This window comes from Peijinzhouia sedimentorum (genome assembly GCF_049340005.1).
Lineage (GTDB): Bacteria > Bacteroidota > Bacteroidia > Cytophagales > Cyclobacteriaceae > CAXBDP01.
Genome location: NZ_JBMPIY010000015.1, coordinates 1 through 57671, shown reverse-complemented (window position 1 = coordinate 57671; position 57671 = coordinate 1). Strand labels below are relative to the sequence as shown.

55 protein-coding genes and 1 riboswitch (1 of these 56 running past the window's edge) are annotated in these 57671 nt (G+C 36.7%); of the genes, 35 read left to right on the top strand and 20 right to left on the bottom strand.

Features of this window, described 5'->3' with window-relative positions; genetic code table 11:
• The 20 genes from ACOXY8_RS16025 to ACOXY8_RS15930 all read left to right on the top strand — a co-directional run.
• A protein-coding gene (locus ACOXY8_RS16025; protein WP_458332626.1) for a hypothetical protein crosses the window boundary here: on the top strand, window positions 1-279 show its end. Its footprint begins 492 nt before the window's first position; only the last 279 of its 771 coding nucleotides appear in the window; its start codon lies off the left edge, out of view; the stop codon is at window positions 277-279.
• Between the two features lie 173 nt (window positions 280-452).
• The gene (locus ACOXY8_RS16020; protein ID WP_458332625.1) at window positions 453-1355 is read left to right on the top strand and encodes a hypothetical protein; all 903 of its coding nucleotides are present in this window, start codon (window positions 453-455) and stop codon (window positions 1353-1355) included.
• Entirely contained in the window at window positions 1340-2239 is a 900-nt protein-coding gene (locus tag ACOXY8_RS16015; RefSeq protein ID WP_458332624.1) for a TraB/GumN family protein, read from the top strand. The genes ACOXY8_RS16020 and ACOXY8_RS16015 overlap by 16 nt, the downstream gene beginning before the upstream one ends.
• A 302-nt stretch (window positions 2240-2541) precedes the next feature.
• Window positions 2542-3099 (top strand): TetR/AcrR family transcriptional regulator, encoded by a 558-nt coding sequence (locus ACOXY8_RS16010; RefSeq protein WP_458332623.1) that lies wholly within the window; start codon window positions 2542-2544, stop codon window positions 3097-3099.
• Between the two features lie 78 nt (window positions 3100-3177).
• On the top strand, window positions 3178-3987 hold the full coding sequence (locus ACOXY8_RS16005; RefSeq protein ID WP_458332622.1) for an alpha/beta fold hydrolase: 810 nt from the start codon (window positions 3178-3180) through the stop codon (window positions 3985-3987).
• An 821-nt stretch (window positions 3988-4808) separates the two neighbouring features.
• Window positions 4809-6233: a S41 family peptidase gene (locus ACOXY8_RS16000; protein ID WP_458332621.1), complete on the top strand. Its 1425-nt coding sequence runs from the start codon at window positions 4809-4811 to the stop codon at window positions 6231-6233.
• Between the two features lie 726 nt (window positions 6234-6959).
• On the top strand, window positions 6960-7295 hold the full coding sequence (locus ACOXY8_RS15995) for a n-acetylglutamate synthase (RefSeq protein WP_458332620.1): 336 nt from the start codon (window positions 6960-6962) through the stop codon (window positions 7293-7295).
• 11 nt (window positions 7296-7306) lie between these two features.
• A complete protein-coding gene (locus ACOXY8_RS15990; protein WP_458332619.1) occupies window positions 7307-7777 on the top strand; it encodes an OsmC family protein in 471 nt (156 codons plus the stop codon).
• An 8-nt stretch (window positions 7778-7785) separates the two neighbouring features.
• A complete protein-coding gene (locus ACOXY8_RS15985; protein WP_458332618.1) occupies window positions 7786-8514 on the top strand; it encodes a carbon-nitrogen hydrolase family protein in 729 nt (242 codons plus the stop codon).
• Between the two features lie 310 nt (window positions 8515-8824).
• Complete coding sequence (locus ACOXY8_RS15980; protein ID WP_458332617.1) at window positions 8825-9841, top strand: hypothetical protein; 1017 nt, start codon at window positions 8825-8827, stop codon at window positions 9839-9841.
• 111 nt (window positions 9842-9952) lie between these two features.
• On the top strand, window positions 9953-10651 hold the full coding sequence (locus ACOXY8_RS15975) for a helix-turn-helix transcriptional regulator (RefSeq protein ID WP_458332616.1): 699 nt from the start codon (window positions 9953-9955) through the stop codon (window positions 10649-10651).
• Window positions 10652-10719: 68 nt separating this feature from the next.
• Entirely contained in the window at window positions 10720-11223 is a 504-nt protein-coding gene (locus ACOXY8_RS15970; RefSeq protein ID WP_458332615.1) for a DinB family protein, read from the top strand.
• Window positions 11223-11819: a YdeI/OmpD-associated family protein gene (locus ACOXY8_RS15965; protein WP_458332614.1), complete on the top strand. Its 597-nt coding sequence runs from the start codon at window positions 11223-11225 to the stop codon at window positions 11817-11819. Before ACOXY8_RS15970 ends, ACOXY8_RS15965 begins: the two co-directional genes overlap by 1 nt.
• 530 nt (window positions 11820-12349) lie before the next feature.
• A complete protein-coding gene (locus tag ACOXY8_RS15960; protein ID WP_458332613.1) occupies window positions 12350-12883 on the top strand; it encodes a dihydrofolate reductase family protein in 534 nt (177 codons plus the stop codon).
• A 1-nt stretch (window position 12884) separates the two neighbouring features.
• Window positions 12885-13181 carry an RNA polymerase alpha subunit C-terminal domain-containing protein gene (locus ACOXY8_RS15955; protein ID WP_458332612.1) on the top strand — a complete coding sequence of 99 codons (297 nt, stop codon included), beginning with the start codon at window positions 12885-12887 and terminating at the stop codon, window positions 13179-13181.
• A 242-nt stretch (window positions 13182-13423) separates the two neighbouring features.
• Window positions 13424-13918 carry an SRPBCC family protein gene (locus ACOXY8_RS15950; RefSeq protein ID WP_458332611.1) on the top strand — a complete coding sequence of 165 codons (495 nt, stop codon included), beginning with the start codon at window positions 13424-13426 and terminating at the stop codon, window positions 13916-13918.
• 284 nt (window positions 13919-14202) lie between these two features.
• Complete coding sequence (locus ACOXY8_RS15945; protein ID WP_458332610.1) at window positions 14203-15132, top strand: hypothetical protein; 930 nt, start codon at window positions 14203-14205, stop codon at window positions 15130-15132.
• A gap of 270 nt (window positions 15133-15402) precedes the next feature.
• Window positions 15403-16017, top strand: a complete 615-nt coding sequence (locus tag ACOXY8_RS15940; RefSeq protein WP_458332609.1) for an HD domain-containing protein — start codon at window positions 15403-15405, stop codon at window positions 16015-16017.
• A 387-nt stretch (window positions 16018-16404) separates the two neighbouring features.
• Window positions 16405-17556, top strand: coding sequence for a baeRF7 domain-containing protein (locus tag ACOXY8_RS15935; protein ID WP_458332608.1), 1152 nt, complete (start codon window positions 16405-16407; stop codon window positions 17554-17556).
• A 251-nt stretch (window positions 17557-17807) separates the two neighbouring features.
• Window positions 17808-18167 carry a bleomycin resistance protein gene (locus ACOXY8_RS15930; RefSeq protein WP_458332607.1) on the top strand — a complete coding sequence of 120 codons (360 nt, stop codon included), beginning with the start codon at window positions 17808-17810 and terminating at the stop codon, window positions 18165-18167.
• A 241-nt stretch (window positions 18168-18408) separates the two neighbouring features.
• Here ACOXY8_RS15930 and ACOXY8_RS15925 read toward each other — a convergent pair whose 3' ends face one another.
• Together ACOXY8_RS15925 and ACOXY8_RS15920 are read right to left on the bottom strand one after the other, a co-directional pair.
• Window positions 18409-19113: a LytR/AlgR family response regulator transcription factor gene (locus tag ACOXY8_RS15925; RefSeq protein WP_458332606.1), complete on the bottom strand. Its 705-nt coding sequence runs from the start codon at window positions 19111-19113 to the stop codon at window positions 18409-18411.
• Complete coding sequence (locus tag ACOXY8_RS15920; RefSeq protein ID WP_458332605.1) at window positions 19110-19904, bottom strand: sensor histidine kinase; 795 nt, start codon at window positions 19902-19904, stop codon at window positions 19110-19112. Before ACOXY8_RS15920 ends, ACOXY8_RS15925 begins: the two co-directional genes overlap by 4 nt.
• 200 nt (window positions 19905-20104) lie before the next feature.
• On the opposite strand from ACOXY8_RS15920, the gene ACOXY8_RS15915 reads away from it, so the two are divergent.
• Both ACOXY8_RS15915 and ACOXY8_RS15910 read left to right on the top strand, forming a co-directional pair.
• Window positions 20105-20977: an ABC transporter ATP-binding protein gene (locus tag ACOXY8_RS15915; RefSeq protein ID WP_458332604.1), complete on the top strand. Its 873-nt coding sequence runs from the start codon at window positions 20105-20107 to the stop codon at window positions 20975-20977.
• Window positions 20978-20989: 12 nt separating this feature from the next.
• A complete protein-coding gene (locus ACOXY8_RS15910; protein ID WP_458332603.1) occupies window positions 20990-24265 on the top strand; it encodes an ABC transporter permease/M1 family aminopeptidase in 3276 nt (1091 codons plus the stop codon).
• Window positions 24266-24385: 120 nt separating this feature from the next.
• On the opposite strand, the gene ACOXY8_RS15905 is transcribed toward ACOXY8_RS15910, so the two are convergent.
• Window positions 24386-26686 (bottom strand): ABC transporter permease, encoded by a 2301-nt coding sequence (locus ACOXY8_RS15905; protein WP_458332602.1) that lies wholly within the window; start codon window positions 26684-26686, stop codon window positions 24386-24388.
• Window positions 26687-27452: 766 nt separating this feature from the next.
• Between ACOXY8_RS15905 and ACOXY8_RS15900 the strand changes: the two genes are divergently transcribed.
• Window positions 27453-27890 carry a DUF3788 family protein gene (locus ACOXY8_RS15900; RefSeq protein ID WP_458332601.1) on the top strand — a complete coding sequence of 146 codons (438 nt, stop codon included), beginning with the start codon at window positions 27453-27455 and terminating at the stop codon, window positions 27888-27890.
• Window positions 27891-27981: 91 nt separating this feature from the next.
• On the opposite strand, the gene ACOXY8_RS15895 is transcribed toward ACOXY8_RS15900, so the two are convergent.
• Window positions 27982-28182: a YwbE family protein gene (locus tag ACOXY8_RS15895; RefSeq protein ID WP_458332600.1), complete on the bottom strand. Its 201-nt coding sequence runs from the start codon at window positions 28180-28182 to the stop codon at window positions 27982-27984.
• A gap of 248 nt (window positions 28183-28430) precedes the next feature.
• Here ACOXY8_RS15895 and ACOXY8_RS15890 point away from each other — a divergent pair, with 248 nt between their 5' ends.
• From ACOXY8_RS15890 to ACOXY8_RS15840, 11 genes are all read left to right on the top strand, one after another.
• Window positions 28431-29228, top strand: coding sequence for a HipA family kinase (locus ACOXY8_RS15890; RefSeq protein ID WP_458332599.1), 798 nt, complete (start codon window positions 28431-28433; stop codon window positions 29226-29228).
• Window positions 29206-29589, top strand: a complete 384-nt coding sequence (locus ACOXY8_RS15885; RefSeq protein ID WP_458332598.1) for a DUF3037 domain-containing protein — start codon at window positions 29206-29208, stop codon at window positions 29587-29589. The genes ACOXY8_RS15890 and ACOXY8_RS15885 overlap by 23 nt, the downstream gene beginning before the upstream one ends.
• Before the next feature lie 152 nt (window positions 29590-29741).
• Window positions 29742-30266, top strand: coding sequence for a GNAT family N-acetyltransferase (locus tag ACOXY8_RS15880; protein WP_458332597.1), 525 nt, complete (start codon window positions 29742-29744; stop codon window positions 30264-30266).
• 305 nt (window positions 30267-30571) lie between these two features.
• Entirely contained in the window at window positions 30572-31108 is a 537-nt protein-coding gene (locus ACOXY8_RS15875) for a DUF2975 domain-containing protein (protein WP_458332596.1), read from the top strand.
• A 241-nt stretch (window positions 31109-31349) separates the two neighbouring features.
• Entirely contained in the window at window positions 31350-31835 is a 486-nt protein-coding gene (locus tag ACOXY8_RS15870; protein ID WP_458332595.1) for a hypothetical protein, read from the top strand.
• A complete protein-coding gene (locus ACOXY8_RS15865; protein ID WP_458332594.1) occupies window positions 31801-32298 on the top strand; it encodes a ClbS/DfsB family four-helix bundle protein in 498 nt (165 codons plus the stop codon). The genes ACOXY8_RS15870 and ACOXY8_RS15865 overlap by 35 nt, the downstream gene beginning before the upstream one ends.
• A 171-nt stretch (window positions 32299-32469) precedes the next feature.
• Window positions 32470-33006 carry a YfiT family bacillithiol transferase gene (locus ACOXY8_RS15860; RefSeq protein WP_458332593.1) on the top strand — a complete coding sequence of 179 codons (537 nt, stop codon included), beginning with the start codon at window positions 32470-32472 and terminating at the stop codon, window positions 33004-33006.
• Between the two features lie 177 nt (window positions 33007-33183).
• Window positions 33184-33900, top strand: coding sequence for a DUF1028 domain-containing protein (locus ACOXY8_RS15855; protein WP_458332592.1), 717 nt, complete (start codon window positions 33184-33186; stop codon window positions 33898-33900).
• 547 nt (window positions 33901-34447) lie between these two features.
• A complete protein-coding gene (locus ACOXY8_RS15850; protein ID WP_458332591.1) occupies window positions 34448-35755 on the top strand; it encodes an AAA family ATPase in 1308 nt (435 codons plus the stop codon).
• Between the two features lies 1 nt (window position 35756).
• Complete coding sequence (locus ACOXY8_RS15845; RefSeq protein ID WP_458332590.1) at window positions 35757-37013, top strand: tetratricopeptide repeat protein; 1257 nt, start codon at window positions 35757-35759, stop codon at window positions 37011-37013.
• Window positions 37014-37201: 188 nt separating this feature from the next.
• Complete coding sequence (locus ACOXY8_RS15840) at window positions 37202-37630, top strand: hypothetical protein (RefSeq protein WP_458332589.1); 429 nt, start codon at window positions 37202-37204, stop codon at window positions 37628-37630.
• Between the two features lie 185 nt (window positions 37631-37815).
• Here the strand turns inward: ACOXY8_RS15840 and ACOXY8_RS15835 are convergent, their stop codons facing one another.
• The 4 genes from ACOXY8_RS15835 to ACOXY8_RS15820 are packed head-to-tail and all read right to left on the bottom strand — an operon-like array spanning window position 37816 to window position 41738.
• Window positions 37816-39495, bottom strand: a complete 1680-nt coding sequence (locus ACOXY8_RS15835) for a CocE/NonD family hydrolase (RefSeq protein ID WP_458332588.1) — start codon at window positions 39493-39495, stop codon at window positions 37816-37818.
• Window positions 39496-39512: 17 nt separating this feature from the next.
• Complete coding sequence (locus tag ACOXY8_RS15830) at window positions 39513-40106, bottom strand: transposase (RefSeq protein WP_458332587.1); 594 nt, start codon at window positions 40104-40106, stop codon at window positions 39513-39515.
• Window positions 40081-40350, bottom strand: a complete 270-nt coding sequence (locus ACOXY8_RS15825; RefSeq protein WP_458332586.1) for a hypothetical protein — start codon at window positions 40348-40350, stop codon at window positions 40081-40083. Before ACOXY8_RS15825 ends, ACOXY8_RS15830 begins: the two co-directional genes overlap by 26 nt.
• Before the next feature lie 2 nt (window positions 40351-40352).
• Window positions 40353-41738, bottom strand: a complete 1386-nt coding sequence (locus ACOXY8_RS15820; RefSeq protein WP_458332585.1) for a S41 family peptidase — start codon at window positions 41736-41738, stop codon at window positions 40353-40355.
• A gap of 491 nt (window positions 41739-42229) precedes the next feature.
• On the opposite strand from ACOXY8_RS15820, the gene ACOXY8_RS15815 reads away from it, so the two are divergent.
• The gene (locus ACOXY8_RS15815; protein ID WP_458332584.1) at window positions 42230-43123 is read left to right on the top strand and encodes a winged helix-turn-helix domain-containing protein; all 894 of its coding nucleotides are present in this window, start codon (window positions 42230-42232) and stop codon (window positions 43121-43123) included.
• Window positions 43124-43150: 27 nt separating this feature from the next.
• On the opposite strand, the gene ACOXY8_RS15810 is transcribed toward ACOXY8_RS15815, so the two are convergent.
• From ACOXY8_RS15810 to ACOXY8_RS15755, 12 genes are all read right to left on the bottom strand, one after another.
• Complete coding sequence (locus ACOXY8_RS15810) at window positions 43151-43543, bottom strand: hypothetical protein (protein ID WP_458332583.1); 393 nt, start codon at window positions 43541-43543, stop codon at window positions 43151-43153.
• A gap of 192 nt (window positions 43544-43735) precedes the next feature.
• Window positions 43736-45205 carry a S10 family peptidase gene (locus ACOXY8_RS15805; protein ID WP_458332582.1) on the bottom strand — a complete coding sequence of 490 codons (1470 nt, stop codon included), beginning with the start codon at window positions 45203-45205 and terminating at the stop codon, window positions 43736-43738.
• A gap of 96 nt (window positions 45206-45301) precedes the next feature.
• A complete protein-coding gene (locus tag ACOXY8_RS15800) occupies window positions 45302-45805 on the bottom strand; it encodes a DUF6265 family protein (protein ID WP_458332581.1) in 504 nt (167 codons plus the stop codon).
• A gap of 554 nt (window positions 45806-46359) precedes the next feature.
• Window positions 46360-46884 carry a DinB family protein gene (locus ACOXY8_RS15795; RefSeq protein WP_458332580.1) on the bottom strand — a complete coding sequence of 175 codons (525 nt, stop codon included), beginning with the start codon at window positions 46882-46884 and terminating at the stop codon, window positions 46360-46362.
• Between the two features lie 104 nt (window positions 46885-46988).
• Window positions 46989-47645: a thiaminase II gene (tenA, locus tag ACOXY8_RS15790; RefSeq protein ID WP_458332579.1), complete on the bottom strand. Its 657-nt coding sequence runs from the start codon at window positions 47643-47645 to the stop codon at window positions 46989-46991.
• The gene (gene thiD / locus ACOXY8_RS15785; protein ID WP_458332578.1) at window positions 47632-48465 is read right to left on the bottom strand and encodes a bifunctional hydroxymethylpyrimidine kinase/phosphomethylpyrimidine kinase; all 834 of its coding nucleotides are present in this window, start codon (window positions 48463-48465) and stop codon (window positions 47632-47634) included. Before thiD ends, tenA begins: the two co-directional genes overlap by 14 nt.
• On the bottom strand, window positions 48462-49097 hold the full coding sequence (gene thiE, locus ACOXY8_RS15780; protein ID WP_458332577.1) for a thiamine phosphate synthase: 636 nt from the start codon (window positions 49095-49097) through the stop codon (window positions 48462-48464). The genes thiD and thiE overlap by 4 nt, the downstream gene beginning before the upstream one ends.
• Window positions 49094-49894, bottom strand: coding sequence for a hydroxyethylthiazole kinase (thiM, locus tag ACOXY8_RS15775; protein WP_458332576.1), 801 nt, complete (start codon window positions 49892-49894; stop codon window positions 49094-49096). The genes thiE and thiM overlap by 4 nt, the downstream gene beginning before the upstream one ends.
• A gap of 77 nt (window positions 49895-49971) precedes the next feature.
• Window positions 49972-50064, bottom strand: a riboswitch (TPP riboswitch).
• 428 nt (window positions 50065-50492) lie between these two features.
• Window positions 50493-51713: a hypothetical protein gene (locus ACOXY8_RS15770; RefSeq protein ID WP_458332575.1), complete on the bottom strand. Its 1221-nt coding sequence runs from the start codon at window positions 51711-51713 to the stop codon at window positions 50493-50495.
• Between the two features lie 2 nt (window positions 51714-51715).
• Window positions 51716-52834 (bottom strand): hypothetical protein, encoded by a 1119-nt coding sequence (locus ACOXY8_RS15765; protein WP_458332574.1) that lies wholly within the window; start codon window positions 52832-52834, stop codon window positions 51716-51718.
• A gap of 1959 nt (window positions 52835-54793) precedes the next feature.
• Window positions 54794-54940 (bottom strand): GNAT family N-acetyltransferase, encoded by a 147-nt coding sequence (locus ACOXY8_RS15760; protein WP_458332662.1) that lies wholly within the window; start codon window positions 54938-54940, stop codon window positions 54794-54796.
• Between the two features lie 66 nt (window positions 54941-55006).
• The gene (locus ACOXY8_RS15755) at window positions 55007-56920 is read right to left on the bottom strand and encodes a M14 family metallopeptidase (protein ID WP_458332573.1); all 1914 of its coding nucleotides are present in this window, start codon (window positions 56918-56920) and stop codon (window positions 55007-55009) included.
• Window positions 56921-57671 lie beyond the last annotated feature (751 nt).

Sequence of the window (57671 nt, the reverse complement as noted above, 5' to 3'; positions counted from 1 at the left end):
TTTGGAGCTAGTGACCAACCATGGCCACCCCACCCAGACCTTTTATTGGAACAACTTAGAAAGGATATCGAGAATGGATGGCAACTGAAGTACCATCTTCATAATCACTATGAACCAAAATCAAATGATTACCTCGGTATTCTTGCTCCAAGTATGTCTGATGCCCAGTATTTCAAGATGCTATTGGAAGAATTTAAGTTAGAAAAGGCACTAATTACAAATGGATTCCACACAGTTGAAATTGAATCAGCTGATTTCAGCAAACTGGAATCTCATTAATTTACCGTAATGAAGAATAAGTAAACTGAGCACAACAAAGCATATAGCTTATGGCAGGTGAACGGCTACCAGCAAGGTTTTCGCGCCGTAGCCAGGTTTCGACTCGATGGACAACAAAGCGCTTCGAAACCGCCACAAACCATATGTAAACCGTTGGCGTTAATTTGAAAAAAATGAAACAATTGACTATCAAAACCACAATATTAGGCACATTACTGCTTTTCCTTACATCTTTTGCATTTGCACACCCAACAGGAAATATGATCACCATTGGTGAGAATGTGTTATGGACTTATATAAACCCAATAAATGACCCAAACCATTATGCCTGTATTATGATTTGGGAAAAAGGTTCCCCACCCAAAGTATTCATACAATCTGAGCATGCAGCAAGCGACTTTATGCTTTATAGTAAGCAAAATGAAATCTACATGATCGAAAGAAGGTTCTTGCAAGCATCCAATGAATTTCATATCAGGGTTTTAAAATCAACAATTGGCTCGCAACCAAAGGTCATTTGGGATTGGTTCAAAGATGATTATAGAATTGGAGAGGGTGGATTTTTTATGCTTTCTGACATTCAAATGGTCTTTGGAAAATATCCTGAAATATATAGCTTAAAAAAAGGAGAACAGCCCGCAAGGTATTTCGAATTTGACCAGCCCATAAATAGAATTCGAGCAGTTGAGCGAAACCAAATTCTTCTGTTGGGAGATAACAATTGCTATTTGGTACAACAAAATGGAAACATCCTTAAACAATGGAATGACCTAATTGACCAAAAGGTGGAGAATGCACCAATGAACCGAAATCAGGTGTTTGACGCAGATTATTCTAATGGAGAATTACTTCTTTCTTATTGGGGCAGAAGGTCTTTTGATTTAATTAATGCCAGTGGAAAACGTAAAATTATTCTTCAACAAAGCGAACCTTATACACCTCATTGGGTGGCATTTTGGATCAAAGAAAAACTATTGTTTTCATCGCAATTGATTTTTGACGGAAGCACCCCTAAACCCAACCTAATTCTACTGAACGAACAAAACAAACAGAGCGTAATATGGAACGCACAATAAAAAGACGCATTTATTCTGTGGCTTTTGTTTTGGTACTACTGTTGCAATTTGGGGTAGCTCAAGCAAAAAGCAAAATTTATTCTGACACAGTCAATACGGTATTATTTAAGGTAACTTCTTCCAATAACAATCACGTTTCATACTTATTTGGAACCCATCACGCCTTCGGAAAAGTATTTTTTGATTCATTAATGACAGCTAATCAAGCCCTTGCATCTAGTGAATTGTTGATAAAAGAAAACCTAAATATTCCTGGAGAAATGGCAGAGGATATTATCAACCGTAGAACCGAAATTACACAATGGAAGAAGTATTTAAACAAGGAAGAATTGTCATACATCAAAAACCTTTTTTCCACCAGCCCAACTGATTATAATAAAATGACACCTACTGAGCTGTATGTTTTTCTTAATAGATATTTCAAACAGCAAGTCTGTTTAAACAAAAATGCAAATGACACTTCTCTTTCTTTAGATGATTACATAGCCTCAAAAGCGGTTGAGCAAAACATAGAACTTTACGGACTTGAAACGACAGGAGAACAAATAAATTTAATCAACAAAGACGTAGCGGGAATGCCAAGAAAAACCCATAAAAGGAGACTTTCTAACATCATTGAAAAATTAAGAACCGAAAATGCAAATGACTGTGAAGAAACGAACTGGTATTCACAAATGGATATGGATTATCAAATGAATGTACCTTGCAGAAATGCACTTATTTTGACGGATAGAAACGAGAAGTGGATTAAAAAAATTAGCGATCTAATTGAAGAAAAGAACTGCTTTATTGCGGTGGGATTAAGTCATTTAATGTACGAATGCGGTTTGATTAATCGAATAACGGAACTTGGCTATACAATTACATCAATTGAAGTAAAATAAAAACCTAACGCGAACACTGGCTATACGTAATGCGGGTGAAAGTGCTGATATGAAAGTAATTACATTAAATAAACTTGTCGGTAAACAGACAGTAAAGTGCATTAAAATCCCGTACTACGCATAGACATGACCATTGGCGGGCAATAAAAAAGAATAACAAGCGGATCTGAAAAGTCCTTCAAGCAACTTTGACTTGCCCATTACTTCAATACTATTCTTAATACTACACCAATCTAGTAATCAGGGTGAATTTATATTTATTTAATGTCACATTTTTGTGACAAATTACATATATTTGCGACATGTCAAATACAAAAGCCAAAATTATAGCTGCTGCGGTAACGTGCTTTTTGAACAACGAATCCGATACTCTAGAGAAAGTTGCTGAGGAAGCTGGTGTTTCTCGTAGAACGTTGCATCGGTATTTTGAAAACCGTCAGGACTTACTAGAATCTTGCAAAAACGAGATGCTTAACAGTTGTAACAAGGCTATGATTGAGGCCTACGAAAGTGATAATGACCCAATAACAAAAGTGAGAAATATGCTTTTTGCAGCCATTGAGCAAGGAGCTAATTACGCTTTCATCAAAAAAATCTATAAGCGCAGCAACTTTTCAGATTTAGATAGCAAAAAGGAATTTGAATCCGATAATGTTAAAGCGAAATGGTTAAAAATCATGAAGGAACTTCAAGAGGAGAACCGTATTAACCATGAGTTGACGATCCCCTGGCTTTTCAATTTGTTCGGAGCCATCATTGAAACTTCCATTGAGGCCGTTGCTGCCGGGGATGTCGCCAGAAATGATAGTAAAAAGTTTGCCTGGATTTCCTTTAAAGGAGCCATCGGATTAAAAGAATAAACTTAAATCAATATGAATCAATACGCAACAGAAAGTCTCATCAAAAAAATGCCGGAGTTCTCCAGTCATATTTAACAAGTGAATGACATAAATCTTCACTATGTTATGGGAGGAAGCGGAGAGCCATTAGTGTTGTTGCCCGGCTGGCCTCAGACTTGGTGGTCTTTCCACCATATCATGCCGGCTCTGGTTGAAAAGTATACCGTCATAGTGGTTGACCTACGCGGGATGGGAGATAGTGATAAGCCAGTAGAAGGGTATTCCAAAAAGAATATGGCCAGTGATATCAAAGAATTGGTAACAGCATTAGGATACGACAGGATACATATAGCCGGACATGATATTGGAGCCAATGTAGCTTATGCTTTTGCGGCCAATTATCCGGAAAGCATCAACAAACTAATCCTTTTGGATACTCCCCCGCCCGATGAAAATATGTACCGGCTTCCTATGCTCCCCGTTGGCAGTCCAGTATATCCCTGGTGGGTAGCTTTTAATCAGGTAAGAGACCTGCCCGCCCAACTTCTGGAAGGACGTTTTGGATTATTGTTTGATCATCTTTTGGATAACCTACTTGTTAATAAAGAAGCAATCAGTGATTTTGACCGCTCCGTGTATGTTCAACACTACAATAACCAAGAAAATATAAAGGCATCAAATGCTTGGTATCAGGCTTTTGGTCATGATATTTCAGATCAGAAGACTTATTCAAAAATTGAGAATTCAACCATAGGAATTGCATCAACAGCCAATTTTGAAATCCTAGATAATTTTCTGTCTCATAATTTTTCTGATTATAAAATGATGGAAATAGCGGGAGCAGGCCACTTTCTTCCTGAGGAGAAACCCGAGCAAATTGCCAAGATAATCTCAGAATTTTTGAATTAAATCTAACTACCTCAATTCACCTAATAGTAAAAACAGTCCACTACAACTGGTATGGAAACATAGGGCGGCATGTGTTTTCTGCAAGCTTCAGTTTCAACGTAATCATTTTAGAGTATTCAGAGCCTTCTATAAATTAGTTGAGCTCTATGCAAGGCCGATTTTAGAATTGTTGAGTCATAGCACGGGCGCAATCCTGATTGGGATGCTTTCATTGCGATAATTAATTTACGCCAAGACTTTAAACTTGCTCTTGACAATATATTCAAAGCCTTCGTTTTAAACAGACAGAAATTATTGAGTAAATGATTAAGAATATTAGACCACCCAAAAAAGATGAAGGATGGAAGATAATAGACTGACAACGAGAAGAAAAATGGAGCATAACTGCACCTCCCAAGTGGGACGTGTCAGTGGTTAAATCAAGCTTCCCTTACTGGAGCTTTTTGTAAGACTTTCCTAATCTATCCTAGGGTTTGTACTCTTTCCCTGTTCTTGAATAATTCTACTCCATATCTAAGATTATAATTGAAGGCATTCGATGTATAAACCTGCGATCACCAAGGATTTTGATCAAATTAAAGGTTCTTTGGACAGATTGGATATCTAGTTTGAATAGCTTATGTTTATAAGCAATCAATGAAAAAAATTAACTGTACACGTTCTGGAAAATGGGAAATAGACGAAATTGTTTCGTGTATACCTCTGGATTGAAAGCTAAACGGTATCGTGTATAAATACGTTGGCAACAAGCTAAGGTACTTTTAATTTTATTTAAAAAAGGAGAAGTAAAAAATTAAAATTCAACTATATAGAATCTTTCAATGAAAACAATTTCAAAGCCGTTACTAGCACTCTCTTTCTTACTATTAAGCATCTTATCCGGGCAAGCTCAAGATTGTACTTGTGCGGAAGCATTTGATGAGGTAGTTCAGGTTTATGAAAATGATTATGCTTTATTTAATATTAAGGTTACCGAGGCTAATAGGGAACTTTATTCTGCTAATAAAGAAATTTTTAGGAAAAAAGCCGGTAATGTTTCAGTAATAGAAGAGTGCCTTCCAGTACTTGAACAATGGCTCCAGTTCTTCAGGGATGGCCATACTTATATAAGATTCACAGGCACCAAGGGACTTAAAGAAACCCGTGACAGCTTCGAGATTGATAAGGATGCCTTCCTCAAAGAAATAAACAGCATTAAGGAAAATGATCTTTTAGGCATATGGAAATATGGTGCTTACGAAGTGGGTATTATGCCTAAAAAAGATGCTCCTGAAAATGAATTCATTGGTGTCGTATTGAGCAGTAAGAATAATGTTTGGAAGGTGGGGGATGTAAAGTTTGAGCTTAGTCAGATTTATGGTAATGATTATGAGGTAGTTTATTATACGGACGACAATAGCGGGAGGAAACTGGAAGGCAAACTTAAAAACCCTGAAAATCTAGAATTTGTTGATTATAATAGTTGGGTTAAGATATGGCCGTCAAATCCTAATATGACAGCAAAAACGGAGGAAACGGATCTCTACAGCGATTTCCATATACGAATGATCGATGGAAAAATTCCCTACATTCGTTTCCCTAATTTCTATGAAAAAGAGCCCGCTTTTGTAGACAGCCTTATTAAAGCACATCATCAAGAATTGGTTAATGCAGATTTTTTCATCGTTGATATACGGGATAACAACGGAGGTAACGATGCCGTTTATAAGCCTCTTTTTCCTTATATATTGTCTGGCCCTATCCAAACACCTAATTACGGCCTCTGGCTCTCCAAAGGCAATATTGATATTTTTCTGGATGGCAGAAAGCCTGAAGAACTGGATGAAGAGAGCAAAGCAGAATATGATTACCTCTCCTCTTTAACAGGGACATTATTCTGGCCAAGTGGAGATGAATATGCCAGTACTTCAATACCAGATACACTTTTTGCTCCCCATCAAAAAGTAGCTGTTCTAATAAATGAAAAAACCATTAGCTCGGGAGAAACTTTTGTCTATAGGACAAGGCAAAGCGAAAAGGTAATTCTCTATGGGCAAAACACGGCCGGAATAATCGATGGGTTTAATGTGCTAACTAGAAGTATAGACTGTTTTGACCTTTATTATCCCTCCTCTGTACGGGCAAGGGATGTCGCTGAAAACCCCATAGACCCTTATGGTATGGCACCAGATGTTTATGTCGATGAAGAAGTTGATGTCTTAAAATACGCAATTGAACATATGTCGCATTTAATCGATAAAAAATGAGAAATTGAATAAGTGAGTTGCCAATAGTGCATAAAAACAATGCTTAATCCTGTCTTGAATTGAAACTTCATTTGGCTCAGGTCGGGTCTCTCACATCACAGTACATAGGGAGCTCGACCTGCCTTGTCGGCAGAACAGCTACGGTGGTTCGTAAAGCATAGGAGCGCTGCTCTTTACACCAATGCCTTCCGTATTTTTCTAAGATAAAAGGCTAACAAAGGCTCCTTATTGAACCTGCATTGCGTAATAAATGGATCTTCTTATGGGTATAAATAGACGTATTATTAATGGGTTTCCATGCTCAAAAGCGATTACGCTAAACAAGCGGGTTGGTTACAATAGACTTTTCGAGATTTTGCTAACTGCTGGAGCACTTTTGTAGAGCCTTCCTAATCTAACTTATGGTTGGTAATTCTTTTTCTTTGTGGTTACTTTTTATAGACGAATAGGATAGGAGCAGGTAGTTCCCATTTAGAATTTACATGAGGAAGGAATTCCATATATCAACCCAGAAGGATATCTTTTCCTAGATATGAAAAGAATTTAGGGAAGCTTATAATATCACGAATACCAATGCAAAATAAAAATAATGAGTAAAGCTCGGATTGGTAAAGCGAATAAAAAACGAATCGATAAATTCGATCTGAAAATGAAGACTTAGCCCTCGAAATTGGCCAGATTTGAGGATCTTATTTACGATAGTCAGAATTTTAAAAAATCGACACAATGAACTATAACGACAAAAAATTCAGACCGATTAGCACCACTGAAAACGGAGAAACTTCAAACGAAACACTTTTTTATTACAAGCAAGTTGGAAATATCCTTACTTCAGAATATTCAGGCGGGAAAATTAAATATGGGCATTTAATTGGTTTGGTTGACAATGCAGGGAATATAGAAATGCGTTATCACCAAGTAAATGAAAAAGACGAATTGATGACAGGAATTTGCTTTTCAAAACCAGAAATTCTTGAAAATGGAAAAATTCGTCTTCACGAAAATTGGGAATGGACTTCGGGAGATAAATCAAAAGGAACATCAATAATTGAAGAACAATAAATTAAAATATAATGGCACATGAACACAACTACAAACTAACTGCAGAATGGACGGGTAATAAAGGTGACGGAACTAAAAATGTGCGAACTTATGACCGTAGCCATACAGTTACCATTCAAGGAAAACCTGAATTATTCCTCACAACGGATAACCCCGCTGTTGGAGACAAATCAAAATTAAATCCGGAAGATTTATTGGTTACAGCCATTTCCTCCTGCCATATGCTTTCCTACTTGTATGTTTGTGCAATGGAAGGAATTGTAATTACGGCATACACCGACAATGCCACAGGAATTATGATTGAAAAGGCAAGTGGAGGTGGAAGTTTTAAAGAAGTAACTTTGAATCCAATTTTTTATGTTGCCGATGAAACTATGGCAGAAAAAGCCATCGAGCTACATCACAAGGCTCACGAAATTTGTTTTATAGCCAACTCAGTAAATTTTGAAGTGAAGTGTAATCCAATCTGCAAAGTAGGATAAATAATTAAATGAAAATTTGCGTAGCACAGACAGAACCAATTAAAGGAAATGTTTCAGCCAATATTGAAGCACACAAAAGATTTATAGAGCTTGCTTTAACATTAAATGCAGAAGCAATTTTTTTTCCTGAACTTTCACTTACAGGTTACGAGCCAGAATTTGCAAAAAGATTGGCGACAAATGAAAATGATAATCGTTTAGATATCTTTCAAGAGACAAGTGACAAAAACAATATTATTATCGGGCTTGGATTGCCGACTGCAACTGAATCGCAAATCCGAATTAGTATGATAATTTTTGAACCAAACAAACCAAGACAAACATATTCAAAACAGCAACTGCATTCAGACGAATTTCCATATTTTGAGAATGGTGTTGAACAAGTAATAATCAAAACGGAAGATAGGAATATCGCACCAGCAATTTGTTACGAAAGTTTACAACCAACCCATTCTGAAAACGCTTTTAAACTTGGTGCTGATATTTATTTAGCAAGCGTAGCAAAATCTGCAAATGGCGTTGAAAAAGCTTATGATCATTATCCGAGAGTAGCAAAGCAATACGCAATGCCTGTATTAATGTCTAACTGTGTAGGTTTTTGCGATAACTTTTTAAGTGTTGGTAAAAGTTCTGTTTGGACAAAAAACGGAAAGTTAGTTGGGCAGCTTGACGACAGAACAGAAGGAATTTTATTTTTTGATACTGAAACGGAAGAAGTAATGGAGAGAAAAATATAAATCAAGCACATACAAACTAAATATAGATGATAGAACTTGCGTTGCACATCAAGCCAATTCCGACAGAAAATTAGAAAAACAAATTAGAGTTGGTGAAACTTTATTGACCATTTAGAGCATCATTTAAAACAAGTAATTGACTATTGAAAATAAAAAAACAATCACTAATACAGGTTTAGCAAAAGGGGCGGTTCAGTGCTCCGCAGACACATTTGAGGCTAATCAAACATTGGTTTTCCGCATTAACATTTGAGGTGAAAATAGGCATCTCCGCCGAACCCGAATGTAAGCTTGAACAAAATTAATATTTATGAATAGAACCTTATATTTTCTTATTCTAGTCTTAGCCCTTTCTAACACAGCTTATGGGCAACACGAGAAAATTACTGAAAAATGGAAAACTGAAAGCATCTATGACGGTAGTCTTGGCGAAATTAAGTACCACGTTTACAAGAATAAAATTAATGCCCTTAAGCCTTTAATTGTCTATCTACAGGGCTCTACGAACTTCCCTTTGTATTATCTAAGCCCAAATGGGAGATATTCTAGTAGCATCACTTTGAATGTTGACTCAATGAGTAATGATTATCATATTGTTCTTATTAGCAAACCGAATACACCTCTTGTTGACAGTATCGAAATAGCACCATCAGGAAGAAAGCAATATCCAATGAAGGAAGGATATCAAGAGAAGTATAGTCTAGATTGGCGAGCAAATGCCGCTGACAAGGTTATCGATGACGCATTAAAAAAGCTGAATATAGATAACTCAAGAGTCATTGTTTGGGGGCATTCAGAAGGTTCACAAGTGGCACCAGCAGTAGCGATAAAGAACAAAAACGTTACCCATGTAATCTCAATGATGGGCAACTCACTTAATCATTTGTATGACTTTATCCTTAATGAAAGAGTTTCCGCCTTAAATGGTGAAAAATCAAATGAGAAAGCACAGGCGACCATCGATTCTCTATATATCGAATTTGAAAAAATATACAATGACCCTCAATCCACAGAAAAAGAATGGTTTGGAGAAACATATTACAAATGGAGTAGTTTTTCTTTAACCTCACCATTGGAAAACATGCTGAAGCTTGATGTTCCCATTCTTTATATTGCTGGAGGAGAGGATCGCCATAGTATTTTAAATATGGACTATGCAAAACTCGAGTTTTTGAGAAAAGGAAAAGACAATTTAACTTATAAAGTATTTCCAAACTACGACCATTTTTTTATGGAGACTAAGACCGATAAATCGGGTAAAAATGAATGGATTGACCATTTGGATGAAGTCAATGGCTTTGCTTTAAAATGGGTAATTGAAAATTGATAAAAAACCTACACACAACAACAAAGAATTCGTGTGGTCTGTACGATCCAACATGAACCCTAGGTTGAGCGAACTGGAGCGATTTTGAAAGCCTTCCTAATCTTTTGCTGAATGAATGACAACAATACAAAAAGACTTTCCAGACTTGTAGCAATCTTAACAACTTTGCAAACAAGACGATTGATAACCTCTACATCACTTGCAGAAAAATTTGGAGTAAGCACAAGAACTATTTATAGAGATTTAAAAGCATTAGAGCAAGCAGGAGTTCCCATTTTGACAGAAGATGGCAAAGGCTACAGTTTAATGGAAGGTTATAAAATTCCACCAGTAATGTTTACCGAAAATCAAGCAAATGCTTTAATACTTGCAGAACAATTGGTTTTGAAAAATAGAGACAGTTCCCTAATAAAAGATTATGCTGAAGCCATAGATAAAATAAAAGCTGTTTTAAGACAAGCTGAGAAAGACAAAGCTAACTTGCTTTCAGTAAGAACAAAATTTGCAAAGCTTGAGGAATTTGAAATTAAGAGCAATATTTTATCTTCCTTGCAATATGCACTCACCAATTTCTATCTCGTAAAATTTGATTACATCAATGCCGAAAACAAAGAGAGTAAAAGAACTGTTGAACCTTTTGCTTTAATAAACACTACGGAAAGTTGGTTGTTGGTTGCTTTTTGTCATTTAAGAAAAGAATTTCGCTATTTCAGGCTTGACAGAATTCAAAAGTTACGAATTCAACAAGACAATTTCACTCCTCATAAAATGACACTTCAAGAATTCTTTGAAAAATATCATGGGCATTAAATACCCATGACATACCGTTGTCATTCGCTCATTCTACTTTTGGATCATAAATATTTAAAAGCAATAAAATGAGTATCAAAAAATTAATTTCAAGTTATGCTACGTACAATTTAAGTGCTAATCAGCATTTCGTAAAATGGTTAAGTAATCAATCAGAAGAACAACTACAAAAAGAGGTTCCTTCAAGCTTTAACAGTATCCTTCGAACCCTAAATCATATTTGGGCAATTGAAGAAATGTGGTGCACCAACGTATTCAAAAATGAAGATGTGGTAAATCGTTATGGTGTGGAAAACCTACAATCCAAAGAAGTATTCGATGGGTTGTTAAACCGATCAGCAGTAATTTCGGAGAAAGTAAAGCAATTAACAGACGAAGAATTTTCTGAAAAGATGCATATCAAAACACCTTGGTTTGAAGCAAACCTTACACTTGCAGAATATCTTCAACATCTTTTTAATCACGGTACTTATCATCGTGGGCAAATTGTAACAATGGGACATAGTTTGGGTTTTACAGAAATGCCATCGACCGACTTTTTATTTTATAGCATTATTCAGTCAAATAGATAATGATCTTAAAGGAGGTTGATGAATATTACCCAAAAACCAAACAGCATTGGAGAAAGTGGTTAGAGAAAAATCACATTCAGAAAGATGCTGTTTGGCTTATTTTTTATAAGAAACACACAAGCAAACCATCGGTAAATTGGAGTGATGCTGTTGATGAAGCACTATGTTTTGGATGGATAGATAGTAAAGCAGAAACGATAGACAAGGATACATACAGACAATATTTTTGCAAACGAAAGCCTAACAGCACTTGGAGTAAAATAAACAAACAAAAAATTGAAACCTTAACAGCAAAAGGATTAATGACACAGGTAGGTTTTGATGTTATAGAGATTGCCAAACAAAATGGTTCTTGGACAATTTTGGATGAAGCAGAAGAACTAATTATTCCACAGGAATTGGAAGAAGCATTTGAAAAGTTTGAGAACTCAAAAGACTATTTTTCATCGTTAAGCAAGAGCAAGAAAAAGATTCTACTACATTGGATAGCACTTGCAAAAACAGAAGCAACAAGACAAAAGCGAGTTTTAGAAATAGTAGAAAATGCTTCTCAAAAACAACAACCCCAACAATTCAGACCGAAAAAAGGCATATAACAAAAGGGAAGCTGTTGCACGGCCAATTTTTAAAAAAGCTCTTATATTTTAGCCACTGGTAATTTCTTCGCTAAGACTTAAGCCAGATGGTATTCCTTTGGGACAAAGGAAACGCAAATGAGGTGAATATAATTTATTATCATTAAGAAAATGGAAAAATACCCATTGATCGAAGACAGCTAGGGTCTGTAATTTTCCTTTCTTGCATGAGGGACATTGCGAGACTTTTTTCATAGAATAAACTTTCGAAAAGGCCGCCTATCTGCCATCAGCGCAATAGCCCCAAAATTGGGGATCATCTGGAATACGGTAGTAAAAGGATTTTCTTATATCAATCCAGAAGGATATCTGAACTTGGATCACAAAAGAAAGTTGGGATTGGTCAATCAAATAAAAAACAAATTGATAAATTCGGTTTGAAAATGAAGACTTAGATCTCGAAATTGGCCAGATTGGAGGTTTTTTATTTACGTTAGTCAGAAGCTAAAAAAACGTTACGATAACACGAAACAGATAAGTAAAATTAAACAATGCGAAAATTATCACTTTTCATTGCCACAAGTTTAGACGGATACATTGCAAAACCAAATGATGATCTAAGTTTTCTAAAATTAGTTGAAAAGGAAGGGGAAGACTACGGTTATTCAGAATTTACGTCAAATATCGACACCATAATTCTTGGGAGAAAGACCTATGATTATGTGCTTAAAGAAATAGGCTCTTCTTATTACGACAACGGACAACGTGACGTTTATGTAATTACAAGAACTGAAAGACCAAAAATTGGCAGAACTACTTTTTATGCAGGAAACTTGACTGAATTAATTCATCAACTTAAATCTAAAGATGGATTGGACATTTACTGTGATGGTGGAGCAGAAATTATTAATGAGCTTTTACAGCAAGACTTGATAGACGAATTTATAATTTCAGTTATACCAGTTTTGGTTGGCAACGGGACAAGATTATTCAAAGACAATAGACCCGAACAGCAACTTGAGTTTGTGAGTGCAAAGTCATTTGATACAGGTTTAACACAATTGTATTACAAGCGAAAAAGATAGTATGGCAACAAAAAAGACAAAAAGAACTTGTAAGCATGGACACACATTCTATAAAAGTACAGATTGTCCGACTTGCCCTACATGTGAGAAATTAAAAAAACCTGTAACGGGATTTTTAGCTTTGCTAAGTAATCCTGCAAGAAATACATTACTTAATAACGGAATTGACACCGTTCAAAAATTATCGACCTATACTGAAAAGGAAATCTTGAATTTACACGGAATAGGAAAGGCTTCATTACCTACATTTAAAAAAGCTCTTGAGGATGAGAGTTTAACGTTCAAACAAAAGGAATGAAAAGGAAAGTCGACCGAACAACAACTAAAGATTGGTGCGTTTAGTGAGACTGAATGTGTCCAAGGTTGGCCAAACTAGAGCGTTTTCACCAAGTGTTCCCAATCTCTTTTAGGATTCAGAAATCCTTTTTTTGAGGAATAGGATAGGAGATTAGAAATAAATCAAAATTGAAGATTTTAATTTAGGTTTGCTAGAAGCAAGTGGAATGGTACCAACATGTAAATAAAATAATAGCACATAAAATGAAAAATTTTGACTGGACAACATTTACGAGAAAAATAGCGATTAAAGCACGGTTAACTGACATATATAAGGCTTGGACTAGTGCGTCAGAAATTGAAAAATGGTTTTTAAGTAAGGCTACTTTTATGGATACTAACAAAAAACCAATTGGTAAAGACTCTTCCATTGAAAAGGGATTTACCTATGAATGGAATTGGTATTTGTTTGATGTTACAGAGCAGGGTAAAATTATTGAAGCGAATGGAAAGGATTATATTCAGTTCACTTTCGCCGGAGAATGTTTAGTTGATATTAAACTCTCTGTACAAGATGATTATGTGTTAGTAGAATTAACACAAAAAAATATTCCGACAGATGAACTTTCAAAACAAGGAATCCGATTAGGGTGCGCTTCAGGTTGGTCATTCTTCCTTGTAAACTTAAAATCTGTTTATGAAGGTGGCCTTGACCTAAGAAACAAAGACACTAACTTTAGCGGAATGGTGAATAATTAAAATGAGAAAAGAATGTGAGTCGCTAACAACGAAGGATTCGTGTGGTCGGAACGACTGAATATGATCAAGGTTGAGCAAATTGGTGTTTGTTGCATGCAAAACGTTTGTAACTATTTCAATCCTCATTGGTGATGGGTTCCAACGGGAGCGCTTTTGTAAAGCATTCCTGACCTAACTTAGGATTTGAATCTGCTTTCTTGGTGGGTAGTTTTCTCAGAAGAATAACATGGGATATTTGCATTAATCCAAATTAGAGAATTTTATTTGTATTAGTCAGAATTAAAATGAACAAGCAGCAAATTGTAGAATGGTTGCTAGAAGGTGATGTCTACATACAATATCAAGTTTGGCGTGATTTGTTGGGAGTTGACAAAAAGAAACTTCAGGACAGAATAGCGAAGGAAGGATGGGGTCTAAACTTTCTGTCAAAACGCAATTCAGATGGCCATTGGGGCGATAGATTCTATCAACCCAAATGGACTTCTACCTTTTATACATTACTTGATCTTCGAAATCTAAATTGCTCCTCAAACAATAAAATTATCAAAGAAGCTATTGAGCTTGTTTTGCGAAATGGTAAAGCCGATGATGGTGGAATTCCATTGGGGCCATCTACAACTCAGCGTAGTGATGTCTGTGCGAACGGGATGTTTTTAAATTATGCTTCCTATTTCCATACGCCTGAAAAGAAATTGCATTCCATTATTGACAGTATTTTAGATCAGATTATGCCAGATGGTGGATTTAACTGCAGAACAACAAGAAGTGGAGCTAAACATAGTTCTTTGCATACTTCATTATCAGTACTTGAAGGTTTAACAGAATTTCAAAAAGCAGGATATACCTATAGAGAAGACGAAATCCTTCTGGCCAAAGAAAGTGCAATAGAGTTTATATTGTTACATCAGTTATTCCTGTCTGACAGAACAGGTCAAATTATAAGTAAGAACTTTTTGAAGCTAACTTATCCGTGCAGATGGAGGTATGATATACTTCGAGCCATGGACTTTTTTCAATATGCTGGGATTGCTTGGGATAACAGAATGGAAGCTGCAATAGGTATTCTGAAATCAAAACGAAATAAGGAAGGTACATGGAATATGGCAGCTGCTCATGTCGGACAGGTGCACTTCCACATGGAGAAAGCTGGTAAGCCAAGTAGATGGAATACACTCCGAGCTTTGCGTGTAATGAAACATTTTCAAATAGAATAAGCTAAATGAGTTTGGCGAATGTTTGGAATGAGTAAATTGAAATGCTCCTTAGATACATTCTCAGAGAAATATCTTCCAAGATCGGAAAGGAACTTAGGGAAGCGATATCACAAATACCATTGAAAAATAAAAATAATGAGTAAAACTCGGATTGGTAAAGCGAATAAAAAATGAATCGATAGATTCGATCTGAAAATGAAGACTTAGCTCCTCGAAATCAGCTAGATTAGAGGCTTATATTTTTGTTAGTCAGGATTTTAAAGAACGATCTTGCTAAAAGAAACATTCATAGGACTTTTGAGAAACTATACAGACAATGACCGTCTAGCAGAAGAACTATGGACTGAAATTGAGAAAAACTATTCGGGTAAAAAGAGATTTTATCATACTTTAAAGCACCTAGAAAATTTACTGGCTCAACTCACCGAAGTAAAGGGAGATATACAAAATTGGGACACTATTTTGTTTACACTTTACTATCACGACATAATTTACAACGCTACAAAATCGAACAACGAAGAAAAAAGTGCTGAACTTGCTGAAAAACGACTGCAACAAATTTCTGTTTCTAATGACAAAATAGAACTTTGTAAACAACAAATTTTAGCGACCAAATCACACCTAAAATCAATTGACAGCGATACAAACTATTTTATTGATGCCGACCTTTCAATATTGGGGCAAGATTGGGAAACCTATTCATCGTATTACAAAAACTTAAGAAAAGAATTTTCTATTTATCCTGACTTCGTTTACAATGCAGGACGCAAAAAAATATTACAGCATTTTTTGACAATTGACAGAATATTTAAGACAGACGTTTTTTTTAGTAAGTTTGAAACTCAAGCAAAAAGAAATTTAACGAATGAACTAAATCTTTTATAAATAAGGTTTTAAGTAAGTTATTTCGTAAAAAATCATCTCGAAACCCAGAAGGCGATTTTACTGTAACAATTAGAAACGACTTTGTGGAGTTGAACAACTTCGTTAGAAAAAATAGAATAGATATCTAAAAAATGTGCTTGGTGGATCAGAGCAGGTGTTTTTCCTAGGAAGAAATGGATAAAGATGGCAAAGGTAAAATTTGTGGGATCAGTCTTAACTGCAGAGAACCCAGATTATTTACTTCATCTAACGGAGAAAGTTTTGTGACAACAGCGACTGAAACTATCAGGGTAGAAGAAATTCAATACAGCTTAAAAGGCGTAAAGGTGAAATGTAAAATTTTGAGACAAAAAAAGTAGGTGAAATAATAATATAAACTACAAAAAAATGATAACGAAAAAAGAATTACTTCAGTTATCTCAAATACACAACACTCATTGTGTATCGATATTCATACCAACACATAGTGCTGGAGAGGAAACTTTAAAAGGAAAAGATGCTTTAAATCTTAAAATCCAACTTAAAGAAATTAAATCAAAATTGGAAGGTAATGGCATGAGCTCCAATGAAATTGAGACGTTTACTAAATCAATCAACGATTTAGTAAATAATAAAGAGTTTTGGCGGCATCAGTCAGGTGGATTGGCGATTTTTTTATCAGATAATGTATTCCAAACATACACTTTACCAATACATTTTGAGGAATTTAATTACTTATCAAATGAGTTTTATTTGAAGCCAATAATACCCTTATTCAACGGAGACGGGTTGTTTTATTTACTCACTTTAAAACAGGATAGAGTAAATTTATACGAAGGAACAAGGCATAGTATAACAGAAATTACTGATAATGATTTAATTCCATCCCGTTTAGAAGACATTGTAGGCTACGATTATGAGGAAAAAAGTTTACAATTCAGAACTCAACAAGGTAACAAAAGCGCAGGTTCGTTTCACGGCCATGAGGACAATGATTCCAAGGAAAAAAAGGAATTAATGCAATATTTCAGAGCAATTGACAAAGGGCTGATGCAAATATTACATGACGACCAAACCCCACCATTGATAATTTGTTCTTTGGACTATTATTTCCCAATTTATCAGGAAGTTAATACTTATCAAAATCTTTTCACTCAACACATTTCTGGCAATCCGACTGATAAGGATATTTTTGTATTACATGAAGAAGCCTGGGAATTAATAGAACCATATTTTAATAAAACCAAGAATGCGAAACTAGACAAGTTTTCGTCTCTTGCAGGAAGTGGGAAAACATCTTCTGATATCAATGAACTATTTATAGCCGCTTTTGAAGGAAAAATTGATACACTTTTTATAGAAAACAAGGCTGATGTATATGGTACTTACAATCCATTAACACAGGAGGTAAAAATAGAAGATGTACATAAATCCTCTAATGTTTCTTTAATGAATCTTCTTGCAATAAAGGTTTTAGAAAACCGAGGAACCGTATATTTAATAGAAAAAGATCATATGCCCGTGAAATCAACAAAAATAAACGGACTCTTTAGATATTAAAAAGACAGTCACTAACAACTAAGGATTCGTGTGGTCGGTGCGACTTAATATGAGTCCAGCTGGAGCGCTTTTGCAAAGTGTTTTTAACCTAACTTAGAATTTGCGATCCTATTCTCGGAGAAATAAGATAGGAGATTGGAAGTACCCCCAGTTTAAGGGTTTTTTATTTACGCTTGTTGCAACCGTATGAAATACTGATAACAAACAATGATCAACAAGAAATTTTATTTGCAAAATAAACACAATAAAATATGCTGACAGAAATAAATCCTAAGTTACCCATGCGAGACAAAGCGGTAACGAAAGACTATTACGTGAATAAATTAGGGTTTCAACTTTTCGGTGACATTGACTTTGATGGTTACTTAATGGTTTATAAAGACAAAATTCAAATTCATTTTTTTGAGTTCAAAGACCTTAACCCAAAAGAAAACTATGGACAAGTTTATATCAGGACAAACGACATTGATAAACTTCACCAAACATTTTTGGACAGCAAAATTTCAATTCACCCGAACGGGCACTTAGAAACAAAACCTTGGGGACAAAGGGAATTTGCTTTGCTTGACCCAGACAACAACTTATTGACTTTTGGAGAGAGCGTAAAATGAAAAATATATTTTGGCAAACAGAAAAAACAACGACAGCCACTAATGAATAGACGACATTAAACATAAGCCCATGATATGCTAATGCCATGTCGGCAGTCAAGTATCACATTTATCTGCCGTAGGTATGACCACCATGTCCTAACAAACACTTACGTTCTTCAAAATCTGCAACTACAACTTACAAATGGCGGCAATAGACCCGAACAATTTAGTCATCTAAAGGTGATAAATTCAGGCGCACTTATTTTAAAAGCCGTTCCAACTGAACCTTAAATAATTTCCCAATAGGCACTGTGTAATTATCAAGAAATATCTGGTTTCCTTCTATGCGTTTGATGTGTTTTTGTGCCACCATAAACGATCGATGTACCTGAATCAAACCGTCTGTTGGAATATGTTCAGTTAGTGAAGATAATGTTCCGCGTAAGGTGATGATCTCTTCTTTTAGCACAATTTTAATATAATTACCTGAAGCCTCTACAAACAAAATATCATCAAGTACCACTTGTATATATTTGTTTGTTGAACGTAGAAAAATTCTTTCCGGCTTTCCATCACTCACTTCATTTTGTATAGTAGATGTTACTTTGAGCGCATCTATGCTTGCCTTATTAACGGCCTTCAAAAAGCGTTCGAATGAGAAAGGCTTCAATAAGTAATCCACGATATTCAATTCATATCCTTCCAATGCATGCTCTTTGTAGGCAGTGGTAACAATTACTTTCGGTTGATTGGGCAGTGTCTTTAGAAACTCAAACCCGTGCAGCTTAGGCATGTTTAAATCAAGAAAAATCAGATCAACGGTATTGTTATTGAGATAGTCGATCGCTTCAATAGCATCGTAGCAGTCTTGCATCAGTTGCATGTTGGGCAACAATGCACAATACTTCTTGATGATGTCATGCGCAATCGATTCGTCATCCACTATCATGTATTTGATACTCATAAATGAAGCCTTAATCGAATCTTATAAATGTCGGCTTGGCGGGAGGATATTTCAAGCTCATGTTTGTTCAAATAAACTAATTCTAATCGTTGTCGAAGGTTATTCAGACCAATTCCTTCACTATCGCTCTTCTCGTCTACATCAAAGTTATTTTCAATTTCAAAATCAACAAGCTGCTTTGTGGCCCTTAAGCGAATGTGAACGAAAGCATCTTTTCTTAGTTTTTCTACTCCATGCTTAAAAGCATTTTCCACCATAATAATAAATAGTAAGGGCATGATTTTAATACTACGATCTTCTGCCTCTATATCAAAACGAATGGCAATCTCCTTATGGTAACGCATTCGATGTAAATCCATGTAGTTTTCAAGATAGGTTATTTCATCAGCTAAGGTTACCCAATCATTTTGTCCTTCATAGATACTGTAGCGCATCATGTCGGATAATTTGAGAATTAACTGCTGTGCTTTAGCCGTGTCTTGCTCTACTAATCCATACAGGTTATTCAATGTATTGAAAAAAAAGTGTGGGTTTACCTGACTTTTCAAATGCATTAATTCAGCTTGTGTTTTTTCCTTTTTGAGTAGGAGTATGAATTTGATCTGAATAATTACCCAACGTATCATCCAGACTGCCATCGAAGTGAAAAACAATAGACTGAAAATTACAAACCCTTCATCCTCTCCAAATAGATCATTGAAAACCACAATGACAATGGTCGTCAAGATAAAAAGGTAAGGCACCAGCCTTTGAAGAAGTTGTTTATTGAAAGGTTTTTTTAATAAAGTCATCTCACAAAACTATGCAAAATTCAAGTTGCATCTAATAGTTGTTGCAGATGTATCTGTGCGTGTGACGAACGCACAGTTTATATGGATCAATTGATTTTAATTGTACCATAAGCAATCCACACCTACAATATACCCATCCGTCCCAGTTGTTTTTTCAATTCTTTTCTCCACCCTAGTATTGGATCAAAATTTACTTAATCATGGACAAACTAATCATAACTGATCTTTCTAAAACATATAACAACGGAGTTAAAGCACTTCAAAATATTTCATTACAAATCCCCAAAGGTATGTTTGGACTGCTGGGATCTAATGGAGCAGGCAAATCAACACTCATGCGTACACTAGCGACCTTACAGGAAGCTGACTCCGGAAGTATTCAATTGGGAAGGCTCAATATTTTAGAGCACCCGAATGAACTGCGAAAAATATTGGGTTATCTGCCACAGCAATTTGGTGTATATCCGGCACTTTCTGCTGAGATGCTATTGAACCATTTGGCGGTATTAAAAGGAATAATGAATCGAAGAGAGCGTAAAGAAATTGTACACGCACTTCTTCATAAGGTAAATCTGTATGAGGTTCGAAAGCAAAAATTGGGAGAGTTCTCAGGAGGAATGAAGCAACGCTTTGGTATTGCTCAGGCCTTGTTGAATAATCCAAAGCTATTGATTGTCGATGAGCCAACAGCAGGCTTAGACCCAGTAGAGCGGAACCGGTTTTATAACCTGTTAAGTGAAGTGGGAGAGCAAACTATCGTGATACTCTCCACGCACATTGTTGACGATGTAAAAGAATTATGTACCATGATGGCCATTATTAACAAAGGCAAAGTGGTTGTTCAGGGAAATCCCCTGCAAATCATAGAAAGCCTTAATGGGCGATTGTATGAGAAAACCATACCCAAAAACGAATTGGAACACTACAAAAAGGAGTATCACGTGATCAGTGACCGCTTGTATTTAGGGAGGCAATTGGTTCATGTGCTCAGTGACACCCATCCTGGGGAATCGTTCAAACCTATTGAGGCCAACTTGGAAGATGTCTACATGTCTCAAATTTTTAACGCCTAATCTCAACACATCATGCTATACGAATTTTTCATATTCGAATTGAAATATAGATTGAAAAGACCTGAAACGTATTTCTTCTTTCTCCTTCTATTCTTGTTATCATTAGTAGGCGTTGAATTTGTATTTCAGGGAATAGATTTAGGATTGGTCAAGAAGAATTCTCCACTCGTGATTGCTAAAGCCATGGGTGCTATTACGGGATTGTCCATGATTATTGGATCTATGATTATGGGTGTTCCTGTACTACGTGACTTTCAGTACGATATTACTTCACTTATTTATGTCAACCCTATCTCCAAGAAGGATTACTTATTAGGTCGTTTCTTAGGATCCTTCGTCGTTTTATTCTGTATTTTCAGTGGTGTGTTATGGGGAATGATGCTCGGAGAATTTATGCCCTGGAACGATCCAAAAGAGTTTTTGCCCTTTCAATTTATAAATTATCTGCAACCCTTTCTTTGGGTGGTTCTGCCTACCTTGTTTTTTGGAGCTTCAGTGTTTTTTGCTACTGGTGCGCTCAGCAAAAATCTAATGGTAGTGTACACGCAGGGTGTAGTCATTTTTGTTTTGTTTATGATCACCAAAGGCATTACCAATGAAACTTTTCAAGCCTTACTGGATCCCTTTTCATTGACCACATTAACCAAAGCAAGTAAGGAGTGGACGGTAATGGATAGAAATGCTCTACTTATTCCTGTGTCGGGGATTATGCTGCTTAACAAACTCTTCTGGATAGGGTTGGGCATTTCCGTCCTGACGATTGGCTACATCAAGTTTAAGTTGATGGTAGTAAATGAAAAGGCTTTCAATAGAAAGCAGAAACAAAAAGTTAAAACCTTGCCGGATACGTTCACTAAGCGGCTACCCTCAGTTACATCTGTCTATCATCGTAAGGCACAGTTCGCACAGCTATTACTCAATGCTTGGTTTCATAGTGTTTCCATACTCAAGCTCAAATCCTTTTGGGCGATTATTCTGTGCTGTTTTATTATTATTCTTGTCAACTCGGTGAGTTTAGGCACCTCCTATGGAGTAGATAGTTATCCAACCACGTATCTCATTATCGAAGAATTGCGCGAGATGTCCATTTACTTCTTCATGATCATTTTGGTTTTTTATTCCGGTGAAATTATGTGGAAGGAAAAGGACGTAAAGCTTGACCTCATTTATGACGCCACGCCCTTCTCTAGTTTTGTTAATGTGAGCAGCAGATTTCTGGGATTACTACTCATCTATGCCATTGTCATGCTTTCTCTTATTGCCGCCGGCATTCTGTTTCAAACATTGAACGGCTACTATCGCTACGAATTGGATGTCTATTTCTTTGGATTCTTTTTAGAGCTATTTCCATTCCTAGCTTTGTACACATTTGCGGCGATATTTCTTCAGGCACTTACCGGAAATAAGTTTATGGGGATGCTTGCCACCATTGCATTCGCGATCATCAATGTCGCTATAGGTATATTTGGTTTGGAACATGCCTTACTCAACTTTGGTGGACATGCCCTGGCCACCTACTCGGATATGAATGGTTATGGGCACTTTCTGACTGCCTATCTCTGGGTGAAAATCTATTGGCTGTTGTTTGGGCTGCTGCTCTTGATCTTCGCTAGTATCTTAATGATAAAGGGGAACGAAACAGAATTGAGGAAACGATGGAGGAGTGGGATAAAGCAAATTGGAAAACCTTTAGTAACATTTAGCATAGTATGCTCAGGTCTCTTCATTGGCATAGGTGGGTACATTTTTTATAATACCAATGTGTTAAATGAATTCTGGACAACAGGTGAGCAAAATAATTTTAGAGCTGATTATGAAAAGACGCTAAAGCAGTTTGAATATATTCCACAGCCAAAAATTATAGATGTCAACCTGCAACTTGATCTGTTCCCATCACAAAGAGCCTATGAAATAACAGGCTATTATATTGTCACCAATACATCGCAAAAACCCATTCGTGAAATTCATGTACAAAAGCTAATTGAGTCAAATGTAGAATTAATGGATATAAGCTTTGACCGTAGAGCGACTGTTAACAACACATTTAACAAATATCATTACATAATTTACGAATTGAGCCAACCCTTAGCTTCTGGTGATACCCTAAAAATGAACTTCAGACAAACCTTACAGCCAAAGGGTTTTGAAGCGGATAATTCCGATACCGACGTGGTATACAATGGAACCTTCTTCGACAATGCCGACCTGCCGAGTTTTGGTTATCAGAAAAAATATGAACTGCAGGATGAAGACGATCGAAAAGATTTTAAACTGGCTCCACGATTGCAAAAAGCCCAACGTGATGATGTAAGAGAATTGATGAATGCACGCAGCGGAAGTGATTCGGATGGTATCACCTTAGACATAGTAATCAGTACAGAAGCTCCACAAACAGCACTCACTTCCGGCGATTTATTGGCAACATGGAATTCGGATGGTCGCAATTATTTTCACTACAAAACCAATCAGTCAATCATTCACTTTTATCCCATAGTATCAGGTCACTATGAGGTAATGAGAGACACTTCAATTCCATCAGGCAATACTTCAAAGGAGCTTGTTGATTTAGAGATTTATTACCATAAAGGACATGAATATAACCTCACTCGTATGATGGAATCCATGAAAATGTCGTTGGACTATTACAGCACTCATTTCAGTCCGTACCAATACAAGCAACTTCGTATCGTGGAGTTTCCAAGGTATCGATCATTTGCCCAATCTCTGCCAGGCATCATTCCTTTTTCGGAGGCTATCGGTTTTATTATGGATATTGATGATGAAAAAGATGTGGATATGGCATTTTATATTACTGCGCATGAAGTGGCTCACCAATGGTGGGGCCTACAACTGGAAGCTGCAAACGTACAGGGACAAAACATGATTTTGGAGACACTGGCGCAATATTCTGCGATGATGGTACTTAGAGAAAAATATAGTGATGAAAAAGTTCAACAATTCTTAAAACTTCAATTGGATGATTACACAGAAGCTAACTTAAAGTCAAAAAAGGAGGAACTGCCATTAGTCTTGGTTGAAAATGAAGAACACATCTATTACAATAAAGGAGCACTTGTTATGTACGAATTACAAAAACATATTGGGGAAGAAAATGTAAATAATGCATTACAGGATTTTTTGAATGATTGGCATTCCTTTAACAATCTCAAAAAACCAAATCGTTACGCTACTACCTTGGACTTAATGCAGTATTTTCGAGAAGTTACCCCGGATTCGTTGCAATATGTTTTAACAGATTTGTTTGAACAGGTGGATAGCATTAAGTAGGATGTTAGTTAACAAGTAAGACTTTATCAATCCATGGTTGTGGAACACTGTGAAAGTATCATGTAAGTTTAGGATATGAGAGATGGTAGTCTATAAGACAAGCTTTCATAGAGTGCCTTCTTATTCGTCTCGCAAGGAATTTACCGGATTGATTAGTGCTGCTTTAAGGGACTGAAAGGTGACGGTTAGTAAGGCTATTCCCATTAGCCCAATTGCTGTGTATACATAAACTGCTAAGCCAAGTGTAGTATGATAGGCAAAACCGGAAAGATAGGTTTTTGCCGTATACCAGGCTAAGGGGAATCCGATAAGCAATCCCAATAAGGTCAGGATCGTGAAATCCTTTGAAATCAGGAACCATAATTGGCCAGTTGATGCACCAAAGACTTTTCTAATACCCAACTCTTTGACCCGCTTGGCCGCAGCAAAGGAAGATAGTCCAAATAGCCCTAAACATACAATCAGCAACGCAACAACGGTAAAGCCCAATGATAATTTGCCCAGTACTTTTTCCATTTGATATTCTCGTTCAAACGCTTCATCTAAAAAACTATACTCAAATGGCTGATCCGGACTGAGCTTTTTTAGCGTTTTTTCAATGTGAGTCAGACTTTCATCCATCTCATACCCTTTATTAGTTTTGATATAATAATGGAAGCCCACGTTAGTAGAATACATAAAAACCATAGGTTCAATGTCTTCTCTAAGACTATTGTTGTGGAAATCTTCTGTAACACCAATAACCTGCCCTAAACCATTCCATACATCCAGTTCCATACCAATGGCCTCTTCAGCGTTGATCCCCATCACTTCAATGGCTTTTTTATTGAGCATATATAGTGGGGTTTGCGGCTGCTCTAAGGAAAAATTCCTCCCAGCCACCAAGGGGATACCCAAAGTTGGAAGGAAATCTTGGTCACAGCGTAGCAGTTTGAAGAAAATAGTACTGCCTTCTGGCTTTCCACTCCATGATACCTCATCGGTTACGATAGGGATGGTCAGGATATCACTCCCAACAAAACCTGCACTTTGTATCCCCGGAAAATTCAGTAACTCCTGTTTGAAAACCTCTGGGTTTCTCAATACCTCTTGCTCAGGATCGATTATAATGACGTTTTCTTTCTCATATCCAAGGTCTTTCTTGGTGATGTAGTCTAACTGGCTATAGACCGTCAAGCTGCCGACTACTAGTATGACTGATGCAGCCAACTGAATTACGACTAAAGACTTTCTCAACCTTGATCCTGTCAACATAGGCGTTTTGCCCCCTTTCAGTACTGAAATAGGTTTGAAAGAGGATAGAAAAAAGGCAGGGTAAGCTCCTGCCAGCAAGCCACAGATCAGGGTCAATAGGCCAGCCCCTAGCAGAAATGTATTGTCCAAATCCCTCCCTGTGATGTTTTTTCCTGTGATTTCACTAAAGTAAGGCAGAAGTGAATTGACCAGCACAAGGGACAATCCCAGCGCCATGAATGAAAGAATGGTTGATTCCAATAAAAATTGCAGCATCAGGCCAGATCTTCCGGAGCCAATTACTTTTCTCACTGCTACTTCCTTGCCTCTGGTAGAAGCTCTGGCAGTAGCAAGGTTGGTGAAATTGATGCAAGCCATGACTAAAATAATCAGCCCTATCAGACAGAATAGAACCACTTTTTCTATCTTTCCCCCAGCCTCCTGACCATTTTCGAACTTGGAGTATAATCTTGATCGGGAGTATTGAAATAAAAATGGGCTACTAGTACACTCAGGACAGTTTTTGGATACCAATGGGGAAAGCTTCAGGTTAGCTGTTTCTACATCTGTACCATGGTGCAAGACTACGTAAGTACGCGTACCCCCACTTGGCCAGTTACGTGACCAAGGATTTTCTTCAAGAAAAATTTCAAATGGAAGGACAAAATCAAACTGAATAGTGGAATGTGCAGGGATATCGGCAAAGACACTGTTTACCACCAATTGGTGCTGTTGGTTGACTTCTATCAGCTTTCCAATTGGATCCTTATCTGCAAATAGCTTTTCAGCCAGTTTTTCGGAGATGGCGATGGTATTCTGATTTCCGTTCAGGGTTTCCATCCTCCCTTTGAGCATGGGAAAACTAAAGATTTGAAAAAGAGCTGGTTCAGCATATATTCCATTTTCAAGGAATGAATTTTTCTCATGTTTGAGGAGCAGCTTTTCATTCATGCTTGTCCGTGCAATCATTTCCACCTCAGGGATTTCCTGTTCTATAGCTTCGGCCAATATAGAAGGAGTAGCCCCATGGGTCTTGATTTCTCCGTCAGGATAGGTATTGTTGATCAAGACACTATAAATGCGGTCAGACTTATCGTGGAACCCGTCATATTTCCACTCGTCAATTGCCCAAAGCAAGATCAACATACAAGTGGCAAGCCCTACTCCAAGACCCAGTACATTGATCATGGTATACCCTTTATGGCGAAAGAGGTTGCGAAAGGAAGTCTTCAAGTAGTTTTTTATCATATCAAAAAGGTTATTTTCTATATATACCATTGCTCAAAATGACATAAATAGAAAATTTATGTTTTCGAATACCATGCCAAGCGCAAAATACTGAAAATCAGTGCGTATTAATACAATTTTCTCATACACACGTTCGCTAGCGGACTTTGTCGTTCGGTAGCGAACATTGTGTGATTATTGCAAATGAGGTTTTCCCAGTTTCGGCAATTGCCAAGGGAATTTCGATCAATTAACGAATTATGTCAAAAGCTTATGAATGAGGTCGTATAAAAGAAAAATGGAGCAGTTAGAAGTGAATGATTTTCTGCTGCATAGAGGTATGAAAAGCATCAAAATATAACAGTTATAAGCAAAAAAAGTGAGAGGGGTTAATTGCATAGTCTAACTGGAGAATTTCTAATTTATCTGAAGGTTTACAATCCATTTTTCTATAAGTTAGTTTTCATAGAGGGGTAAGGTAATAGCTGCTGGCTGTTACGATTTTGAATTTGTAAGAGGACGGAATTCCATGTATCTCCATATAAGGTTAGCTATTCCAGACTCAAAAGAGGAAAATCAGATTGGTCGAGCTGATATAAAAATCATTATATTCGGACTGAAAATGATGACTTAGCCATCAAAATCAGTCAGATTGGAGGTTTTTATTTTCGTTAGTCAGAACCTCATTCAAACCGAATATCTATCTCTTTAAGAAAAAACTGAAACTATGAAAAGGGAAGAAAAACATCCCCAGCAACTTCTCAGAAATCAAGAAGAAGAGCCTACCGATAAACTCTTCAAGGGTATTCTTGATAAGCCAATTTATGATATTTTGGATAAAGTTAACCAGAATATTGCGGCAGCAGGACTTACGCTTAATTGGAGATACTACAAAGATGGAAAGGCTTGGTTAGGTAAAGTTACATATAAGAAAAAAACAATTGTTTGGTTATCTGTTTGGAAAGAGTATATCAAAGCGGGATTCTATTTTACCGAAAAAACTCGTCAGGGTCTTATGGATTTAGATTTCAATGATGCGATTAAGTCTTCATTTGCTGGTGCAAAACCGATTGGGAAACTCATTCCATTGATTCTTGAAATAAATGATAAAGAAAGGTTGAGTGACTTTAATATTATCCTCAATCATAAAAAGAACCTTGCATAAAATTCAATTAGATGAACTTAAACTGGTATTGCAGATGAGTTCTTTAGCTTCCTGAACCCATATCCTGAGATTGGATGATTTGTGCCCAAAGCTATTCTTCTAAAATCTCTTTTACTCTTCCAACTTCACCAGTTTCCAACATTACCTTGATGCCATGAGGGTGGAAGGTAGATTTAGTGAGGATTTTCTTCACAAATCCATTGGTTAAATCTCCCGTTCTCTGATCTTGCTTTTGGACAATTTCTACCTCCCGCCCTATTTTTACATCGTTTCTATTCCTTCCATCAGCCATACACTAAAAATTTTGTTTGAACATGAAATTCTATGTTTAAGCTTTTCAGCTTAAAATAGATCATTGTTAACACCATCAAGTTTCTAAAAGTATTATCCATTCCTAGAAAAGAAAGGTGAAGATAAAAAATTGGCGCATCACAAATGGCAATCTATTTTGATTATTTATGGTAAGCAATTGAAAATGGCATTGGAACAAAAATTACCTAAATTTCCATCCTGCTTGAGATCGATCATAAGAGCAAAAAAATGAGTACACAGAAAATAGAACTCAGAACTGTTAACGTAACCCGCTATGTCACACCATTGCGCGAGGGTGGTTCCATGCCTGCCATTGTGGAGGCAGATGACGGTTTTTTGTATGTTATAAAATTCCGCGGAGCCGGACAAGGTACTAATGCACTCATTGCTGACCTGATAGGAGAGGAGTTGGCACGCGCTATTGGACTCCATGTGCCGGAACTGGTTTTTATGAACCTAGCAGAAGGTTTTGGCCGAAGCGAAGGCGATGAAGAAATTCAGGATCTCTTGAAATTTAGTGTGGGCCTGAATTTGGGAGTTCACTATTTATCAGGAGCCATTACTTTTGACCCAACTGTTACCACGCTTGATCCTTTAGTGGCCTCTAAAATTTTGTGGCTGGATTGCCTTTTGATCAATATCGACCGCACCCACCGCAACACCAATATGCTTATCTGGAATAAGGAACTTTGGTTGATTGATCCGGGAGCCTCCCTTTATTTCCACCATAATTGGAGTAATTGGGAAGCCCATATAAAGACGCCATTTGCTTTGGTGAAAAACCACGTTTTGTTGGAGCAGGCCACACAACTTGAGGAAGCAGACAAGATCTGTAAGGAGCAGTTAACAAAAGATTTGGTGGAAGGCATCGTGGCTTTAATTCCTGAAGATTGGCTGAAGGAGGAAAGCCTTTTTGAAAGCAAAGAGGAGCAGCGGAATGCATATGCTACCTTTTTGCTCACGAGAATGCAACATTCAGATATTTTCATAAAAGAAGCACAAAATGCACGGAAAGAACTTATTTGATTATGCAGTGATTCGCGTGGTGCCGAGGGTAGAACGTGAAGAATTCCTGAATGTAGGAGTGATTGTATATTGCAAGGTTGAGCAATTTTTGCAAATCAAATATAAACTGGATCATCAGCGCTTGCTGGCTATATTTCCTGAGCTTGATTTGGAACTAGTAAGTGCTAATTTACAGGCGATGGAGCAAATATGCCTGGGTGCAAAGGCGGGTGGTGCAATTGCAGGGTTGGACAAAGCCTCCCGCTTTCGTTGGCTCACGGCAACACGGAGCACAGTAATTCAGCATTCTAGTGTGCATCCAGGATATACGGAGAATGCAGCTAAAACATTGGAAAGGCTTTTTGCAGAACAGGTTTTGTGAATCGTTCCTAATTTATCCAATGACTTGCAATCTTTTTGATAGGTAATTAATTTTCAAAGACAAATAAGATAAGAGCTTTGAAATAAATCGAATTTGAGGTTTTTATTTTCATAAGTAAGAATTGTGAAAGCGGCATAGACAATCAAAAATAGATGGAACAGGAATTTATACTTAGATCTTGGAAAGCTGAAGACATAAACAGTTTAGTTAAATATGCCAACAACTGGAATATTGCCAAGAATTTGACTGATAAATTTCCATTTCCATATTCAGAAGACAATGGAAAGGCATTTATTGAATATGCGACACAAGGTGACCCGGTATCCATCTTCGCAATTGACATTGAGGGTCAGGCTGTGGGTGGGATTGGCATTCATCCGCAAGATGATATCCATAGAAAAAATGCTGAACTTGGTTATTGGTTAGGAGAGCCCTTTTGGGGGCAGGGTATCGTTACTAGGGCAATCAAGCAAGCCGTAAACTTTGCTTTTAATACATTTGACATTGATCGTGTGTTTGCCAGGCCCTTCGAAACAAACATCCCTTCACAAAAAGTTTTGGAAAAAAATAACTTCATCTTGGAAGGTAGGTTTGAAAAAGTCTTAATTAAAGATGGAGTTTTATTAGATGAATTAATCTACGCAATTAGACGAAAAAACTGGTGCTTGTATATATAACTAACGAATAACGCGCCTATTCAAAAGTGGCGGTTCAGTATCTACATTAAGGATTGAGCTTAATTGCGAATGCAGCGCTTAGAAATCCATGCGTTTAGATAGCCGCAAACAATTAAAAACAAAACTTATTTCAACTCATACCATCAATAACTGATTGGAAAGAAAAGCATTTTAAAATTTTTTGGTAAAAACTACCAATTATTTTGACCGCATTGCTAAAATTAATATTTTGAATAAGGGTATATATTTATTGTTTATCAATAATTATTTATTATGTTTGCGTCATAATTTTAATTTTAAGAATTATGTCAAAAACAAATAACATCGTATTTAAAGGCTTACATATTGTGGCCTGGGTCATCTTTGTAGGCTTGAGTATAGAAGCGGGAGGATTGATAGTAAATTTCTTTTTCAGTCTGTATAAGCCAGAATTTGTTCAAAACCTCTATCAAAAGTTGGACTTAAGCCAAATGTATGATAGTAACCAATGGGCGTTTTTCGGTATTTATAGTTTTATCTTATTCATAGCGTTTCTGAAAGCATATCTATTTTATATAGTCATTCGGCTATTAAGCAAATTAGATTTACTAAAACCATTCAACACCTTTGTTTCGGAACAAATAGCCAAAATAAGTTACTATACCTTTACCATTGGTATATTCAGTTTCATCGCTCACCAAATAGCCAAGAATTTGCAGCATTATGGTTATGTTACTGACAACCTAAACGAATTTTGGGCAGACAGTCAAGCATTTATTTTGATGTCAGCAGTAATCTATATTATTGCAACAATTTTTAAAAAGGGAGTTGAAATCCAAATAGAAAACGATTTAACAGTCTAGCTGTGCCAAGCGTTGTAAACTTAGATGTAATGATGGTAAAGTAAAAAATCTATTTGTAGCTATCAGATTATGTTGAACGAACACTTTGTGACCTTCACAATTTAAAATAGAAAGCTATATACTTTAGAAAGTATTGCTAAAGTTATAGATTATCAACTTGGAGGTATTTGGAATACGATATTTAGAATATAAGAACATTTAGCAACTAATAATCAAACCGTTATCTCTCATTTATAACTCAATGAAAGAGGGACCGCAGCTATTGGAAACTTACCTTGAACAGTTAAAGAAAGAACTGAAAGAGTTCACTGACTTTTTTGAGCAAGGATACGATTATAACATTATGATTTATGCACTATGGGATGCAAAAGATATTCTTGGGCATATTACATTTTGGCATGAGAGTTTTGCGAGAAATTTAGCTGATTTAGCAAACGAAAGAACACCCAATCCACTAAAAGGAAAACTATCAGAAGTCAACAAATTGAGTGTTGAGTCAACGAAAGCTGTTCCAATACCTGAACTAATCATACGATTACAACAGGCACAGAATACTGTTGAACAATACATATATGATGAAGGAATTGAATTAATACCTTACAAAAAAGGGTCTCGTGACTATTCTCGGAGTGAACATTTGCAAATAGTGACAAATCATATTCGAAAACATCTTAATGATTTAAATAAGCAATATGGCAAGACCAAAAACCAAATCGGAATTACTTAACCTAAGTGAGCAAAGCTTTAACAAACTGATTGACTTCATCGAAAATATGGATGTGGAGGAACAGTACAAAGAATTTCCGCATGGGACAATGAATCGGAATATTAAAGATGTATTGATGCATCTCCATCATTGGCATTTATTGACGTTGCATTGGTATGAAACAGGTATGGCGGGTGCAAAGCCCGAAATGCCCGCCAAAGGATACACTTGGAAAACTACTCCTGATCTCAACAAATGGATTTGGGAAAAATACAAACAAACAAGTCTTGATAAAGCAAAAGAAAATTTCAAATCGAGTTTTAAACAAATAAGGCAAATAATCGAAAATCATTCTGACGAAGAATTATTTGAAAAGAAAAGATACAAATGGACAGGAACAACTTCGCTAGGCTCATACCTTGTTTCAGCTACATCTAGTCACTATAATTGGGCTTTGAACTTGATAAAAAAAGCGAAGAAGTGAAAGCTAACAGTGCCTACTCAAAAGTGGCGATCAGTGGCTAAATCAAGCTTAGTACATCTATCAAAGGTTTTGCTTGGCTGACAGTAAAGTACTGCTAAATTTCACTATTTTAGTGGCTACAAAATATTAGTAATCAGGCTAATAAAGGTTGAAAAAGAATAAATTAACTCTATGGCAATAGAAGAGCTAAAATTCCCGATCGGAAAGTTTGAGAAACCAACGACTATTACAAAAGACATTTTATCAAAATGGATTTCTGATATTTCTTCCTTTCCCACAAAACTAATAAGTGAAGTAAGTCATTTGACAGATGAACAGCTTGATACACAATATAGACCTGATGGCTGGACAATTAGACAAGTAATTCATCATTGTGCTGATAGCCATATGAATAGTTTAACACGCTTGAAACTTTCATTGACCGAAGACATGCCAACAATAAAGCCTTACTTTGAAGAACGATGGGCAGAACTTATTGACTCTCGGAATATGCCCATTGAACCTTCACTAAAAATGCTAGAAGGGATACATGAACGGTGGGTTTTTTTGTTAAACAATTTGACAGAAGAGCAATACGAAAGAGTATTTATTCATCCAGAACACGGAATGACAATTAGGGTTAATGAAAATATAGGAGTTTATGCGTGGCATTGCAACCACCATCTGGCTCACATAACCGAAACCAAAAAGAGAAACAATTGGAAATGACAGTATATAGAAAAGCTCAAACGACCAACTGCTGTTTTGTAAATTGAAACAGAATATCTATAAATGAATATATTTTAACTAGTAAATAGTGTGGTGAGTGAGCGAGAAGACAATTATACTATCCCACACTTGTCATAGCCGAGAGCCATTAGATGTAATTCAAAAAATTGAATGCGTATGAAATATATTGTAACCACTATTCTTTTCACACTTTTCTTCTATTCTAATTCATTTGCTACTTGGTCAATTATAATTATAGATACTAAAACGAATGAAATAGGTATAGCAGGAGCCTCATGTAGCTATAATTGTTATGGAATAGGAGGGATTGTTCCTGGGAAAGGAGCCATTATTGTTCAAGCAATGAGTAATAAGGATGCACGTATCAAAGGCTTACAAATGATTGCCTCAAACTATTCACCAGAGCAAATAATGGAGGCAATTAGAAACCCTTCATTTGACCCAGAAAGACAGCAATACGCCGTACTAACAAGCCAGCAGATAGATAATCCTATTGTATATACAGGAAGTTTAACAAATCAATATAACGGGTCATTAACAGCAAGAGGAATTTCGGTACAGGGAAATACATTAGCAAACCCTGATGAAATCAATATAATTTTAGATGCTGCATTAAAGGCTCAGAAAGATGGTTTGAGTATAGATGCAATTTTGATGATTGCATTAGAGGCTGGCGCACTTGCGGGAGGAGATAAGAGATGTGGAGACCAAAAAGCAACGTCTGCCTTTATAACTGTATCCAAGTCAAACGATAAACAAAAAAAGCCCTACTTGAACCTAGTAATATTTGGACAAAGAAAGGGAGGGCAGAATGCTGTTTCTATGTTAAGGAAAAAGTATGATAAGTGGAAAGAAAAGCAATTATCCAAATAAAGAATACCATCCGCTGGCTTTTTCAAATGCTTCTCAAAAACTACAAGACTTGGTTCTTCCAACTGATATAATTTGCAAAGTGAGCCTGATTTAATTTAGGATTAGTAATCCGTTTTCATAGGATCAATTTTCGAGAAAGCTTCAAATAAGAGCTGAGTTTTTATTTGGCGTACACTTATGGAAGGAGTTGTATTTTACAATTCAGAAGAACAGCTATTCCATTAGACGCCTTTTTGAAAAATGAGTGTAATTAATTTTGTAGTTTATAGTCCGAAATCCTTGCGATTAATCCGCTTGTCTATTTTTTTGTTATAAAGTTTGAGATTTTGAATGAGTGCACTCACATTGCCTCCATTGATTGGATCAAAAAAGCCAAATAGACTCATTGGATAAATAGCTCGAATAGCTTATGTTTATAAACAAACAATGAAAAAGAATTAATAATATGCTTTCAAAAAATTTTGGAATATTATAATAGTTTTTATCTATTTCTAGACAAAAGCAAATAGTTTGAAGTAATTTTAGCTAACAAAGCATACAGGAAGATATGAATGATAACACAATTGACAGTTTACGAGAGGCATTAAAGCATTCTCCAGAGAACACCCCATTGCGACTTTTATTAGCAGACAATTTATTGACATTGAACAGACTCGAAGAAGCAGAAATTGAGTATTCATCTCTTCTTAAATACACCAACGATTACAAAGCAAAAGTTGGACTTGCTAAAATATTTTTCAAAAAGGGCAGCTATTCAGCATGTAATGTTATTCTAGAGGAGGTAATTGATATTGGGACAAGTGATATTGGTGTATATAAGCTTTATGCCAAAGGATTACTAAAAGAAAATTCAATAGCTAAAGCAATTGAAGCATATAAAAAAGTATTAGCTATTGATAAAAATTACTTTGACGAAGAGCTCGACAGCAAATTGCGGCAAAGGGGTTTTGATGATATTGAGGAAACAGAACATGAGCTTGATGATCGGTTTTTACAAAAACCTAATATCAATTTCAATGATGTTGGTGGTATGGAAGTGGTGAAAAGGGAAATAGAATTAAAAATAATTAAGCCGCTCCTTCATTCTGATCTTTACAAAGCCTATGGTAAAAAAATTGGTGGGGGAATTTTGCTTTATGGACCACCTGGATGTGGTAAAACATTCATTGCTAAGGCAACCGCTGGACAAGTAAATTCAAAATTCTTAAGTATTAGTTTGAATGATATTTTAGATATGTGGATAGGTAACAGCGAAAAAAAATTACATGAAATTTTTGAGTTAGCTAGAAACAACTCTCCATGCGTTCTTTTTATAGATGAAATCGATGCCTTGGGAGCAAGTCGTAGTGATATGAAACAATCAAGTGGTAGACACTTAATTAATCAATTTCTTCAAGAATTGGATGGTATTAATAATAGTAACGAAGGAGTCTTAATTATTGGTGCAACAAATACACCTTGGAACTTAGACCCTGCTTTTAGACGGCCAGGCAGGTTCGACAGAATTATATTTGTTCCACCACCTGATATACCAACTAGAGAGTCCATTTTACGATTAAAACTAAAAAACAAACCGACTGGGGCAATTGATTTACAAGTTATTGCCAAGAAAGCAGAAAATTATTCGGGTGCTGATATTGATGCAATAATTGATATTGCGATAGAGCAAAAACTTGAAGCCTCATTTGAGCAAGGAATTCCAAAGCCTCTAGAAACTAACGACTTACTTAATGCCTTAAGGAAGCATAAACCAAGCACTCAAGAGTGGTTTTTAACTGCAAAAAATTTCGCAATGTTCGCAAATGACTCAGGATTATATGATGATATTTTAAGTTACTTAAAGATTAGGAAATAATATGACAGAAGACAATAGACTATCAAGAGTTGAAATTCTTATACAACAGAAAAAATTTAAAGAAGCAGAAAGCATCCTTAATGATTTGCTTGCAAAGGATTCAAATAATGTTTATTTCTTATCATTACTTGCGGAAGTAAGTTTGCAACAAGATAAAATAGATAGCGCAAATAGTGTAATAAACAATGCAATCGGGAAGTCACCCGATGTTCCGTATTTATACTATATAAAATCTCGAATTGCTATTCAACAAGACAATTTAAAAGAAGCTGAAAATCAGATAAATCGGGCAATTGAATTGGATCCATATGATGCTGACTATTTTGCTCTTTTGGCAAATATTAAGTTGGCGCGTAAGCAGTTTAGTGAAGCACTTGAAATTGCAAATCGAGCCTTAACCATTGATGCAGAAAACCTATTATCACTTAATACGAGAAGTGCTGCATTAATCAAGCTCAATAGAAGCGAAGAATCATTTGAAACTATTGAAGGTGCATTACGAGAAGATCCAAATAATGCTTACACTCATACTAATTATGGTTGGGGTTTACTTGAGAAAGGCGACCATAAAAATGCATTGAAACATTTTAAGGAAGCGCTTACTAATGACCCTAATTTTGGCTATGCTCAGGCTGGATTGCTAGAGGCCCTCAAGGCAACAAATCCTATTTATCGTGTATTTCTAAAGTACGCTTTTTGGATGAGTAATCTAACCGCGAAATATCAGTGGGGTGTAATTATTGGTTTTTATCTTGGCTTTAGAGTATTAAGAAAAATAGCTAGTAATAACGAAGTCCTTCAACCTTATCTAATACCATTAATCATTGTATTTGCTCTAATTGCATTCTCGACATGGGTAATTGCACCAATAAGTAATTTGTTCCTAAGATTCAACAAATACGGACAGTTGCTCCTTGACAAAAAGCAAAAAATGAGCTCAAATTTTGTGGCCGTAAGCTTGGGAGTATTTATTGTCGGGTTGTTGTTCTATTTTGTATTATCAGATGAAAAAATGCTAACTGTTGCAGTATTTGGATTTGCAATGATGTTACCATTAGGAACTATGTTCTCACCTTCAAAAAATAAATATGGACTATTGACTTATACAATTATTTTAGCCACTGTAGGTTTAATTGCAATTAGTCTGACTTTTTTGTCAGGAGAGATGTTCAACATGATGGCAATAGTCTTCATTTTTGGGTTTGTAGGATTTCAATGGGTAGCGAACTACATGTTAATTAAAGAGGACAACCAATGAAGAAAGTAAGATAAACTGCCACCAAGGTTATTGACCATAATACAACTTACCCATATCCATTAGAGAGTTATTTGATGGACTATTTTGATGCTTTAAAAGTAGAACTTCGGTAATGTTATTTAAAAATTTAATATTTAAAGTTGAAATTATTATATAAACTTATAGAATAAGTAGACTAATTACAATTGATGCAAATTGAAGGAATTATGTTAAGACTTGGTGGATATATAAATATTTTAATTGCATTCTTGCACGTCGTTGGTCTGTTCTGGGCTGACAAAATGTTTGAAGTATCGGGTATAGCAGATGGAATGGCACTTGCTGCACAGAAAATACACCCCATGTATCCGTATTTTATAACAATCGTTGTGGCAATTTTCTTTTTTGTGTTTGGTTTATATGGCCTCTCAGCAGATAATAGAATTAGAAAGTTGCCATTTGTAAAACCTGTTACTTTTTTAATTGCAGGAATCTATTTGTTGCGTGGAATTGGCGAACTCATTTTTGATATGAATATGCAACGAACAAGTCCATTTTTGGAAACAACGCAGTCATTAGTTGCGATATTTATTGGACTGTTATTTCTTATTGGTGGGATAATAAAATGGAAAAGCTAAGAAGGTGAGAAATATTTCTCTTTATGCTTTCAGGGCTATTATTTTTATTTTTTTTGTATACTCTATATTCAATCGAAGCCTATTTTAGAATGCTCACAAAGTGCTCCACAATTTCTATAAATCGTTTTTACCTAAGATATTTAACTAGCTAATTTTTCCCTTCGATAAGTCATTATACTATTTGATTAATCCCTCCAAACAGGCACTTTAATGTAACTGTTGTTATGCCATTTTATTTGCAATGCATCGCCTGCATCTTTTATGGTTTCATTGGCTACCGGCTTGCCTGAACCATAATTGATTATCTCGAATGGGTGTTTGTTGATATTCAATAAAATCACAAGACGACTTCCCTTGCTTATCTTTTTACTCACAAACCTTGTATTGTCAAAGGGAATGCTTTGTTTAACGTTGGGCTGCAATAGCTTTCGTTTTGTATTGTCTTCGGCATAGCTCGCTCTACCAATGTAGCGAGTAAGGAAAAAATATTTTCCATCAGGCATTATTTCGTAGAGTGCCATTGATATGTCCATATCCTTTTTGTTGATGGTGGCATATAAATTTCCAGTGAAAGAACCATTGATAATCAAATCCTTTTCGAAAGGTGCTGATGTGAATATTAAGCCATTACTTGTATCTAATGAATCAAAAATAATCTCTGGAGTGAAGTAGTTATTTTGACTTTCTCTGTCAATAAAATTTACCAATTGTTCTTCAAACCCATTCTCTTTTGGTTTTTCTGCTGATAGATATTGTTGGTTTAAATAGAGTATTAATGTGTCATTGTTAATGTTTTGAAAACTTGAAGCGTGTTTCCACTCATTTTTACCCATTACCTGATAGTTGATTTTATCTTTGAGTAGTGCAGGTTTTGGTTTCCCTTTCAGTATATAATCGAGCCAATCGTAAGCTAAATTTGTCATGCTGGTATTGGCGACGCTGTCGATTTCATAGCCCATCAAATTTTTAGCAGGAATACGCTGGGCTCCCCAATGGTCATACGGGCCAATTACAAAATAATGATTTGCATTCACGTTGTATTTTTGGTGCAGTTTGAAGTACTGAATAGCTCCGATTTGAGATCCATCGTAATAGCCCGTGGTACTTAAAATTGGGATATTTATCTTAGCATATTCTTCTGGAGCCGGAACCATAGATTGCCAATAAGTATCATAATCAGGATGCGCTAACCATTTTTGAAAAATTGGACTTATTCCTCCCGCCAGACTATCTAGGTCTTTCCAAGCGCTTCCAGATTCAAACCATTCAAATGGCAATTCTCTTTTGATAGGTTCGTTTTTATAAATATTGTCATTTGGCCAATATAGGCCCAAATTCATCTGTACATTATTTTCCATTGGTGTGTCAAATCCAGGCATTACAGCCACTTGAGGCACAATGGTTTTTAAAGCAGGATGCACATTTTTTACTGTTGACCATTGTGAAAAACCCGTATAACTTCCTCCCAGCATTGCTACATTGCCATTACACCAATCTTGTTTACTTATCCAATCAATAATATCATAGACATCTGTCGCCTCATGCTCGTAGGGAGTGTAATGAGCCAAATCCGTACGAATACCACGTGCATAGGCTACAATGCCTACATAGTCTTTGTCGGCTGACCTTTCACCCAAAATAGCATCTCCAGGGCCTTGATAATAGGTTGTGTAAAATAAGATGGCTGGCAATGCTTGTGTATTTTCCTTTTTTCGGACGATGATTGCAGAAATGTCAACCCCGCTGCGAGTTGGAATCAGTACACTATCCTGAATGGTATAAATGCTTTCTTTTTGCTCAATATTTTGGGCAATTGCTGAATTGTAGCATACCAACAAAAGGAAGAAGAAGAATAGATGCTTCATGGTTTATAAATTGAAATTCAATTACAATAAAACTTATCCTTTTCCCAATTCTCAGGATTTGTTTTGATATAATTAGTAATTCGTTGAAATTCTTCTTCGTTGCGGATAATATGGTCATGGTAGCGGGGTTGCCAGGCGAATGCTGATTTAGTTTTGCGACAATATGTTGAGACACCGATTTTAAATCCTCGAACAATAGATGCTAAATTTTTAGACTGAGACCCAAATTTATTTTTTGGTTGTTGATTGCAGGTAGAGACGCAATGCATTGCGTCTCTACGTTCAGTTAAGCAATTTATCTCATTTTGGCTTTTACGTTTAGTGTTAAACTCATTGAGACCAATGCCAATTATAGCGTGAAAATGATTGGGCATTATCACATATTCACCCATCCATAAATTCATATCTGGTCGCATTTCAAATGTCTTTAACCATTCTGTTTGCGCAATTTTCCCAATATCTGACAAAACCATTCCCCCATCCACAATATCCCCAAAATACCGTTCCTTTTCCCAGGTGCAAATAGTAACGAAATAGCTACCATTCCATCCATAATCCCACCATTGAGCGCGGGCTGATTGTATTCTATATTTGTTTTTGAATCTGTCCAAATTGTTGGTAATCAGCACGTAGATACGTTGCATGCAACGTATCTACATGATTGCTGTTTGGGTCGTCATTTTGTTTAGTAACGTCAATGGGGTTATTGGTGGTATTAGGTTTATTCAAAATCAAAATCCCATGAATATGATTTGGCATCACCACAAATTCACCCAATTCAACATTTGGTGCATTTCGTGGAATTTGGTGCCATAGGATATCTGCGATTATGCCTTTTGCAGCAATTAATCTCAAAACTATTCATTTATGAGGTTAAGAGTAAAAGCTTTTACCACATCTTTCTTTTCTAAAAAGGCATCGATATCTTGTGTGACGTAATAATCGGGTAAAATGCCTATTTCGTCAGGGAAGGATGTAGCAGTAGAAACATGAGTATTATTTGCTACATAGTATTGCAGTTTTGTATTCGAAAGTCTACAAATAGTTTGACCTGCCGAGCAAAAATGATTTGACCCGAGCTCTTCTCCCACAATTATCCCAAGATCAAAGGCTTTGACCAAGGACATAAAGTGACCTGTAGTAGAATTACCTTCTCCGTCAATTATGAAATATTGATTTCCTAGAAACCGATCTTTAAAAGGCTGGATAATTTCTTCACCATCAATTTTGTTTGTTTTTCCTTCAAAATCAGCTTTTGAATAATATTTAAAAGGTTTATCAACCAAATATCGAAGTAAATGAATAGCAGATTGCTGAGAACCTCCCCCATTGAATCGAACATCAACGATGAGGTTTTTTACTCCCTTCTCGTTAATTTCCTTCATGCTTTTATCAATAAAATCAGTAAAAACAGATAGATTATTCCAAGGGTAATAATTGAAAGATGAAATTGTCAATAACGCAGTATTATTATTTAATACTTCAAGGCATAAATCTTCACCACAAGATCTAATAGAAGGATCACGGAATAAGTCTTTAAAGCTTTCAGCTTTGTCTAAATTTATAGGTTTATTAGCACCTTTAATAACTACATTGTACGATGCCGGAAATTGAAGAGCATATGGAATCATAGCTGTTGCCCAAGTATTAAAAAACTGCTTTTTAGCTGTAGTTATGTAACCTTGTGATGATATATGTTTGTAAATATCGTCTACAAGGTCATTTATCAAAATTCCATTTATGCTTAAAATTTCGTCTTTTAATTTAATGCTTTTACCATTGTTTAAAGGATCAATAACAAACAACTGTTCATTAACCAAACGGACTTGAAGCGGAAATCGCATTGAAACAGGTAACATTTGACTTTCCTGAAAGAACCGATTTAAGGAAGTGTGAGAGCAATTGATATTTGCAATGATTTCACTGCAATGCCAAATGAATTCTCCATAGGTAGTGTTGGCTTTGATAAGTGATTTTTTCTCTTCAATTGTTTTCCAAAAATCATCTTTGGAAATGAATTTAAGTGCATTTGGATGGACTTCAAGCAATTTATTACCTAATTGGTCTAGATCATTTTTGTATTCATCCACTGAATAAACCTTAGCGAATTTATCGGCTGGTGTCTCAAGTGCTTTTTCAGGATTTTCTATTAATTCTATTTGATCTTCTGCATTAAAATTCTCTGGATTCAATTCGAGTGATTTTCTATAGTTAATAAGGGCTAATTCAGTATTTTCACCCATCAGATACGCCTCCCCTAAATTGTCGTATGAGTTTGCAGAGTTAAATTCTTCGGCTATTAGATGAAAAATTTTAAGCGCATTTTCTATATCACCCTCCCACAAAAAAGAGTATCCATACAAAGTGAGCTCATCTTCATTTTCAAAATTATAGTCCTCATAGTTTTCTGATTTTAATTTGAGATAAAGGGCAATTTTCTCGTCGATGGTTAGACTTTCCCTCTCTTTCAATTCTTGAACTATTGATAATTTTTGATGATCCATCTTAGAATCTTCTGATGAAATTTCTACCTTGTTTTCACTACATTGAAATGACAAGGATAGGATTAATAAAATTCCTAAAAGTTTATACATTCTAGTCATATTAATTGAATTGTCTTAGAGGCATAAAAGTATAGGTGAATGAGCTCAGTTAAGGCAAAGGAGTGTAAATTATCGTAAATGGAGTGTAAAACAACTTAATTGTTAAATGAAACAAATAGCTTTGTAGGATCATGATTGAAGGATTTAGATTTATACTTATTGCTTTTTTAACCGTTTTCACCTTAAACCCAGCTGATGCGCAAACGGAATTTGAAGAAAGCCACAACAAAGTGTCCATGCGAATGATTGGCCATCAAGTATTACTTAGTCAGGGCGATAGTACATCACGGGTATTACCAATCAAAAAAGAAGGAGGGAAGTACAAGATTGAGTTTGCGACGGAATTTGCTTTTGACCCTGAAGATTTAGGAATAGCGATTCATTCAGTGGTAAAAGAAAGACACATTGCCAACCATTACATTGTGGAGGTTGTGGATTGTGCAACCAACGAAGTAGTGTACAGTTACGAGATTATTGATGTAAATCAGGAGATGCTTCCATGTGAAGGACGACTTCAACCAAAGGGATGTTATATGATTTTGGTAAGCATGCTAGAGGTTAGTCCAGTAGAATTTGAAACGAGTGGAATAAGTATGGAGAACAATGCATTTTTGCAATATGCAAACTCTAATAAAAATGCAGGACTCATCTTATTGCTTTTCCTGTTTGGTACAATTGCTTTCGTTTGGAAGAAAAATCAAAGGGCTAAAGGTGGCTCAAATCTAATCCCTATTGGTAATTATAAGTTTGATCAACGAAATATGGAGCTTGTGCATAAAAACGAACGAGTTGAGTTAACAAGTAAAGAAGCAGATTTACTTTTTCTTTTGTACAGTTCAGCCAATTCAACAGTTGAAAGGGAACTAATCCTTAAGAATGTATGGGGTGATCAAGGCGATTATGTCGGAAGAACATTAGATGTTTTTATATCTAAATTAAGAAAGAAGCTAGAAGCAGACACCAATGTAAAGATCATCAATATTCGAGGAGTTGGCTATAAGTTGATTTTAAGTGAAGTAGCTTAATCACAATTATGCTCTTCCAAAACACACTTATTCAGAATAAAACTTATCCTTTTCCCAATTCTCAGGATTTGTTTTGATATAATAGGTAATTCGTTGAAATTCTTCTTCGTTGCGGATAATATGGTCGTGGTAGCGGGGTTGCCAAGAATTTTCTAATCCTAGTCGGTTGGCGTGTTTAGTTACGGCGGATTGGTAGGAACGAATAATGGCACTTACAGAATTCGATTTGGGTGAAATTCCAGCCATAAATTTATTTTTTGAATCCTTTTGTTCTTGCGGATTTTGTTGATTTTCAGTGCGTAGAGACGTTGCATGCAACATCTCTACAAGACTGCTGTTTGGATCGTCATTTTGTTTATTAACACCAGCCGAGTCATCAGGGTTTGTTTTCGGGATGGGATGGCTATTGTCGCATTGCAAATCCTATTTATCTGCGTGTTCAACATTGCAAATGTAGAACAGGTGGGTATGGTTTCCGATAGTAGTTCCGTTGTAGACGCGATTAATCGCGTCTACAACGGTCGATGTTATCCATTCATTCCTACCAACTATTTGATCTGATTTTCTTATTATCAAAACCCCTAAATATGATCCTGAATACAGAGACTAAAATTACCTCTCCAAAATAAACGCCCGAATATCCTTAGCTAATTGCTTGAAATCGGGCTCGTTATTGTACATCATATGGCCGCCTTCGTAATAGGTGAATTTCACCCTGTCGAGCACCATTCCATTTCTGGAGAAGGTGTATTCTGCATCAAGAAATGGAGTGATCAAATCGTAATAGCCGGAAGCTACGAGTACTTTCAATTCCGGATTTGTACGCATCGATTCACCCAAATCGCGGCTGGTGTTTACGTATTTTGGTTCGCCACCATAGAACCATTTCCACCTCCCGCCAATTCTGCGGTTGCTGGTAAGGTATGGATTCTCCATTTTTACTTGCAGCACATTGGCTAGGTAATCATTAAATGCCGCTGTATAGCCTGGAGTAGTCAAATAGCTGGACGCATCTCCAAGCGTGGGTCTGTCTGCCACTTGGTCTGCTTCTTCTCCGGAGTATCTTCCATCTAGAGTTCCAATGGCTCTGCCTTCATCTTTTAGTAATTCTTTTTTGAATCTATTCATCTGCACTCGGTTGTTGGATCGGAGTATGTAATCGGCATCCAAACCAATAAAATAGCTTAAGCGATTGGCTAAGGCTGATTTTTCCGCAGTACTTAAAAAGTCTCCTTTGTAGAGAGCGGGTAAATATTCGTTGTAGGCAAATTCACGAGCTTCTTGGGCAAAGGCTTCAATAGTTTTGCCTTCACCGGCTTTTTTGTGAAACCAAGCTGTGGTAGCCATACTTGGCAGATAGGTGAAATAGGAAGTGATATTATCTGGCGCAGATGTGGAGCCGGCATAATCCAAGGCTTGGGAAATGAGGATAATGCCGTTCATTCCCATAGCACGGCCTCCTCCTTGCAGCACTTTGGTGACCGCCGCAGCTCGGGTAGTTCCAAAGCTCTCACCCGCCATAAATTTTGGCGACATCCAACGGTTGTTGTCAGCTACCCAAGTGCGAATAAATTCGGCTACTGAAGCAGCATCTTCATTTAACCCCCAGTAATCTTCTTCCTTGCCTTCGCCAATTACTCTGCTGAAACCAGTGCCAATAGGATCTACAAAAACAATATCGGTGATGTCCAGCAAGAAATCCTCATTCTTGACAACAGGTGGTTGGTTTAGGCTTTTGCCTTGCATATAGTCACCTTCTACTTTTACCACATGCGGGCCAAAAAAGCCCATATGCAGCCAGATAGAAGCAGAACCGGGTCCACCATTGAACACGAAAGTTACAGGTCGATTCTTTTTGTCTGCTACATCTTCTTTGATATAACTGATAGACCAAAATGCAGCTACTTCCTTACCGGCATCATTTCTTAGAAAAGTCTCTTTAGCAATAGCCTGGTATTTTATCCTTTGGCCATTGAACGTATTCTCATGCTGGGTGATAAATGATTTTGGTTCGACTGTTTTTTCCTGTGCAAAAAGCAGATTGGGGATAAAGACTAATAGGAGAAAGAGGATGTTTTTCATAGTAAATCAATTTTTTCCCAAGGTAATTTGATTCATCGATAAAAAACAATGAAAAATGATGGCGGGAGGGAAAAGGTATTCGATATGAATTTGTTGTTATTTAACCACTCGTCTCATCGGAAAAGTAATCTTCCTTTCGCTGGAGTCTGTTTGGGCGGAGATCTCAGCGGTTAATTGATTTTCATCTATTTTGGTATAGGTGATTTTCTGTGGGAAATCATGGGTTGGATTTTCGAAAATCCATTGGTTGGCTAAAGAGGAGCTAAGCTTGAATAGGATTGCTTCGTTATCGTTTTGGCCGTCCACTGTTGGGATGTAATACGATTCTCCTTCTCTTATTTGCCAAAGCAGTCGTTCGGTTACGATGGTATCTCCATTTCTTACGGCATAGCTATAGCCACTTAGGGTGGAGTCATTTTCCTTTTTCCAAGTTTCGAAGGTGGGTATTTGACTTTGGGTAAATTCCCAATTCCCAACGAGCCAATTGGTTAATTCTGGCTCTAATAGGTTTACACCTCCCGCTTCTTTCTCTGTTGCTGGACTGCATGAAAGAATAAGGCTGAACAATATAAGGGTGAAAATGGGGAACTGCTTTTTCATGGTGACTATTGATGAATGGATTCAATATATACAGGGAATTTCACTTTAAGAAAATCTTATATTTAAGTAATTTCATAAATTATGGTACAACTGGTTTTGGAGTTCGATTTTATTTTTTACTATTAAGTTGAGTTTAAAGGACAAGTTGGTCTAAAGTAAGTATACTGACGAGCTATTTTTCGAAGTAGATCCATTGCTTGATATTGGCTATAGAGAAGAGTTGGGGTCCTGTGAAAAGAATTTCGTGATTTTTTGCATTTATAGCGGTGTTTTCCTGCTTGTTTTCCCACTTAATAGAGACTAAAAAAACACAAGCCCAATACCGTTTTTGACGATGACAAGAAATAAAAGAACCTTATGAAATTGGTTTTCAATAAGGTTCTTTTAAAATTCTGTATGTCAATGTCTTATAAGAAGTTTACCAACTATATTTGACCATTAAATTATTTAAAGTGAAGTAAGAAAGATAAGTAAAATCTTCCTATAACTATCATAAAGTTGCTAGGGGCACTGTATTCAAAATAGGGTAGGGTAGCTTGGAGTGTAAAATGGCTTTACTTCTTCAAAATACTTAAATATTCTACCCAAGGTCCCACTTCTTTTGCGTACTGTTTTGCCATTACTCGCGATATTTGTGCGATGTGACCTAAATCATGCACCGCCCAAGTAGCTAATAATTGTTTAAGTGTAATTTCTCCCAATTCCGGGTGGGTTCCAATACGACTTAAATCTTTTTCTGTAATATTTAGGGAGGCTAATTTATCAAGGTTCTTCTTTCTCAAGTCTTTGAATTCTTGAACCAGTGTTTCAATTGGTTTACTCTGGTCTTTCTGTAACTGAGCAAATCTGTCAAACGGTTCAAACTCTTTGTTATCAGAATCGCTTAAAACTATTTTGATACGTTTCATCCAATCTGTTTTTTCACCAAAAATTAAATGCCCAAGAATATCATATGGACTCCAAGTGCCTTCCCCTTCATTGTTCTTTATCCAACTTTTTGAGAGTGTTGACAAATATGCCTCTATGACGCGTGGCGTTGTTCTTAATATTTCAATTGATTGATCTAGTCTAAATTCCATCACAATTCTTTTTTATTTTATTGTTATCAATCCAGTTGCTATAAGTCCTTATTACAGCTAACAACTATTTTACTTTTAAAGGTAAATGCAAAAGCATTTATTCATTAGTGCGAGTTCCATTTTTTCATTTTATACGCGGCATCCCAAAATAGGTATTCCATACGAGATGCCGTAATAAAGGCTTCTGTCATTTGTTGTTTTATAGCCTGAGTGGTATTTTCAGCTGCTTTATCGCATAAATCTATAGCATTCTTTACGGCTTGGGTAAAATCCTCTCCTCCATAGGTTGCAATCCATTTTTCAAAGGGATTATTAGAGGATTGGTGATTGGTGATTATATATTCTCCTACGTTTTTATATATCCAAAAACAAGGTAGTGTTGCTGCCATACCAACTTCGACAGCTTCGAATGCTGCTGTGCTTTTTAGGAAATGTGTGTAATGATGGCAGACTGGTTGAATGATTCCTTTGTCGGACACGCCAAAATCTTTAAAATAGGATTCGTGTAAAGCGTATTCCACCACGATGGCATTTTCTGCAAATCGTATATAGGCCAAGGTATCATCAATATGGTGTGCTTTGGCTCCAATTAGAGCAAGAGCTCTTCCAAAATGCTCGAGGTATAACGAATCCTGTAGCATATAAAACTGAAATTTATTTAATGGGAGACTGCCGTTTGATAGTTCTTCTATAAAGGGCATTTTGAGAATAGATTCATAAATTCCGTCTATAGATTGCCAGGCATTTTCAGACCATTTCATTTTTGATAAGTTTTTGAGGGTTAAAAAAGTGATTTAAAGGACCATTTCCTTTTCCAGTTTGTGTATCTGCACCGTGTTTTATAGCATTATAGGCATATTGCTGACCAAGCTCCACTGCTTCATACATACTTTTTCCCAAGGCCAGAAATGATGCTATAGCAGAAGACAACGTGCAGCCTGAACCATGGGTGTTATTGGTTTGAATTTTATGAAATTCAAAAGAATGATAGGTATTGGATTCATCTATAAGCAGGGAAGTGATTACCTCTGTTTGCTGATGTCCTCCCTTTAATAATATATTTCTACAGCCTAATTTCTTTATGTGCTCTCCGGCCAAGGGCATATCTTTTAAAGTCTCTACGTTAGTTTTTGCAAGGATAGCTGCTTCGTCCATATTGGGAGTGATGATATCGGCAATAGGCAATAGCTTTTTAATGATAGTCCCTATTGTCTCTTCTTCAATAAGTCGATGTCCGCTTGTAGCAACCATTACTGGGTCAAATACGATAGGGATGTGCTTATATTCTTGCAATGTTTGTACGATGACATCAACCAGCTCTGATGTGTGTACCATACCTATCTTTATGGCGTCCGGAACAATATCTTCCATGACGGTTTCAAGCTGTTCGGCTACGGCTGTTATGGGAATGGAAAATATATTTTTTACCCCTTGGGTGTTTTGTATTGGTAAGGCTGTTAATACAGATGTGGCGTAACATCCCAAGGCTGAAATCGTCTTGATATCTGCTTGGATACCGGCGCCACCGCTACCGTCGAACCCTGCGATTGTAAGTACAGACGGGTATTTATATTTCTTCATTTTAGGATTTCGTTTTTTAATTCGTAGGCTGCTTTTTGAGGGTTAGTTGCACTACAGATAGCCGAAACTACAGCAATACAGTCTGCACCTGCCTTTATTACCGATTTCAAATTGTTTAGGCGGATATTACCTATGGCAACCAAAGGTTTATCGGTAAGATTTCTCATCGTTCGTATACCATCCAGTCCCCATTCGGTAATGGTATCGGTTTTAGTAGGTGTTTTGAAAACAGGACTGATACCTAGGTAATCAGAGAGGACTACTTGATCATTTCCAAGCTGTTCAAGGTATTCTATAGAATAGCCTATGCATTTAGTTTCGCTCCACTGATTTCTTATTTCAGTGGGAGTAATATCCTTGGTGCCAACATGTATACCTATCGCATCTACTTTCTTTGCTACTTCTATATTGTCATTGATGATGAGGGGAATCTGGTATTTAGTAGTTATTTCTTTGAGTTGGAATGCCTTACGAATATACGTTTCCGTTAGGTCATTCTTTTCCCTTAGTTGGATGACATCCACTCCTCCTAAAATTGCTTGTTCGGCTATAGTAAGAAAATTTTGGCCTTTACAGTCTGCTTGAGAAATGACCAGATAGAGTTTATATGGGAATGACGATTGCTTTTTCATCCCTCTGAAATATTAAGATGTTCGCTAAATTCAGTTTCAGTTATAGCGTAAAGTTTGTCTATGATATGCATTTGCAGACTGCCCGGTCCTGAAGATTGCCTTTCAGAAAGTTCTCCCACTATGCCAAGTAAGGCCATTGCAGCGGTGGTCGCTTCTGTTTTGTCTTCAATTATAGCGACAAAGGCAGCTATCAGTGCCGATGCGGTGCAACCTAATCCTGTCACCTTGGTCATCATCGGATGACCATTCTTTATTGATATTGTTCGCTTCTTGTTATCTAAAATGACATCCGTTTCACCTGAAATACACACAACAGAACCATATTGATTTACCAACGCATGAGCTGCTTGAATGGCATCATTACTTGAAGCGGTGCTGTCTACTCCTTTGGTTGATGATGTATTGAATTTTGCAAGAGCTAATATCTCAGATGCATTCCCTCTTATCACTGTAGGGCTGTACAGCAATAGTTTTTGAAGGATTTCATTTCTATAAGGTGTCGCACCTGCACCTACGGGGTCAAGTACCCAAGGTTTATTTAGCGTATGGGCAGTTTCCGCTGCCATCAACATAGCTTCTGACCAATATTCGTCTAGTGTGCCAATGTTGATCAATATAGCATCTGCAATGCCTGCCATATCGTTCACTTCGGCTTTAGCATGAGCCATTACAGGTGAAGCGCCTACTGCGAGCAATGCATTGGCTGTATTGTTCATTACCACATAGTTGGTAATGTTGTGGATTAATGGGGATTGGTTTTTTACTGATTGAATGTGTTTCCAAAGTGTTTTTTCCATTTTGCGCTATTTATTTTGAGATAAAAAATAGCTTTAGGAAAAAACCGAAAACAAAGAAAGAAACAACTTTTAGATAAGAAGTCTTTTTTGCTTTTCCCTACGTCGGTGTAAGCCGTATCAGGTTCAAAGGGACTCTCTCAATTCTTTTCAGAATACCCCTAAAGCGTATGCAAAGCTACAAAATATTATGATACTTGGTTTTTTGATTTTAGAAAGTTAGTTCTGTAACTAGATTTCAGTATGCTTTCGAAGCTCTTTTGGCTACGATTTTCGTAAATAAAAGGCTTTTGCATCTGGCTATTCTCAATTGCGAAGGGTTGATAAGCCAATTTTAAAATAGGAAACGAGTGTGTTGAGAAGTTCAAGTAAGTCTCAGTGAGTAGGTTTAGAGGTGAAATTCGTCATTGCCTACTCGACTACCAGTAATATCTTCTTTTAAGCGATATTAAAGTCATACTTATCCAGTTGAATACTGAATTAATGTAGGTTTTTAAAAGCATTGAAGACTTTTAAAATTGTCTCAATAGTCATGTTCTTTGTATTCCTTTCCAGTTTCATCTTTTATCCTTCTTTTTAGCGTTTGTATACACCATGCATTTTAATTTTTTGAAGGATCAAATACCCAAAGATCATAGTTGTGGAATTCAAATTCATGTCCTATGTATAGCTTGTTATTGACAAAAAAATAATGAATGTCATTGGGGTCTAGATTTGAAGGAAAAGGATCCTCGGCCTCCCATTTATCTTGTGTCAAGTCATAGGACCAAAGTTCCTTATCTAACCAATTGCCTTCCCTTTTAGAATCATCAGATGAGATTCCAAAATATATTTTATTATTTAATGAAAAGGAAATAATTTTATCTTTAATAATTCCAGGGTATTCTGTTAATAAACGCCAAGTATGTGCATCACTATCATATTCCCAGATACTTTTGTCACTGGTTAGAACGTAGGCTTTACTACCCATAGCAGTTCCTCCTACTGAAAAGCCTGTTGATGTGGGGATAGGTGATCGAGCAATCCAAGTATTAGTAGTCAAATTATACTCGTGTGATTCGGAAGAGCTTAGAATCATAATTGAATTCCCATTTGAGAGTCCTTGAAAATATCGATGAAATTGATTATCCCGAACGGGAATATTACTTAGATTCGTCCAAATGTCGTTTTCGTACTTATATAAATTAAGGTCAATATTATTAAAAAAATATTGAGAACTCCCAATAGTAACTGAGATAAATTTTGAGCGAGTGTTACCTGAAATTGGAAAATTCCGTACCCTTGAAAAACTATTTTCTACGGGATCGTAAGAAAAAAAATCTGAACTCTGAAACAAAATAAATCCTTTATCATTCATTGAACTACCGAATGACTTAGACCAACCATCTAAGTCAGCGTTTTGAGGATTTAATTTTTCCCATGAGTTTCGCAGACTTCCTAAACTTTCAAAACTAAGAGCGCTTCCGTAAACTGTTATGGAATTATAAACCACAAATGGCCTTACTGAATAATTTAACCCTTTAGCTAAACCATAGTTAACCTCCTTTTCAAAATATCCTTCGGTAAATGGTGCTGATACATGGATTGTGTCTGAGTTTTCAATGGCTGGATTTGTAGAACTCCAAACAAATCCGAATGATTGAACATTATAAGAACCTGCATTTAGTACTTCTGCTCGAAAGATTACTCCTGTTTCAGATGGCTCCACATCTGTCATCATAATGTAAGGATATTCTTTTGGCATAATATCGGCATCATTACAATTCAGCAAAAGAATAGCACAAACAAAAAATATAGAAAGGGTGCTTAGTTGAGTTTTCATGATTAAAAGGAAAAGCTGGTCAAAATTTCAAAATGACTCATCGTTAGTGTGTTTTCGTTTCCGTACAGTTGATTAAACCTGAATTCTAAAGCCGCAATTTTTCTATAGTCTAAATTACGCTGTAAACCAAGGCCAAATGAATAGCCTAACATGCTGTCTGCTATGAGCGTTTCTCTTTGCATGTCACTAATTGTAACAACATTTTGATCCGTTAAGGACTCATAGATAATCCCTTCATTTCTAAAATGATAAGAATAAAGACCACCTGCATTGATAAAAGGTCTCCAACCTAATCTTGGAAGCGTATAACGTAGTAAAAATGGGAAACTTAATGAAGTATAATTGATAACTACATCAACATCGGATTGAGTACTTCTGGAATTAGCTGAAAAGCCAGATTTCAGAAAATTTACGCCTAGATTAACAGAGAAATCACTCAAGTCAATTGGTAAATCTGCAAACACTCCAAGTGTTATCGTAGAACTTGGTGTAAAAGAAATACCCTCAAGTAGTTCTGTAGGTATATTTGAGGGAATAGTTAAAGAAGTACTATTAAAGCCTGCAAGTATTCCAAATCGAGGAAAAGGAAAGGGGTTATTGAGGTTATTGTTGTAAAGGGAAACAAATTTGGAAAGCGACATCCGATTGTATTCTACAAACTGAGACTGGCTGGCTTTCCAATCAAAATCACTCGTTTGTTCAGCTATCGTTTTTCGGAAATCATCATCTTTCTTAATTTCGATAAAAACGGTACTGTCTCGTTCAAGAAAGTAAGTATTGAGACCTTCTTCGGTGTAATAGTAGAGGTTGATTTTCCCATATTCAAGTCTCTCCAAAAAGACTTGTTTTTTCTGTCCTGAAACTGAGATACTCTTGGATTTATAGACAGTGCCATTTCTAAGTCCATACTCTAAAAGTTGCTCAGGATAATATTTAATTTCTTCATTCTCATTTTTCAATCGAATAAATTGGTGATTATCTATCGAAGTTCCCCCTATTAATTTTATTCCTGAAGTCAATGAACTGTCAGTGACTATGTAGGCACCACTATTTTGGGAATAGCCAATATGAGCAATCGTTGTAAAAAATGTAATAATTAACCAGCTCTTTATTTTCCTCATCCAATTTATAATTTACGAGAGTCAATTATGTATAACGTGATTCTGCTTAGAGGCGGCAGGACTGTCTACCGCCAAACAGCCATTCGGAGACGCTCTCTTTCTACCTAAGCTTAATCTCCTAAAGATACTGATTTTCTTAGTTAGTCGGTTCCATCTACTCTATTTAAAATACCAAATTATTCTAGAAGATAAAATATAAAGTATTTCTGAATTCTTTTTAAATACTAATACAACATGAGTAAAGTCTATTGGGAGGAAGTTTCCAACTGTTCAATATTTATGATGTCGTACTACTGATAAATCGGATTTGTAGCCCGACTATTGAACCCCCAAAGACAAATGCGGATCCCATAGCTCTAACGGAGCGATATATCAATAACCCAGAGTGTCAGTCGTGGGATAAAGGAAAAGCACAAATCCACCCTCCCGCACAGTCATCGCGTTTTGCAACAGCCTCAATTCAACTGCTCTTACAATACACTAATGCTCAAAAACTCAATCCATTTTAATCTCTACCGCAATTGTCTGAACTATCCCGCCTCGACGGGCAGGGATTTTTAGGATTAAATGATAGAATATGATTTCTCCATCCTCCATCAACTTCCCTTCACCCATCACCCAAAACCCATAACCCATCACCCAAAACCTCCATCAACTTCCCTTCACCCATCACCCATAACCCATAACCCATAACCCAAAACCTCCACCAACGTTTGTTATATTCCGTTAGTTGAAAATATTCACCCAAAAATCACCAAAATCACCACCCAAAATAGTCCTGAATTTCCTTCAATCTCCAAAGCCTAATCTAGCTCATTATCCATGCGCATTTTGCCCAATTTCAGACCAAATTATGCCCAAATCAACCCGCCTTTTTGCAGATAGTCATTTTTTCGAAAATATTTGAATATTATTATTTTGAATTCATAAATTTAAAATATGAATTTTTTTTCACTCGATTTTAGCCCATTTTAGTGGGTGTTTACCTTAGGGTTTCCTTGGTGTTTCCTTGCTTTCCCATTGGTGTTTAATTGGTCAATAAGGTTTCAGAAAACGCATAAAGCGAATATTGCGCAAAAAGACACATAAAACGAAGAAAACGAATAAAGCGAAAAATGTGCACTGAAACGCATATTGCGAATAAAACGCACACTCATTTTTTTATCCCTAAAGGATTCAGCAAATTAGTTCAAAGCCGAAGCAAACCACCTAAAATGGAGGGTGCTGCCAGGCTAAAAAAATACGATGATCATTGAGCGAAATTTGACTCAAAATCGCAAAATTTCGCCCAAAGTTCAATGCCCAAAATACGTCCAATTTTTTAAAAAGACCCGCAAGGTTTCGAAAACCTTGCGGGTCTCTCATCGCCACCACAACTGTTCGACATTTGAAATGTCGTACCACAGATAAATCGGATTTGTAATCCGACTATCGAATCCCCAAAGCCAAATGCGGATCCATAGCTCCAACGGAGATCTATCAATAACCCACGGTGTTAGCCGTGGGATAATGACGAACCACAGCTCATCCTCCCGCACAATCATTCGAATTAAGGTACTGCCTCAATTCAACTGCTCTCCTAATTTCTCTATGCTCAAAAGCTCAATCCGATTTCTACCTTCACATCAATTGTCTGAATTAAGATTTTTAAGATTTAAAGATTCTAGGAGTGGGTCCAAGCTCCAACGGAGCGATATATCAATAACCCAGAGTGTCAGCCGTGGGATAAAGGAAAAGCACAAATCCACCCTCCCGCACAGTCATCGCGTTTTGCAACAGCCTCAATCCATTTTAACCTCTACTGCAATTATCTGAACTATCCCGCCTCGGACGGGCAGGGATTTTTAGGATTAAATGATAGAATATGATTTCCAGCTCATCGCTGAAACAGCCAGCCCTTCAAGGTTTTTAAAACCTTGAAGGGCTTCGCTATAAACATCATTTATTTCTAACAAAAATTCACCTCCTCTTATTCATTCCAATTTTTGGGTAATAATTTACTGCTTTGGGTGCCGAAAGAAGTATTTGTTTGGCTTTAGGGGAAGCTAATTTGGTTTGCCGTATTAGCTCTTTTCCAATTCCTTGTTTTTGGTATTTTTCATCAATGGCAACATAATTAGAAGCCCGAAGCTCAAGTGCTTCGGGCTAGATTTTTAATAGGTCTTCATTGTGCTATTTACTAGGGCTACCTATTGTAATTTCCTTTTCGATAAAACCACCGCGGGTGGATAGTACTCTGACTTTGGCTTTGACACCACTCACTTTATTGAGCTTAATTTCGAAGGTCGCCACTTGACTTTGCCCTGGTAAGGTTCTGTCTAAGTATTGAGTCTTGTCTGCCAATGATGGGTTTACAACTTGCACTTGAGCGTCATCTCCACCTTTTGTTAGTTCATTATCAAACTGCAGCTGAACGCGATCTTCACGAACAATCTTCACCAATTGAGCTTGCCTTAATGCGGTAGGTAATTTGCCTGTGTTGGTGAACTTCACCTTCACTGAATAACTGTCTGTACCTGTAGGCTCAATGCTTACATCATCTAAAGTAATCTGGGGTAAATCCATAGCCATGGCTAAATTGAATAATGCTTGCTTTTTGGCCCAGCTTTCTAGTTGCCAAGTAGGCCCATTTTGGCCAAAGAATTTTGGGTGAAATCCACCAATTTCAACTTTGCCTAGGGTAGGGTGGTCAAATGGCTCCCATTCTCTAAAACCACGCCCTCCGTTTTCTTCATCATCCCAACGCAACCCATCGTAATCGTCATAGATACCGTCATTATCGTAATCTTTCATGGCGCCATTATTCCAAAGTTCATCACCATACCAAATAGCTCCGTAATAGAAATACCCAAAATCAGGTCCGTGCCCAAATAGTGGGCTAGGCTTTAACGGATCGCCCGTGGTAGGATTAACTTTATAACGTGTAGCATACGTTTCGAAGACGTCGCCTGCCCATGGGTAACCAGTAATATCCATTCCAATTTGATCGTACTTTTTATAGATATCTAAATCTTCGGGATACATTCTTTCTTCACTTTTAGAAGTTGAAGGTGCTCTCAAGTGCATCGGTACTCTTGTGTCCATAGAGTTAGCCACCGAGATATTCGGGTGGGTTAGCATCCACATTACAATTGATCGCGACTCTGGTTCCGACATAGGGAAAGCACCTGCTCCATTTTGTGTATAGCCTCTGCCGGTAGCATCTTCTCCAATGTCAGGCCGCCAGTTTTCAGGATAGTTTCTGTGCAAATCAAGTCCACCAATACCATCTTCATTAAAACGTCCATCGCCATCGTTATCGATACCCTCGCTATACACAAAGTAATCACCTTTATCAGAACGTTTCATTAAGCGTCCTTTTGGATCTCTAGGGTCTATAATGTGCGTTCCTGTTTCACCCTCTTTGGCTTTGACCCGTATTTCGTAAATGATGCCGTCACCATCTAAGTCCTCCTCATCATCTTCATCAAATAATCCATCTCTATCATTATCATGTGGCTTCACGGTAGATCTGTTCCGCTGAGCAGTATGTAAATACAAATTGGAACCATCAGGATTGTTTTGAGGCCTTAGGTAAATAGCCTTTGTATCAATGAGTGCTGTAATGTCCTTATCTTTTCCATAGCCTTCCAAAAGATGTTGAGTAAGCCATAGAATAGATTCACTACTAGTTATCTCTCCACTATGTCGTCCTCCCTCAAAGTAGGCTGCGGGCTTATCAGTATCCTTTCCTGTTTTCTTATTGGTAAGTGTCATTTGAAGAATGGGGCGTCCTTCAAAGCTAGTGCCTACCTGATAGAGGTCTATAATTTCAGGATATTTCTCTGCCCAAACTTTATACCAGTGATACATCACATCTGCGGTGTGATAAGTATCGAAAGTAAGAACGGATGTAGGTTCATACTCTACTTCTTGATGTCTGAATTGCTTAAAAAAGCTAATGCCATGTCTTTCTCCTTTTACGGTGTACATGGTAGTGTCTTTATCAGACTCTGGCCATGTTACAGGATCAAGGACTCTTACTTCTTGACCGAAAAGAGAAGTGCTACATAGAATGAAAAATAAGAATGTAATCTTTTTGTTCATGGTAAATAGTATTGATTGAACTGAAAGATAAGAAGAAAAGAACTTTTCTTAAGAGAAATTCACCTATCGTTGACAAAGTCATCTATCGAAGATATTCCTCGGTTATTGAATAATCCAACTGTTCGACATTTGCAATGTCGTACTATTGATAAATCGGATTTGTAATCCGACTATCGAATCCCCAAAGCCAAATGCGGATCCATAGCTCCAACGGAGATCTATCAATAACCCACGGTGTTAGCCGTGGGATAATGACGAACCACAGCTCATCCTCCCGCACAATCATTCGAATTAAGGTACTGCCTCAATTCAACTGCTCTCCTAATTTCTCTATGCTCAAAAGCTCAATCCGATTTCTACCTTCACATCAATTGTCTGAATTAAGATTTTTAAGATTTAAAGATTCTAGGAGTGGGTCCAAGCTCCAACGGAGCGATATATCAATAACCCACGGTGTTAGCCGTGGGATAAAGGAAAAGCACAAATCCACCCTCCCGCACAGCCATCGCGTTTTGCAACAGCCTCAATTCAACTAATATACTAATGTCAAAAACTCAATCCATTTTAATCTCTACCGCAATTGTCTGAACTATGATTTTTAGGATTAAATGATAGACTATGATTTCTCCATCCTCCATTCACATCCCTTCACCCATAACCCATAACCCAAAATCTGTCTTGTCCTGAAATAGATTTACGTAAATTGTAAATCATGATTAAAAGAAAATCAGAACTTAAGCGGCTTAATTCT

What these genes read in the sequence shown, in the direction of transcription:
- ACOXY8_RS15815 (WP_458332584.1), top strand. Translation starts at nt 42,230, where the DNA reads ATGATTGAAGGATTTAGATTTATACTTATTGCTTTTTTAACCGTTTTC.
- ACOXY8_RS15960 (WP_458332613.1), top strand. Translation starts at nt 12,350, where the DNA reads ATGCGAAAATTATCACTTTTCATTGCCACAAGTTTAGACGGATACATT.
- ACOXY8_RS15895 (WP_458332600.1), bottom strand. Translation starts at nt 28,182, where the DNA reads ATGGCTGATGGAAGGAATAGAAACGATGTAAAAATAGGGCGGGAGGTA.
- ACOXY8_RS15985 (WP_458332618.1), top strand. Translation starts at nt 7,786, where the DNA reads ATGAAAATTTGCGTAGCACAGACAGAACCAATTAAAGGAAATGTTTCA.
- ACOXY8_RS15945 (WP_458332610.1), top strand. Translation starts at nt 14,203, where the DNA reads ATGAACAAGCAGCAAATTGTAGAATGGTTGCTAGAAGGTGATGTCTAC.
- ACOXY8_RS15850 (WP_458332591.1), top strand. Translation starts at nt 34,448, where the DNA reads ATGAATGATAACACAATTGACAGTTTACGAGAGGCATTAAAGCATTCT.
- ACOXY8_RS15935 (WP_458332608.1), top strand. Translation starts at nt 16,405, where the DNA reads ATGATAACGAAAAAAGAATTACTTCAGTTATCTCAAATACACAACACT.
- ACOXY8_RS15845 (WP_458332590.1), top strand. Translation starts at nt 35,757, where the DNA reads ATGACAGAAGACAATAGACTATCAAGAGTTGAAATTCTTATACAACAG.
- ACOXY8_RS15800 (WP_458332581.1), bottom strand. Translation starts at nt 45,805, where the DNA reads ATGAAAAAGCAGTTCCCCATTTTCACCCTTATATTGTTCAGCCTTATT.
- ACOXY8_RS15995 (WP_458332620.1), top strand. Translation starts at nt 6,960, where the DNA reads ATGAACTATAACGACAAAAAATTCAGACCGATTAGCACCACTGAAAAC.
- ACOXY8_RS15880 (WP_458332597.1), top strand. Translation starts at nt 29,742, where the DNA reads ATGGAACAGGAATTTATACTTAGATCTTGGAAAGCTGAAGACATAAAC.
- ACOXY8_RS15970 (WP_458332615.1), top strand. Translation starts at nt 10,720, where the DNA reads ATGAGTATCAAAAAATTAATTTCAAGTTATGCTACGTACAATTTAAGT.
- ACOXY8_RS15875 (WP_458332596.1), top strand. Translation starts at nt 30,572, where the DNA reads ATGTCAAAAACAAATAACATCGTATTTAAAGGCTTACATATTGTGGCC.
- ACOXY8_RS15755 (WP_458332573.1), bottom strand. Translation starts at nt 56,920, where the DNA reads ATGAACAAAAAGATTACATTCTTATTTTTCATTCTATGTAGCACTTCT.
- ACOXY8_RS15860 (WP_458332593.1), top strand. Translation starts at nt 32,470, where the DNA reads ATGGCAATAGAAGAGCTAAAATTCCCGATCGGAAAGTTTGAGAAACCA.
- ACOXY8_RS15820 (WP_458332585.1), bottom strand. Translation starts at nt 41,738, where the DNA reads ATGGGTGAAAATACTGAATTAGCCCTTATTAACTATAGAAAATCACTC.
- ACOXY8_RS15805 (WP_458332582.1), bottom strand. Translation starts at nt 45,205, where the DNA reads ATGAAAAACATCCTCTTTCTCCTATTAGTCTTTATCCCCAATCTGCTT.
- ACOXY8_RS16020 (WP_458332625.1), top strand. Translation starts at nt 453, where the DNA reads ATGAAACAATTGACTATCAAAACCACAATATTAGGCACATTACTGCTT.
- thiD (WP_458332578.1), bottom strand. Translation starts at nt 48,465, where the DNA reads ATGAAGAAATATAAATACCCGTCTGTACTTACAATCGCAGGGTTCGAC.
- ACOXY8_RS15965 (WP_458332614.1), top strand. Translation starts at nt 11,223, where the DNA reads ATGATCTTAAAGGAGGTTGATGAATATTACCCAAAAACCAAACAGCAT.
- ACOXY8_RS15955 (WP_458332612.1), top strand. Translation starts at nt 12,885, where the DNA reads ATGGCAACAAAAAAGACAAAAAGAACTTGTAAGCATGGACACACATTC.
- ACOXY8_RS16010 (WP_458332623.1), top strand. Translation starts at nt 2,542, where the DNA reads ATGTCAAATACAAAAGCCAAAATTATAGCTGCTGCGGTAACGTGCTTT.
- ACOXY8_RS15930 (WP_458332607.1), top strand. Translation starts at nt 17,808, where the DNA reads ATGCTGACAGAAATAAATCCTAAGTTACCCATGCGAGACAAAGCGGTA.
- ACOXY8_RS15855 (WP_458332592.1), top strand. Translation starts at nt 33,184, where the DNA reads ATGAAATATATTGTAACCACTATTCTTTTCACACTTTTCTTCTATTCT.
- ACOXY8_RS15835 (WP_458332588.1), bottom strand. Translation starts at nt 39,495, where the DNA reads ATGAAGCATCTATTCTTCTTCTTCCTTTTGTTGGTATGCTACAATTCA.
- ACOXY8_RS15915 (WP_458332604.1), top strand. Translation starts at nt 20,105, where the DNA reads ATGGACAAACTAATCATAACTGATCTTTCTAAAACATATAACAACGGA.
- ACOXY8_RS15840 (WP_458332589.1), top strand. Translation starts at nt 37,202, where the DNA reads ATGCAAATTGAAGGAATTATGTTAAGACTTGGTGGATATATAAATATT.
- ACOXY8_RS16000 (WP_458332621.1), top strand. Translation starts at nt 4,809, where the DNA reads ATGAAAACAATTTCAAAGCCGTTACTAGCACTCTCTTTCTTACTATTA.
- ACOXY8_RS15905 (WP_458332602.1), bottom strand. Translation starts at nt 26,686, where the DNA reads ATGATCAATGTACTGGGTCTTGGAGTAGGGCTTGCCACTTGTATGTTG.
- ACOXY8_RS15765 (WP_458332574.1), bottom strand. Translation starts at nt 52,834, where the DNA reads ATGAGGAAAATAAAGAGCTGGTTAATTATTACATTTTTTACAACGATT.
- ACOXY8_RS15870 (WP_458332595.1), top strand. Translation starts at nt 31,350, where the DNA reads ATGAAAGAGGGACCGCAGCTATTGGAAACTTACCTTGAACAGTTAAAG.
- ACOXY8_RS15910 (WP_458332603.1), top strand. Translation starts at nt 20,990, where the DNA reads ATGCTATACGAATTTTTCATATTCGAATTGAAATATAGATTGAAAAGA.
- ACOXY8_RS15975 (WP_458332616.1), top strand. Translation starts at nt 9,953, where the DNA reads ATGAATGACAACAATACAAAAAGACTTTCCAGACTTGTAGCAATCTTA.
- ACOXY8_RS15900 (WP_458332601.1), top strand. Translation starts at nt 27,453, where the DNA reads ATGAAAAGGGAAGAAAAACATCCCCAGCAACTTCTCAGAAATCAAGAA.
- ACOXY8_RS15980 (WP_458332617.1), top strand. Translation starts at nt 8,825, where the DNA reads ATGAATAGAACCTTATATTTTCTTATTCTAGTCTTAGCCCTTTCTAAC.
- ACOXY8_RS15890 (WP_458332599.1), top strand. Translation starts at nt 28,431, where the DNA reads ATGAGTACACAGAAAATAGAACTCAGAACTGTTAACGTAACCCGCTAT.
- ACOXY8_RS15865 (WP_458332594.1), top strand. Translation starts at nt 31,801, where the DNA reads ATGGCAAGACCAAAAACCAAATCGGAATTACTTAACCTAAGTGAGCAA.
- ACOXY8_RS16015 (WP_458332624.1), top strand. Translation starts at nt 1,340, where the DNA reads ATGGAACGCACAATAAAAAGACGCATTTATTCTGTGGCTTTTGTTTTG.
- ACOXY8_RS15925 (WP_458332606.1), bottom strand. Translation starts at nt 19,113, where the DNA reads ATGAGTATCAAATACATGATAGTGGATGACGAATCGATTGCGCATGAC.
- ACOXY8_RS15885 (WP_458332598.1), top strand. Translation starts at nt 29,206, where the DNA reads ATGCACGGAAAGAACTTATTTGATTATGCAGTGATTCGCGTGGTGCCG.
- thiE (WP_458332577.1), bottom strand. Translation starts at nt 49,097, where the DNA reads ATGAAAAAGCAATCGTCATTCCCATATAAACTCTATCTGGTCATTTCT.
- ACOXY8_RS15770 (WP_458332575.1), bottom strand. Translation starts at nt 51,713, where the DNA reads ATGAAAACTCAACTAAGCACCCTTTCTATATTTTTTGTTTGTGCTATT.
- ACOXY8_RS15795 (WP_458332580.1), bottom strand. Translation starts at nt 46,884, where the DNA reads ATGGAATTTAGACTAGATCAATCAATTGAAATATTAAGAACAACGCCA.
- thiM (WP_458332576.1), bottom strand. Translation starts at nt 49,894, where the DNA reads ATGGAAAAAACACTTTGGAAACACATTCAATCAGTAAAAAACCAATCC.
- ACOXY8_RS15990 (WP_458332619.1), top strand. Translation starts at nt 7,307, where the DNA reads ATGGCACATGAACACAACTACAAACTAACTGCAGAATGGACGGGTAAT.
- tenA (WP_458332579.1), bottom strand. Translation starts at nt 47,645, where the DNA reads ATGAAATGGTCTGAAAATGCCTGGCAATCTATAGACGGAATTTATGAA.
- ACOXY8_RS15920 (WP_458332605.1), bottom strand. Translation starts at nt 19,904, where the DNA reads ATGACTTTATTAAAAAAACCTTTCAATAAACAACTTCTTCAAAGGCTG.
- ACOXY8_RS15950 (WP_458332611.1), top strand. Translation starts at nt 13,424, where the DNA reads ATGAAAAATTTTGACTGGACAACATTTACGAGAAAAATAGCGATTAAA.